This is a genomic window from bacterium (assembly GCA_020444325.1).
Lineage (GTDB): Bacteria > Bacteroidota > Ignavibacteria > SZUA-365 > SZUA-365 > BM516.
In genome coordinates this window covers 576,715-634,385 of the sequence record JAHLLD010000001.1, presented here as the reverse complement: position 1 = coordinate 634,385, position 57,671 = coordinate 576,715, and the positions used below count along the sequence as shown (strand labels likewise).

At 56.1% G+C, this 57,671-nt stretch carries 43 protein-coding genes (2 of these 43 only partly in view); 11 read left to right on the top strand and 32 right to left on the bottom strand.

From position 1 onward, the window contains the following. The 5 genes from scpA to dnaA all read right to left on the bottom strand — a co-directional run. A protein-coding gene (scpA, locus tag KQI65_02560; protein ID MCB2203605.1) for a methylmalonyl-CoA mutase crosses the window boundary here: on the bottom strand, positions 1-776 show its start. Its footprint begins 1,357 nt before the window's first position; only the first 776 of its 2,133 coding nucleotides appear in the window; its start codon is at positions 774-776; its stop codon lies beyond the left edge, outside the window. A gap of 47 nt (positions 777-823) precedes the next feature. Further along, positions 824-2,932, bottom strand: a complete 2,109-nt coding sequence (locus KQI65_02555; GenBank protein MCB2203604.1) for a methylmalonyl-CoA mutase subunit beta — start codon at positions 2,930-2,932, stop codon at positions 824-826. Positions 2,933-3,113: 181 nt separating this feature from the next. Further along, on the bottom strand, positions 3,114-3,935 hold the full coding sequence (murI, locus tag KQI65_02550; GenBank protein ID MCB2203603.1) for a glutamate racemase: 822 nt from the start codon (positions 3,933-3,935) through the stop codon (positions 3,114-3,116). 14 nt (positions 3,936-3,949) lie between these two features. Next, the gene (locus KQI65_02545) at positions 3,950-6,328 is read right to left on the bottom strand and encodes an HD domain-containing protein (protein ID MCB2203602.1); all 2,379 of its coding nucleotides are present in this window, start codon (positions 6,326-6,328) and stop codon (positions 3,950-3,952) included. 292 nt (positions 6,329-6,620) lie between these two features. Next, entirely contained in the window at positions 6,621-8,054 is a 1,434-nt protein-coding gene (gene dnaA, locus KQI65_02540; GenBank protein ID MCB2203601.1) for a chromosomal replication initiator protein DnaA, read from the bottom strand. A gap of 509 nt (positions 8,055-8,563) precedes the next feature. Between dnaA and KQI65_02535 the strand changes: the two genes are divergently transcribed. The 4 genes from KQI65_02535 (at position 8,564) to argS (ending at position 11,698) form a co-directional block, all read left to right on the top strand. Continuing rightward, entirely contained in the window at positions 8,564-9,082 is a 519-nt protein-coding gene (locus tag KQI65_02535; GenBank protein ID MCB2203600.1) for a hypothetical protein, read from the top strand. Positions 9,083-9,149: 67 nt separating this feature from the next. Beyond that, entirely contained in the window at positions 9,150-9,623 is a 474-nt protein-coding gene (locus KQI65_02530) for a LytR C-terminal domain-containing protein (GenBank protein MCB2203599.1), read from the top strand. A gap of 21 nt (positions 9,624-9,644) precedes the next feature. After that, positions 9,645-9,992, top strand: a complete 348-nt coding sequence (rsfS, locus tag KQI65_02525; GenBank protein ID MCB2203598.1) for a ribosome silencing factor — start codon at positions 9,645-9,647, stop codon at positions 9,990-9,992. A 74-nt stretch (positions 9,993-10,066) separates the two neighbouring features. Beyond that, positions 10,067-11,698 carry an arginine--tRNA ligase gene (gene argS / locus KQI65_02520; protein ID MCB2203597.1) on the top strand — a complete coding sequence of 544 codons (1,632 nt, stop codon included), beginning with the start codon at positions 10,067-10,069 and terminating at the stop codon, positions 11,696-11,698. Positions 11,699-11,746: 48 nt separating this feature from the next. Here the strand turns inward: argS and KQI65_02515 are convergent, their stop codons facing one another. From KQI65_02515 to KQI65_02445, 15 genes are all read right to left on the bottom strand, one after another. After that, a complete protein-coding gene (locus KQI65_02515) occupies positions 11,747-12,490 on the bottom strand; it encodes a hypothetical protein (protein ID MCB2203596.1) in 744 nt (247 codons plus the stop codon). Between the two features lie 88 nt (positions 12,491-12,578). Beyond that, the gene (locus tag KQI65_02510; protein ID MCB2203595.1) at positions 12,579-14,684 is read right to left on the bottom strand and encodes a peptidylprolyl isomerase; all 2,106 of its coding nucleotides are present in this window, start codon (positions 14,682-14,684) and stop codon (positions 12,579-12,581) included. Between the two features lie 162 nt (positions 14,685-14,846). Next, positions 14,847-16,361 carry an outer membrane protein transport protein gene (locus KQI65_02505; protein MCB2203594.1) on the bottom strand — a complete coding sequence of 505 codons (1,515 nt, stop codon included), beginning with the start codon at positions 16,359-16,361 and terminating at the stop codon, positions 14,847-14,849. A 90-nt stretch (positions 16,362-16,451) separates the two neighbouring features. Then, a complete protein-coding gene (locus KQI65_02500) occupies positions 16,452-17,480 on the bottom strand; it encodes a hypothetical protein (protein ID MCB2203593.1) in 1,029 nt (342 codons plus the stop codon). A gap of 216 nt (positions 17,481-17,696) precedes the next feature. Beyond that, on the bottom strand, positions 17,697-18,488 hold the full coding sequence (locus KQI65_02495; GenBank protein MCB2203592.1) for a hypothetical protein: 792 nt from the start codon (positions 18,486-18,488) through the stop codon (positions 17,697-17,699). Positions 18,489-18,507: 19 nt separating this feature from the next. Further along, entirely contained in the window at positions 18,508-19,539 is a 1,032-nt protein-coding gene (gene fbp, locus KQI65_02490) for a class 1 fructose-bisphosphatase (protein ID MCB2203591.1), read from the bottom strand. A gap of 34 nt (positions 19,540-19,573) precedes the next feature. Then, the gene (locus KQI65_02485; GenBank protein ID MCB2203590.1) at positions 19,574-19,984 is read right to left on the bottom strand and encodes an ATP-binding protein; all 411 of its coding nucleotides are present in this window, start codon (positions 19,982-19,984) and stop codon (positions 19,574-19,576) included. A 65-nt stretch (positions 19,985-20,049) separates the two neighbouring features. Continuing rightward, positions 20,050-21,978 (bottom strand): hypothetical protein, encoded by a 1,929-nt coding sequence (locus KQI65_02480; GenBank protein MCB2203589.1) that lies wholly within the window; start codon positions 21,976-21,978, stop codon positions 20,050-20,052. Between the two features lie 77 nt (positions 21,979-22,055). Further along, positions 22,056-23,099 (bottom strand): hypothetical protein, encoded by a 1,044-nt coding sequence (locus KQI65_02475; protein ID MCB2203588.1) that lies wholly within the window; start codon positions 23,097-23,099, stop codon positions 22,056-22,058. A gap of 26 nt (positions 23,100-23,125) precedes the next feature. Beyond that, positions 23,126-23,905: a DUF92 domain-containing protein gene (locus tag KQI65_02470; GenBank protein ID MCB2203587.1), complete on the bottom strand. Its 780-nt coding sequence runs from the start codon at positions 23,903-23,905 to the stop codon at positions 23,126-23,128. Next, positions 23,905-24,342, bottom strand: a complete 438-nt coding sequence (locus tag KQI65_02465; GenBank protein MCB2203586.1) for a hypothetical protein — start codon at positions 24,340-24,342, stop codon at positions 23,905-23,907. Before KQI65_02465 ends, KQI65_02470 begins: the two co-directional genes overlap by 1 nt. Before the next feature lie 6 nt (positions 24,343-24,348). Next, complete coding sequence (locus KQI65_02460; GenBank protein MCB2203585.1) at positions 24,349-24,870, bottom strand: hypothetical protein; 522 nt, start codon at positions 24,868-24,870, stop codon at positions 24,349-24,351. Positions 24,871-24,878: 8 nt separating this feature from the next. Then, positions 24,879-26,147 carry an NAD(P)-binding protein gene (locus KQI65_02455; protein MCB2203584.1) on the bottom strand — a complete coding sequence of 423 codons (1,269 nt, stop codon included), beginning with the start codon at positions 26,145-26,147 and terminating at the stop codon, positions 24,879-24,881. A gap of 105 nt (positions 26,148-26,252) precedes the next feature. Beyond that, the gene (locus KQI65_02450) at positions 26,253-27,371 is read right to left on the bottom strand and encodes a DUF2235 domain-containing protein (GenBank protein ID MCB2203583.1); all 1,119 of its coding nucleotides are present in this window, start codon (positions 27,369-27,371) and stop codon (positions 26,253-26,255) included. A 205-nt stretch (positions 27,372-27,576) separates the two neighbouring features. After that, positions 27,577-28,056, bottom strand: a complete 480-nt coding sequence (locus KQI65_02445; protein ID MCB2203582.1) for a hypothetical protein — start codon at positions 28,054-28,056, stop codon at positions 27,577-27,579. 258 nt (positions 28,057-28,314) lie between these two features. Here KQI65_02445 and KQI65_02440 point away from each other — a divergent pair, with 258 nt between their 5' ends. From KQI65_02440 to KQI65_02415, 6 genes are all read left to right on the top strand, one after another. Continuing rightward, positions 28,315-29,229: an NAD-dependent epimerase/dehydratase family protein gene (locus KQI65_02440; GenBank protein MCB2203581.1), complete on the top strand. Its 915-nt coding sequence runs from the start codon at positions 28,315-28,317 to the stop codon at positions 29,227-29,229. A 121-nt stretch (positions 29,230-29,350) separates the two neighbouring features. Next, positions 29,351-29,917: a hypothetical protein gene (locus tag KQI65_02435; GenBank protein MCB2203580.1), complete on the top strand. Its 567-nt coding sequence runs from the start codon at positions 29,351-29,353 to the stop codon at positions 29,915-29,917. A gap of 172 nt (positions 29,918-30,089) precedes the next feature. Then, complete coding sequence (locus KQI65_02430; protein ID MCB2203579.1) at positions 30,090-31,631, top strand: DUF1800 domain-containing protein; 1,542 nt, start codon at positions 30,090-30,092, stop codon at positions 31,629-31,631. A gap of 11 nt (positions 31,632-31,642) precedes the next feature. Further along, positions 31,643-33,181, top strand: a complete 1,539-nt coding sequence (locus KQI65_02425; GenBank protein ID MCB2203578.1) for a DUF1501 domain-containing protein — start codon at positions 31,643-31,645, stop codon at positions 33,179-33,181. A gap of 10 nt (positions 33,182-33,191) precedes the next feature. Further along, on the top strand, positions 33,192-37,265 hold the full coding sequence (locus KQI65_02420; protein ID MCB2203577.1) for a choice-of-anchor D domain-containing protein: 4,074 nt from the start codon (positions 33,192-33,194) through the stop codon (positions 37,263-37,265). A gap of 4 nt (positions 37,266-37,269) precedes the next feature. After that, positions 37,270-39,225: an OmpA family protein gene (locus KQI65_02415; GenBank protein ID MCB2203576.1), complete on the top strand. Its 1,956-nt coding sequence runs from the start codon at positions 37,270-37,272 to the stop codon at positions 39,223-39,225. A gap of 70 nt (positions 39,226-39,295) precedes the next feature. Here the strand turns inward: KQI65_02415 and KQI65_02410 are convergent, their stop codons facing one another. The 9 genes from KQI65_02410 to KQI65_02370 all read right to left on the bottom strand — a co-directional run bounded on the left by KQI65_02410 (position 39,296) and on the right by KQI65_02370 (position 51,103). Beyond that, positions 39,296-41,392 carry a T9SS type A sorting domain-containing protein gene (locus KQI65_02410; protein ID MCB2203575.1) on the bottom strand — a complete coding sequence of 699 codons (2,097 nt, stop codon included), beginning with the start codon at positions 41,390-41,392 and terminating at the stop codon, positions 39,296-39,298. A 137-nt stretch (positions 41,393-41,529) separates the two neighbouring features. After that, positions 41,530-42,210 carry a hypothetical protein gene (locus KQI65_02405; protein ID MCB2203574.1) on the bottom strand — a complete coding sequence of 227 codons (681 nt, stop codon included), beginning with the start codon at positions 42,208-42,210 and terminating at the stop codon, positions 41,530-41,532. Positions 42,211-42,213: 3 nt separating this feature from the next. After that, on the bottom strand, positions 42,214-42,600 hold the full coding sequence (locus KQI65_02400) for a DUF5004 domain-containing protein (protein MCB2203573.1): 387 nt from the start codon (positions 42,598-42,600) through the stop codon (positions 42,214-42,216). Positions 42,601-42,771: 171 nt separating this feature from the next. Continuing rightward, the gene (rsmI, locus tag KQI65_02395) at positions 42,772-43,470 is read right to left on the bottom strand and encodes a 16S rRNA (cytidine(1402)-2'-O)-methyltransferase (GenBank protein ID MCB2203572.1); all 699 of its coding nucleotides are present in this window, start codon (positions 43,468-43,470) and stop codon (positions 42,772-42,774) included. Positions 43,471-43,479: 9 nt separating this feature from the next. After that, complete coding sequence (locus tag KQI65_02390) at positions 43,480-44,352, bottom strand: hypothetical protein (protein ID MCB2203571.1); 873 nt, start codon at positions 44,350-44,352, stop codon at positions 43,480-43,482. Between the two features lie 2 nt (positions 44,353-44,354). Beyond that, positions 44,355-45,179: a DUF4249 domain-containing protein gene (locus KQI65_02385; protein ID MCB2203570.1), complete on the bottom strand. Its 825-nt coding sequence runs from the start codon at positions 45,177-45,179 to the stop codon at positions 44,355-44,357. A 3-nt stretch (positions 45,180-45,182) separates the two neighbouring features. Beyond that, a complete protein-coding gene (locus KQI65_02380; GenBank protein MCB2203569.1) occupies positions 45,183-47,432 on the bottom strand; it encodes a TonB-dependent receptor in 2,250 nt (749 codons plus the stop codon). Beyond that, positions 47,429-48,649, bottom strand: coding sequence for a GTPase HflX (gene hflX / locus KQI65_02375; GenBank protein MCB2203568.1), 1,221 nt, complete (start codon positions 48,647-48,649; stop codon positions 47,429-47,431). The genes KQI65_02380 and hflX overlap by 4 nt, the downstream gene beginning before the upstream one ends. Positions 48,650-48,970: 321 nt before the next feature. Continuing rightward, the gene (locus KQI65_02370) at positions 48,971-51,103 is read right to left on the bottom strand and encodes a BatA domain-containing protein (GenBank protein MCB2203567.1); all 2,133 of its coding nucleotides are present in this window, start codon (positions 51,101-51,103) and stop codon (positions 48,971-48,973) included. Positions 51,104-51,430: 327 nt separating this feature from the next. On the opposite strand from KQI65_02370, the gene KQI65_02365 reads away from it, so the two are divergent. Continuing rightward, positions 51,431-54,193, top strand: a complete 2,763-nt coding sequence (locus KQI65_02365; GenBank protein MCB2203566.1) for a carbohydrate binding domain-containing protein — start codon at positions 51,431-51,433, stop codon at positions 54,191-54,193. 78 nt (positions 54,194-54,271) lie between these two features. On the opposite strand, the gene KQI65_02360 is transcribed toward KQI65_02365, so the two are convergent. The 3 genes from KQI65_02360 to KQI65_02350 all read right to left on the bottom strand — a co-directional run. Then, positions 54,272-54,826 carry a T9SS type A sorting domain-containing protein gene (locus tag KQI65_02360; GenBank protein ID MCB2203565.1) on the bottom strand — a complete coding sequence of 185 codons (555 nt, stop codon included), beginning with the start codon at positions 54,824-54,826 and terminating at the stop codon, positions 54,272-54,274. Further along, positions 54,826-56,760: a hypothetical protein gene (locus tag KQI65_02355; protein MCB2203564.1), complete on the bottom strand. Its 1,935-nt coding sequence runs from the start codon at positions 56,758-56,760 to the stop codon at positions 54,826-54,828. The genes KQI65_02360 and KQI65_02355 overlap by 1 nt, the downstream gene beginning before the upstream one ends. 384 nt (positions 56,761-57,144) lie before the next feature. Continuing rightward, positions 57,145-57,671 carry the end of a VWA domain-containing protein gene (locus KQI65_02350; GenBank protein ID MCB2203563.1) on the bottom strand. 1,576 nt of this gene lie beyond the right edge of the window, so only the last 527 of its 2,103 coding nucleotides appear in the window; the start codon falls outside the window, past its right edge; the stop codon is at positions 57,145-57,147.

The following is a 57,671-nucleotide window of genomic DNA, read 5'->3' as shown; positions in this document are numbered from 1 at the left end:
CGCACGTACTCGAGTCCATCCGCCAGCGTATATGCCATCTCGATATCCGCGGTCGCGCCTGCTTCCTGCATGTGATATCCTGAAATGGAAATCGAATTGAAGCGCGGCATGTTGTTCGCGGTGAAGGCGATGATATCGGAGACAATACGCATGGACGGTGCGGGGGGATAGATATACGTGTTCCGCACCATGAATTCTTTCAGGATGTCGTTCTGAATGGTGCCGCTTAGCTGCTCCATGCTCACACCCTGTTCCTCCGCGGCAATGATATAGAGTGCCATCACGGGGAGAACAGCACCATTCATCGTCATGGAGACAGACATTTTATCGAGCGGAATCTGATCGAACAGAATGCGCATGTCGTGAATGGAATCAATGGCCACGCCGGCCTTGCCGACATCACCGATCACACGCGGGTTGTCGGAATCGTATCCGCGATGCGTCGCCAGGTCGAAGGCGATGGAAAGCCCCTTCTGTCCCGCCGCGAGATTCCTGCGATAAAAGGCGTTCGATTCTTCTGCCGTGGAAAAGCCCGCGTACTGACGTACGGTCCATGGACGCGATACATACATCGTGCTGTACGGACCACGCAGAAACGGCGGAATACCGGAAGCAAAATCCAGGTGTTCGAGTCCTTCAAGATCTTCCTCGCTGTACAGGGCCTTCACATCGATATGCTCCGGTGTATTCCAGAGCAACGATGCAGCGTCCCTGTCCTTCGCACGCAGTGCTTTTTCCCAGTCAGCGATGCCGTGCGCTCCGTCCCTCGTCTGCATATATGGAATGCTGGAAAAATCAGGTTTCATTACGGTGTATTCCTGCCTTATGAAATTTCAATTCCGAGTGTCTGGAGAACGTTTGCAAGCGTTTCGCCCACGTCGGATCTGACATGGACAAAGGCGTGCACGCCCGCTTCGGTAAGCGCAGCAACATCGTCTGCCGGATTTCCAGCGACAACGACGAGCATGCCGGGCTTCTTTTCCTGCACGATGCGAAGGATTTCAGGTACGCTCTCTGCATACCGGGCATCTTCGCTGCAGGCAACGAGGATATCTGCATCCTGCTGCAGTGCTGCTTCCGCTGCCTCCACAGGGGATTCGAAGCCCAGGTTGTCGATGATATCCATGCCCGCTGCACCGAAAAATCCTGATGCGAAGGTTGCGCGCGCGCGGCTCCAGGCGACGGGACCATAGGTAGCGAGGAACACGCGTGGTTTCCGCTCCATATGCTCCACCGTGCCGCGAAGACGCTCAAATTCTTCTGACGCTCTGAAGGGCGGCAATGGGGTTACCTGCGTCGTATCAGCTGATGCGGAGACAATCAGTTCAAGAATTTCAGGCACCGTGATTCCTTCATTCAATGCGGTGCGCATTGCATCGATGCTGTTTCCGCTGTCCTCACGCAGCAGCTCGCCCAGTTTCTGTAACTGCACATCACGTGGACCGCGTGCGTCGCATTTCTCTTTGTATGCTCGCTGCAGTGCTTCGTTTGAAACAGGGGATGTGGACGGAGTCGGAAGCGGTTTCTCCGAGAGATTCGGATACTGATTCGTACCGACGATGACATCTTTCCTGCGTGAAATATTCTTCCGTTTCTTTTCTGCTGTTTTCCTGATGCGCTCCTGCACGCTTCCGTTTTCCAGCGCGGAAAGGATGCCGCCCTGCTGTTCAATCTCCTGGAACAGCGTCCATGCATGCTGCATGATTGAATCGGTGAGATGTTCCACGTAATAGGAACCTGCTGCCGGATCTCCGACCTGCGCGAGGTGTGCTTCTTCCTGAAGGATAATCTGCACATTGCGTGCGATTCGGCGGGAAAACGGTCCGGGAGTACCCGCCACCTCATCGAAGGGTGCGATATCGATACTCTCCGCTCCGCCCGTTGCTCCGGCCATTGCCTGCACCGTTGCGCGCAGCATGTTGACATACGGATCGTACGCAGTCTGCGTCCATCGCGAACTCCGCACATGCATGCACATGCGTGCCGATTCCGTATCCTCGATGGCGAAAGCTTCCGTGACGCGGGACCAGAGTGCGCGTACGGCGCGCAGTTTGGCGACCTCCATGAAGAACGTACTTCCCACCGGAAAGGTGAATCGCATGCGTGACGCAGTGGCTGTTGCATTCATACCCCGCTCCTGCATTTGATGCAGGTATTCGACGGCAGTGGACAGCACGCAGGCGATTTCCTCCACCGCGCTCGCGCCGGCGTTGTGCCAGGCTTCACCGCTGACACTGATGACACGATGTGATTTTCCCGATGCCCCAGCCGCCTGCACACTGTCGCGCATCAGGCGACAGGCCGTGTCGAACGAACAGTCGGATTCTCCCCGTTCTACAAGCTGTGTAACGGGATCCATTGCGGTATGTACGTTCCGACATCCCGCTTCCAGGGCTGCAGCAAGCAGAATCGGTGAGGAAAGGCCCGCATCGATATCCAGTCCTTCAAAGGATGGCAGGTCTTCGAGAAATTCACGCAGCTCTTCCAGGTCGGTGATCCAGGCTCCGCCTTCCGGCAGATCCTGCATCTGCTCAATGGCCGTACCCCGTCTCAATGCTTCATGGAATCGCAATCCCACGCGCGTCTCTCCGCCCTGCAGTCCCGTCTGTACCTCCCTGCGCAGTTCATTACGCGCGCTGGAGGCATGCGTCTGCATGATAGACCACGGGGTTTCGGTATTTCCCGTCAAGCGCGCATCGCGCAGATATGGAGGAAAACCGGGCATGCTGCCAAGATGTTTCAATTCCGCGTTTTCTTCACGGAAATACATGGGCTGCACCTTGAATCCCTCATAGCTGTCCCATACCAGCTTTTTGTCGAAATCCGCTCCCTTGAGATCTCTCTCCACCAGTTCCAGCCAGCGCTCTTTTGTAGCTGCTTCAAATTCTTCGAAAAGAAAATCGCGTTTCTTTCCGTGTTCTTCTGCACTCATAATAGCAACTCTGCTTCGTTTTTCAGGTGTACCAAACCGTTAAAAAACCGGTTTGTAAAAACAAGTCGTGATAAATTTAGCGATTTCTGCCCTGTGGAAAAAATACCGTCACAGGATGGGAGGGCTTTGCGTTCTGGTCATGGCAGGTGGGAAAACGGCGCAAGGGAAGTGCTTCGTCCGTTTACGCGAGATGCACTCTGGTTACGCGGAGATCGGCTTTGTCGAGGAATATTTCCCCGAGCTGTTTGAAGCGCTGCGGAACATCGGAAACAAAGAATGAATAGTTTGGTTGATGTGCGGATGCGTTCAGCAAATCGCTTTCCCGGAGCAGACGTTCAACTTCAATTGCGGCCGCTTCACCGGAATCGATCAGTGATACTTCCTCGCCGATCGTGCGTTGAATAACATCACGCAGGATGGGATAATGAGTACAACCGAGGATGAGCGTATCTATCTGTTCTTTTTTGATGGGTTGAAGATATTCCGCTGCGATCTGCGCGGATACCGGGTGAGATCCCCACCCTTCTTCCGCAAGTGGAACGAAGAGGGGACATGCTGCCGAGAACGTATGGAACGTGTCATTGCAATGACGCAGGGCGCGGGGATAGGCATCGCTGCCGATGGTCGCGTATGTTCCGATCACTCCGACGCGTCCATTCCTGCTCGCATTGCAAGCCGCTTCAGCACCTGGTTGAATCATGCCGACGATGGGGATATCGAAATGAGACTTGAGATCGTCGATGGCAACAGCTGAAACGGTGTTGCACGCGACAACGATAATCTTCACTCCCTGCTGCATGAGGAAGCGGGTATCTTCAAACGCGTACTCCCTCACGACTTCCGCCGATTTGCTGCCATAAGGCACGCGTGCCGTATCACCGAAATAGGTGATGTTCTCATGCGGCAGATGCTTCATCAGCGCGTGCACCACCGTCAGTCCGCCAATACCGGAATCAAACACCCCGATACTTTTCTGTGACTGAGGAATATTCCACGACGGCATGCGTGAAGAAGAATTCATTGCTGTGTCATCTCATTGATCTGTCGCAGGAGGCGTGACCGGAGATCCTGTTTCCGTACCTCATCATCGAGTGGATTCCCAGCGGAATCGACGACATAGAAGCTGTCGACGACGCCATCCACTCGGGTTGCAATTTTGGCAAATACCACGTTCAATCCAAATTCTGACAGTTCACCTGCAAGTCTGTAGAGAAGACCGAATGTATCCGGGGCGTAAACTTCGACAATAGTCTGCCGTGCGCCATCCGCCGCCGTATGCGGAATATATTCTACAGCTGTTTTGATATTTTCACGCGGCATTTTTCGCAGACGTCGTATCCACTTTCTTCTGCTGCGCGTATACAATTGCTCGACATCGCACTCGCCCGCACACATGCTGCGTATGATATCTCGCAACTCCCGTGTCTGTTCCCTTCCGAGATTATTCCCGCTGATGATATCGACGACTCGAAACATGTCTATCACCACATCATTTCGCGTTTCAATTGCAGCATCCACAATAGAGGCGTCAGCGGCAAAGAACGCAGCGGAAAGTTGAGAAAGCAGTTTCGGCCTGTCCACACAGAAAATGGTGACTTCCGAATACGAGCGATGATGCGTTACGCTCATCCGCATGAGTTCACCGTCGAGGATGTCGTCAACCGAAGTATTGAACTGATGATGTTCCATACTCGTGGCTTCCTCGACGATGAAACCCTCGCGTATGCTTATCTGCTCCGTGGAATCATCCTGCAGAAGATGATGCTTTGCAGCTTCGTATAATTCCGCCAGCAAATCCTTTTTCCATTCGGTGAGGACGCCAGGATTGAGTGCGGACATATCGGCACAGGTGAGCACATACAGCAGGCGAAGCCTGTTCAGGTTTTCCACCCGTTCAGTAAATGGCTGGAGGGCTGCCAGGTCCCTGAAATTTCTCCGAAAGGCGAGCTGTTCCATGCGCAGATGGTCGTGAACGAGAAAACGAACATCATCCGCAATATCCATACGGTTGAATCGTCTGAGAATGTCGTCACACATATCGGCACCCACGATTTCATGGCGTTTCAAGTCGATGGGTTTTGCAATGTCGTGCAGAAGCAGCGCATAGCGCAGTGGGGATATATCTTCAATTTCACGAAGCACCACAGCGACATGCTCATCGCCACGTTCTCGCCATTCTTCAACGGAGCGCAGGCAGCGCAGCGTATGTTCATCCGCAGTGAAAAAATGGTAGATGTTGTGTTGAAAGTACTGGGAAAGTGCACGGAACTCCGGGAGCAACCGACCGAGTATGCGCATTTCATGCATGCGCGAAAGGGTCGCATAGACGTATGCCGGCTGTCTCAGTATTTCATCGAACATCGCCCTGCATTGCGCGCTGTCAAAGCGAAGTTCCGCATCGCCATCGAGACGACGCACGAGTCCAATGCTGACAGGAATTTTTTCCCGGCAGGATTGCAGAAAAAGCTCCATCACATCTTCCCCGGTCGTCGTATTGCTGCCGGACAGCATTTCAAGCCTTGTCGTCAGACCGAGATCAGAAAACAGAAGCTGCAGTGCCACATGAACCGTATGCGCGTGACGATAGTAGTGCCGCATGAATGCTTCCACCCCCTTCTTCTCAGACGCATCTCCATACCCCATTTCTGCGGCGACCTCACGCTGCAGATCAAAATCAAGCGTATCATGCAGGTGTCCACTGCAATCATGCATCGCCTGTCGCGTGCGAAGCAGAAAATCGTATGCTTCGAGCAACTGCTCGCGACGCAGCTCCTGCAACTGCACCGTACGCAGTATGCTGCGCACTTCCGGCCAGGGTACCGGCTCGCAGTCAAGCTGCTCCGAACCCATCAGCAATGACATATAGTATATCGTATGGATATCGCGCAGTGCGCCAGCACTGTTTTTGATATTGGGCTCCAGCAATGCAAGCGTTTCACCGTACTGACCATGCCGTTCCATCGCCAGAGTGAATAAAGCCTCGAGCAATTGCATCCTGTGTGTTTTCGCCTGCAGACACATCCCACGGCGAAAATCAGCGAACAACTCCCTGTTGCCTTCAACGTACGTGGCGTCCATCTGTGACACCCATGAGCGCACATCCTCATCCATCATATCCAGGCAATCCTGCAGCGACCGGCTTATCACACTGATGTGGCTTCCCTCACGATGCAGATACCGCAGCATTTCATCTGCATCACCAGTTGCGGTAGTACCTTCTTCCATCCCCTCTGTTTCCTGGTACAGAAGCAGAATATCGGTGTCGGAATGCGCAGTCTGTTCCCCTCTCGCAACACTGCCGGATACGCAAAGGCACAGCGAATTTTTCACCCCAAACTTTTTCCACAACGCATGCATGTCATCCATCACTGCCATGTTTTCCTTTTCACGCTGCATATGCACGCCCTAATGATATGAACATGGATTTCTCATAAATAAATATGCTCTTATTATTAGGAATGTGGATATGTGGATAACCGTGGTTGGCGAGAGGTAACTGTTGTCCTGCAATAAGATAACCCGGATTCCCGTGAGAAAATCCTTGATGTGTACAAGCTGTGTGGGGACTGTGTGTGGAAAACATTATCAGAAATTGCTGCAATCCAAAACAAAGAAAAAGGCAATGTTCCACATCGGAAACATTGCCTGAAGGGGTTATCCACAGCGTATTCCACCGAATGTGGACGGGTCAGCGCGAAATATAGGAAATCTGTTTTTCCAGTTTTTCCACATGCATACGCAGTGAGTCATCACTGGCAATACTGCGCTCGATGGTTTTGCACGCATGGATAATGGTGCTGTGATCTCGTCCACCGAAGTGCAGTCCAATGGTTTTCAGCGAAGCCCGCGTGAGGTTCTTTGAAAGATACATCGCCACCTGGCGTGGAAGCACAATTTCCTGCTTCCGGGTTTTGGCGCGCAACGAATTCTCGGGGATTTTGAAGTGATCCGCCACCATTTTCTGTATCTGTTCTACCGTGATATCTTTCTTTTCCGAATCAATCACGTTGCGCAGAACCTTTTCTGCGAGATTGACATCGAGGGGACACTGTTCAAGCGTATGGCGCGCGATCAGTCCAATATAGCAGCCCTCGAGTTCGCGAATGTTCGATTTGACGTTCGAGGCGATGAACTCTATTACTTCCTGCGGAATGTCTATGTGATCGCCGTCCGCTTTTTTACGCAGAATGGCGATGCGCGTTTCCAGATCAGGCGGCTGCACATCAACGGTGAGTCCGCACTGGAAGCGTGAAATCAGACGCTCATCCAGTCCGACCAGGTCTTTGGGCGGACGATCGGAAGAAAGAATGATCTGCTTCTTGAGCTGATGCAGCGTGTTGAAGGTGTGGAAAAAGGTATCCTGCGTTCTTTCCTTCCCGGAGAAAAACTGAATGTCATCGAGAATGAGCACATCCATGCTGCGATAGAAATTCGAAAATTCAATGGTGTTGTTTTTCTCGATGGCCTCGACGAAGTCGATGGTGAATTTCTCGCTGCTGACGTAGTAGACCCGTTTCTGGGGATTGTTCATCGAAACGTAGTTGCCGATCGCCTGGATCAGATGCGTCTTTCCGAGTCCTACACCCCCGTACAGCACGAGGGGATTGAATGCGGTTTCGCCCGGATTGTTTGCGACATTGAGTGCGGCTGCGCGCGCGAACTGATTGCCATCGCCGCGGATGAAACTGTCGAAAGTGAATTTCGGATTGAGATTGGTAACGAATGGATCACGCCGCGGGGCAGAATCGGAACGCATATGTCGCATTTCACCATTCTGCGCGCCCATGGTTGCCGCTCCACCGGTTGCCCCCGTTGGATACGGATTATGCTGTACGGCGGGAGAAAGCTTCTCATCCTTGGGAATTTTCACCGCGTACTGCAGTCTGGCCTCGTCTCCAAGAACCTCGTGCAATGCTGCCTGAATGAGGTCGAAGAAATGCTCTTCGAGCCATTCGTAGAAATAGGTGCTGGGAACCTCTACCGTCAGCAGTCCGCTCTGCAGACTGGTGGGCAGGATGGGTTCAAACCAGGTTTTGAATGTAAGGGATTTGATCTGCGGTTTGATGAATTCCAGGCATGCACTCCATGCGGAGGCGGCAGAATTCTCGGTTGCAACGTTCATGGGCGAGGAGTTATTCACAGAATTAAGACAAAAATCCGTTTTATTGCGCTCAAATAGTTCCTGCTGAGAAAAAACAACAGCACCCCCTGAGATTTAACCGGAATTCCGCTAAATCTTTTGTTTTTTGTGTTTTAGAGAAAGAGCGTCAGGGGTGTCTCAGAGTGTCGTTCCGGGAATCAAACCCGATCCGGACGGAAGGGACACGTATGTATGGATTTCAACAGGTGTTATTCACAACTTATCCACACCTCAAAAGCCATTGTGGATGTGAACTAGTATAGAGACCGCGCGAGTGAATTTCAATATGAAAAAATCTTTGTGAGGACTTGATTTTTTCAAAGTATGGGTGCCGTAATGACTTACGGGGGAAAAAAAAATTGAAGTTTTTTCTGTTCAAATTTTACGGTTATTCAGGCCCTGAAATCAGATTGCGGGACGAGGCTGTGACTTGTTTTTTTGCCCTGTCCTGCGTAGAATTCGAGAGTATTTCAAGGACGAAAGTAAACACCATGAAGCGTCATTTTACTACGATACTCCTCTTCCTTTTTGTCCCCGTTCTGCTGCAGGCGCAGTTCAGGGGTGAAGAGCCGCGTCGTCCCTCGGTTTCCGACGGCATGTACCAGGAGAGCGGCAGTGCACCTATTCTCGGGTTCTTCCACCCGGAAAATCTCGAGATGCGACACAGTCTTTCTTTCAGTTATGGAATGATGGGAGACCAGGGGTTGGGAATGTCAATGTACACCAACAGTCTCCGTTACAGAATAGCGGAACCGCTGTCCGTGCGTGCCGACATCTCCATGATGTTTTCGCCGTTCGGATCAGCCAGTCAAAGCTTCAAGAACGATATCAGTGGCATATTTTTGCGCCGCGCGAGCATTGACTACAAACCGAGCAAGGATATGAACATCAGCCTGCAATACAACAGCTATCCTTTCGGCGGGTACTATCCGTATGGCAGTTCCTATGGGCGATATGGAATGTTTGGTGGAACGGGGCTTTTCATGTCTGATGACTTCGACGACGAATAAATCGCCGACACACAGTGGTATTCACGAAAAGCCGTGTGCACGGCTTTTTTTTATGTATATTTGCCTCATGGCCAGGGTCAAAAAGAAAAAACAGCTGAGTCCGAAAAATCTTTTTCTCAATATTCTCATCGCGCTGCTGAGCATCGTCGTTTTTTTCCTCCTGTACTCGTTTATCACAAATTCCATCGTGAACAAGCCGGTGGAGTGGACGACGGAAAATGCAGAGCAGGGAGAAACCGCGGGTGAAATCATCCAGCTCGATGTCCTCAACGGCTGCGGTGTGTCAGGCATTGCTCAGGATTTCACGGATTTCCTGAGAAAAAGGAATTTCGATGTGGTGCAGTCGTCGAATTACAAGACGTTTGATGTCGAGCAGTCCCTCGTCATTGATCGCACCGGTGATCTCGCGGCCGCGAGAAAAGTGGCATATGCACTCGGAATCGATGAAAAGAACATTGTTCAGCAGATAAATCCGGATTATTATCTCAACGTGTCTGTTGTCATAGGACGCGATTACGAGTCCCTCAAACCATCCAAGTAAAGAGAAACAATCAGGTAGATATTGGAAGCGAAAGAATTTGCCAGGCAAGCAGCGGAACTGACCCTGTCGAAAAAGGCGCAGGATGTCGTCATCATGGATCTTACGGGACTTTCGGACGTCACGAATTTCTTCGTCGTCTGCAGTGGGGAATCCGACACACAGGTGAAGGCAATTGCAGATGCGGTAATGGATGGCGCCGTGGAAATCGGCGTGAAAGTATGGCGAAAGGAAGGACTCAACAATCTCCAGTGGGTGCTTCTCGATTTCGTCGATGTCGTGGTGCATGTATTTCAGCCGAAAGTGCGGGAATATTATGACCTCGAACGGCTCTGGGGCGATGCCCCCGTCACGCAGGTCCATGATGAATGACGCGCAGGCATGATCAGGATGATGTGTCCCGCGTCCAGGTACAGTATTCTCACTCCCCCCTACATAGACAGCATATGAAAGACTATCTCAAACGCAGCATCGAGACGGCGTTGTCCGCTCTCGGAATTGATCCGTCTGAAGCGGATATACAATTTGAAAAACCCAAGGTCGCGGAGCACGGTGACCTGTCGAGCAATATCGCAATGACGCTCGCACGCGTGGCGAAGAAGAATCCCAGGCAGATCGCGCAGGAGCTCGTCGATACACTGGAACTCGACAGCACGCGTATTGCTGCAGTGGAAATCGCGGGACCGGGATTCATCAATTTCCGCTTCGCGCAGAATTATCTTTATGAGGGACTCACCGCCGTCCTCACCCAGGGCGACAGATACGGTGCGAGCAATGCCTTTGAAGGGAAAACCGTCAATGTGGAATGGGTAAGCGCCAATCCGACAGGTCCCCTGCATGCAGGTCACGGACGACAGGTGTGTATCGGCGAAACGGTGTGCTCTCTGCTGGAATGGACGGGATGGAAGGTTACCCGCGAATACTATTTCAACAACGCGGGCAACCAGATGCAGAATCTCGCCATCACCGTGCGCGAGCGCTATCGCGCGCTTTTCGGCGAGGCGGAGCAGGAAGAAAACATTCATTACGCCGGCGATTACATACGCGAAATCGCACAGGGAATTGCCGATGAGCACGGCGATGGCAAAATGACGGCGGAACTGGATTTCTTCCGCTCAGCAGGCGAACAGTGGTGCTTTGCTGCCATCAGGAAAACGCTCGATCACCTGCAGGTCAAGCATGACGTCTTCTACAATGAAGACAGTCTTTACAGCGAAGGGAAAATTGACGCGGTGCTCAAGGATCTCAGGGAAAAAGGACTGGCCTACGACAAAGACGACGCGGTCTGGCTGAAGACTACGGAATTCGGGGCCGACAAAGACCGCGTCATTGTCAAGAGCACGGGTGAACCCACCTACCGTCTTCCCGATATCGCGTATCACAAGGAAAAAATTCTCCGCGGTTTCGACCGCATCATCGATATTTTCGGCGCCGATCATATCGCGACCATACCCGACGTGCTCGCAGCCGTGCGCGCGTTCGGACTCTCCACTGACCACGTCGACGTCATCATCCACCAGATGGTCAGCTTTGTCAATGAGGGTGAAACGGTGAAGATGAGCAAGCGATCGGGCAATGTGTATTCGCTCGATGACCTCATTGAAGACGTCGGCAGCGACGCCGTCCGATATTTCTTTATCATGCGCGGCGCCAGTTCACACCTGGAGTTCGACATCCGTCTTGCGCAGGAGCAGAGCGAGAACAACCCGGTGTACTATCTCCAGTACGCGCACGCACGCATCGCGAGCATTCTCCGCTTTGCTGAAAGTGAAGGCATGGGTGCAGCAACAGAGGGGCAATATGATCTGCTGCAGCATGAATCGGAAATTGCGCTGATCAAAGTACTGCTGCAGTTCGGTGAAATTATTGAGCTGTCGGCGAGAACCTACGACACCCAGCATATCTGCACATACCTGCACAACGCGGCGACGGCGTTCCACAAGTTCTATCACGACTGCCGGGTTGTTACGGAAGACAAGGCGCTCAGTGCCGCACGCATCGCCCTGTGCCACGCGACCAGGCAGGTACTGGCCAACGGATTTTCCATCATCGGTATCAGTGCCCCGGAAAAAATGTAGAGAGCCGGAGGGAAAGGAAGATTGTGGCGCGTATGGAATTCCATGCACCTAGAAGTGCCAGGAAATCCCGATCGCATACACATTCCCGTTGAGATTTACGTGGGAGAGAAACGGGGAGGTCTCCAACGGGTAGGCAACGCCGTTGGATTGTACCGTGGACAGCGGGAAGCGGTTTTCCACCGACATCTGTGGATCACGAAAGACGATATCGGCACGCAGTCCGAGATGATCGGTCAACAGATATTCGGCACCGACCAGAACGTGGATACCAAAAGCGGGGAGTGAAGAGGCCGTTTCGGAAGATACATCCGCAATCACATACACGCGGCGTCCGACATACATCCCTGCCCCTGCACCGACAAACATTTCAAATCTTCTGCTGCTGAACGGTAGCATGAACATCCCACTGACTTCCGCGATCCAGACATCGTAGCCGTTTTCAATCTTCGTACCCACCTGATCGCGATACGAACTGCGTGCGTGCACGTATTCCCCGTGCAGCTGCAGCGCCACGGTGGAAAAAAGGCGGTACCGGTAACTGAGTCCATATCCGAAGGTACTGCCGATATCCGTGTTTGCCTGACGTTCTACCGGATCCGGTGACTGGGGAGAGAGGAAGATCTGGGAGTCTTCGACAATGCCGCCGAAGAAGGAGAGGGAATGGAGCCTGTGCTGCGCGTCTGTCCCCTCCTGCGCTGTTGCGACGCCGGAGACGAGCAGAGGGATGAGGATAAAAAACAGCATCCCCCGGTGTTTCGTAACTGTCGTGTACTTCCACCGGGGGATGCGCATTCTGTTCCTCAGTTCGTGGTCAGGCTAATCGCGTGCTACTCCACAAAATCGGAAGCGGCTGCGAAAAGTTCCACCGCGCCGTGAGGCATCAGCGGAAAAATTTATGTCGATTATCGACGATGTCGATATCGTCACGCTTTTCTTCGATCCAGGAACGAACAAATTCGTTCTGCAGAGAGGAAAGCTCCTGCTTGCGCAGTTCATCTTTCTTCACCTTGTATGCCGTGTCGTCGAAATCAGATTTCGAGAGCAGGCGGACAACATAGATACCACGCAGGCCGCGGAACGGAGCAGTCGACTTGCCGGGCTCGAGCTTGAGCATCTTTCCAATGAAAGCCTGATCGGGACCGATATTGGGAACGCCGTTCTGCAGTTTGAATGGCGGCGGTGTGGTCACGTTGAGATTGGGGCTGCTGTTCGCAAGCGCGTCAAGTGACTTTCCACCAGCGTCCTGCTGCTTTGCTATGTCAAAGGTCTTTTCAACCTGACGCTCATAAATTACCTGGGCGCGAATCTGATCGCGGACTTCGTCGAGCGGACGATAGCCGGCATCGCGCGTGTCTGCGAGCATGGCGACGACATAGCCGTTGCTGGCGCGATGTACCTCGCTGATATCACCGACACTGTTGTCGAAAGCAAAGCGCATAAGGGCGGGATTTGTACCGATACCCGGGACATACGAGCCAGTCTGCTTCGCGAATTCCGCGGTCTCCTGCACCTGCAGTCCCTGCGCATTGGCTTCCTGCTCGAACCCGTTTTCGTTGGCGAAGTACGCAAAATTGCGCGCTTTCTCGAAAATCTCTTCCATGGTACGGGAGCCGGCGCGAATGGACATCCGGATTTCCGCAAGCTTGACTTCGCGGTTGGATGAACCGTTCACCTTGATGATATGGTAGCCGAACTGCGTCTTGACGGGACCGACGATCTGTCCGGCACGCGCATTCATGACGGCGTTTTCAAATTCCGGAACCATGCGGCCCTTGCTGAACCAGGGAAGTTTCCCCCCGCGGTCAGCGGCACCCGGTTCTTCGGAATACTGCGCGGCGAGCTTTGCGAAATCCTCACCCGACTTTGCTTTGGCGAGCACCTCTTCTGCCTTGGCTTTCTGCGCTGCCTCATCCTGTCCGCCGTCGGTACGGAAAAGAATGTGCGCTGCGCTGTAGAGCTTCTGATCGCCTGTGCGGGAGTCCATGACCTTGTACAGTGACAGGCCGGTCTCGTTGGGGATGGGACCGACGACAGTGCCGACAGGGACATCGAAGACTTTGTCCGCAACCTGCTCAGGGACGTTCTCACGCGTCGACCACTGGGTGGAATCATACGGAGTCTCGGAGTTTAGCTCAACCATTTCGAGGAAATCCGAACCTTCGCTCACCATCTTGCTGATGTTGTTCAGCTCGTTGAGCACGGCAGCGGTATCACTCTTGGAAGGTGCATCCGGGAAGAGCACATACTTGAGAACACGCATGTCTTCGATTTTGAAGCGATCCTTGTTCTTCTCGTAATAGCTCTGGTATTCTGCATCCGTCGGTTCGCTCGTGTCGCTGGCTGCGAACACGCGCGGATCCCAGAACACGTAGCTGACGTTGAAATCGATATTATTCTCGATGTATTTCCAGCGAACGTCATCTTCGGAGACAATGACAGAGGAGGTGAGAATATTGGTCAGCTTCGAGCGGAGCAGTTCTGATTTGAGCTGCTGCTCAACGGCGATGAGCGCCTCCTGATTTTCCGGACCTGGATTGCGAAGGAACTGCTCATAAGCCTGCGCGTTGAAACGGCCCGTGCTGTCCTTGAAATACTGTGCGAGCTGTTCGGGGGGATTGTTCAGGTCCCACACCCAGTCCGTGATTTCCTGATCGGAAACCGTGATGCCGAATTCCTCAATGGCATTTTCGACGATGGACTGCGTGACGAAATCATTCCAGACCTGTTCACGGATCTGCATGAAGTCGTTTTCTGTAAGCTCACGTCCCTCATTCTGCTGGCGGCGCTGCTCGGCGACGCGGTCGACTACTGCCTGGTACTCCTGGTACGTGATGGACTTCCCACCCACGTTACCAATTTCGTTGGCAGAGCCCTGCATGATGGAACCGATATCAACATCACTGATCACCCAAAAGGCGACGAAGACGACAATAAAAGCGATGATGAATACGTGCGCATTGTCGCGCATTTTTGTCATCATTCCCATGTTTAATACTCCACGAAAAAAGAACAGATATACAAGCTAGGCAATATAGTGGGAGACGCATTATAAAGCAATGCATGAAGTGGACTCACTGTAAATGCCGTGAAAACAAAAACCCCGCGGCCAGTGAGTGCCCCGGGGTTGATGCAGGTGTGTCGTCCTGTGTCAGAAGCGGTAAACCAGTCCGAACATGAGCTGGGAAACCGCAATTTCCTGGTTGACGGTAAATGCGCTTTCCGGCACATCGGTATCCGGATCGATGTACGGGTAGCTGAAGGTCTCGAGGCTTGAGTGCACGTAGGCGGCCTGAAGGGAAATATTATGTTCAAAGGTGTAGCCGACGCCCGCGGAGAGTGTCGTCACGTTGTACTCGCTTTTTCCTTCATCGGCTTCGTAGGGTGAGAAGCGATATCCGAAACCGGCCCGCAGTGCGAGACCGGTGTTGGGCACGCGGAATTCACCGCCAACGCGGAAGTTGTTCGTCGAACGAAACTCCTGACGAATACTGCGGTTGAATTCGCTCAGTGCAAAGGCGTCGAGGTCGTTGCTGGCATTGAATTCGATATTGGAATAATCCACGAGTTCGATATCGGCCGCTATGGTGGCGGATTCCACCGGATTGACAGAGGCACCGAAAGAGTACACTGCCGGGGTGATGATTTCGTAATTGTGGTTGCTGAACGTGAGGTCGTAGCCTTCACCGGAACCGTCGGCAAAATAGCTGTCGCCGGATTTGTAATAATCCTCGTTCACGGTGATGCTGCTTGCGGTCTGAATGGATACGCCGAATCGTGCCTTGTCACGGAAATTGTACAGGAAACCGAAACGCATGTTCCAACCGGAGAGGTCCTGGTTGATCTCCTCATAGAGATCGAGACGATCGAAATCAGTACGCAGGATATCGTTCGTACTATTGGGATCGGGATTGATACCGAGGATGGCACCCTGCCACACATTATTGACATCGGTTTCGATGAATGTGCGCTCGTAGCGGTAAGAACCACTGAGGACGTTGAGCGAGACGCCGACCATGGCACCCTGGGCGACTTCCATACTGCCGCCGATGGACCACTGATTCAGACCGCCTTCTTCATACTGGTCGATGGTCTGCTGAACACGGTTGGCCACGGGAATGGCCAGCCAGCCGGGGAGATTCTCGTTGAGCAGCGAATCGACAATCACGTCTTCCAGCCCGAGATTCCAGGCGAAATCCAGATCGTAATCCTCGTTGAACAGCGACGCCTGGATTGAGCTTTCCGGGTTGTATACATCCAGCATCATGGCACCATTGTAGTCGAGGATGCGGTTGTAGCCGGCTGCGACAACGAAGCTGCCGCGGACAACAGGGAAAGGCACGGCGAAATTCAGGTTGGTGAGTACCATCTGGCTGTTGTCGCCGTTTTCGGTTACGCTGAAGAGAGAGGCGTCATTACTGTAACCCATGTTCGCCAGTCCGACCGAAAACTCCCGCATACGCAGCTGCGCGAGTCCCGCGGGATTCCAGTACAGCGCGGTTGCGTCGTTGGCGAGTCCGATAAAGGCATTTCCCATGCCGGCGCTCCGTGTACCGACCACGGTACCGGTGTGCGAGAGCCGCAGGGCGTCTTCAATAACCTGCGCCTGGGCCTGCATTGACCAGGCCAGCATGAGAAAAATAAAGATCGACAATGCGCGTTTCATGTGTTCCTCCATAAAGACCGTTTCAATGAGGTATCGCTGTTGCGAAACGGCCGCAATTCCATTGTTTGATTTACAGCGGCTTCAAATGGCTTAACGGGAACGACTGCGGCCGCCACCGGAAGAAGAACGGCTGCTGCCGGATGACGAGGAGCGTCCACTGCTGCCGCTGGAACTGCGCGACGGCGGGGAGTAGCTGCGGGAGCTGCCGGATGAGCTTCTGCTCGAACGCGAAGAAGGCGTATAGCTGCGTCCCGAAGAACTGCTCGAACGTGAGCGCGAAGACGGTGTGTAGCTGCGGTTTGACGAACCCGAACGGGATGATGAACGCGTGGATTCCCTGGAGCTTCCGGAACTCGATCGTGAGCGGCTTGTGCTGCTGCTGCGTGAACTGCCGGAAGAACTCCGCGCCCTCTCATACGCCGAGCGAGAGCTGCTTCTCGACGAGCTGTTAACCGATTCTCTCGTGCTCCTGTTCAGGCGCTCATAGGTGTTGCTGCGGCTGCTGCGCGTTGCGGACGAACGCACGGAGCTGCGTCCGTCATTCGTGACCCGCGAGACACGTGAACGTGTGGTGCCAGCGGCACTTCTCGAGCGGCTGGAAGTCAGGCTGCGTGTGACGCCTGTCGTGCGTACCCGTGAACCCGTGTGCCGGGTCGTGAGAACAGCGGATCCGCCGTAGTAGCCACCGCCATAATAACCGCCACCCCAGCCGTAATAGCCCCAGTGGCTGTGATACGGGGAATGCCAGTAGTAGGAGGGACCGTACCAGAAGGGACTGTAGTACGAAGAATATCCCCAGTACGGCGTGTAGTATCCACCGTAGGGAGGACTGTAGTAACTCCCATACCAGGGATCGTAATTCATCGACCAGTATGAACCCCAGCGTACGGGGTAATAGAAGTCGAAGTACGCGGAGGTACGGGGATAACTATCATAATAATAGTTGTTTGTGACGACGTTCCCGAGCGTATCTTCATAGGTCTCAGAATAATCGGCGTAGCCGTAATCCTCGTAGCGGGGATAGTCGTCGCGCACGGCGATCTGTGTGTAGCAGCCGGATGTTCCAAACAGCAGCGCAACAGATGCAAGCGCAATGAGTAGGTTTCTTGTTCGTTTCATGACACACCTCATCGGTTTCGATGTATTCTCTACCTGTATAGAGAACAAAATTCGTGCCGTAATCATGCCACCATGGACATGAAAATTGACCTTATACAACACGGAAAAGCTACATTATTTCGATGAATGAGGAAAGTCCCACCGAAGTGACCTCCAGAGAGGACAGGGGCTGGGCGAAATAAAGGACAATGATTCAGGCGAGGAGCAGCCACAGGCTCAGAGATACCGCACGTACTGCAGGCGTATGGTACGGATGATTTTGTTATACCCGAATTCCGAAGTGAGCAGATTTTTCAGCATGATATCCACATTGAACCCGATGTTTGTGGATAAACGCACGCCGGTGGACAGCGAGCCGTTGAAAAATCCGCGTCGGTCTTTGTCGTTATCGAAGGCAAAATTGTATTCGAGAAGGGCGGAGGCGATGGGACCGATGGATTTCTCCGCGCCAATAAAAATGTTGGGATCCATGTCCTCATCGTGCCGTTCCAGCGTGTAGTTCACACCGCCATGAAAACTGACGGTCCCGTAGAGCTGGTAATTTTTGCTGACGGTGACGTAAAAGCCGGGGGATTTCATCACGTATTGTCGCGCACCCGGAAGCCACCCGTCATGTCCCTGGCTGTCGAAGCCGACGACGATGGCGGGACGACGCATACTCTCTTCGAGCGCGCGATAACGCACGCTGATACCGGGCAGGTTGTTCCACGTGATGCCGCCGCTGCCGATCAGGTTCGTCCCGCCAAAGGAAAGCCCCACGTTCAGGTTGGTCACGAGTCCGTACGTAAAGCATGCCAGCACACCGCCGTTCGGATACAATGTCGTTTCCACGGCGCCGGAGGTAGCAGGCAGTATGCCTGCGACAGGCATGTCGATGAGAAACATGGGATCGATATTCGCCCGGTCACCTGCAGAGCGCTGCGCGTGCACCGGTCCGGTTGCGGTGAGAAACAGGGTGCAGGTGAGCAGGAGCAGTACCGGGATCGAAAATGACGTCTGCAGTTTCATGATGGATGTGCTTGCCACGTCAGCGCCGGCCGGCGATGAAGTCCTCTGCTTCGAGCACATCTTCCCGGCTTCCGAGAAGCAGAGGTGTGCGCTGATGGATGTCCGTGGGTTCGATTTCCAGAATGCGCTTACTGCCGTCGGATGCACGTCCGCCCGCCTGTTCGATGATGAAGGCCATGGGATTGGCTTCATACATAAGGCGAAGTTTTCCGTTCGGACTCCCGCTGTCGGCCGGGTAGGCAAAGACGCCGCCATACAGCAGCGTGCGATGCACATCGGCAATCATCGAACCGACGTAACGCGCCTTGTAGGGATGCCCCGCAGCGCTGTCCGGTGTCTGAAGAAAGTCGATGTAGCGCTGAAAACCTTCATCCCAGGTTTTACGATTTCCTTCGTTGACGCTGTAGATGCGTCCCCGTGACGGAATGGTAAGATTGGGATGGGAGAGGAGGAAGGAGCCGATGGTGGGATCGAGCGTAAAGCCCTGCACACCATTGCCGGTGGTGAATACCAGGATGGTGCTGGATCCGTACATGATGTATCCCGCGGCGACCTGCTTGATGCCGGGCTGCACAACATCCGCCTCGTTTCCCTGCTTGCCGCCGGTGACACGGCGGAAAATGGAAAATACCGTTCCGATGGTGACATTCGCTTCTATATTAGAAGAACCGTCGAGTGGATCGAACAGCATGGCATAATGTCCGCAGGGAAATTCCTCCGGGATGGGGATGACGGATTCATTTTCTTCCGAAGCCATGACACAGAGCTGTCCGCCGCTTTCCATGGCGTTGATAATCATCTGATTTGCGAACACGTCGAGTTTCTTCACATCCTCGCCGCTGGGATTGGTGGTTTCGGCCCGGCCGAGTATATCGACGAGTCCTGCCCGGCGCACTTCACGCGATACGATCTTCACGGCGAGCGCAAGATTGCGAAGCAGTGTCGAGAATTCACCGGTCGCATCCGGATGAAGGCGCTCTTCTTCCGCGATATAGCGCTGAATGGTCATGAGACGGGTCTCGTCTCCGGGCAGATACTGGCGATGGGGCATGAACGATTCCTGTGTTCGGTGGGGTTGCTGGGACTCAGTCTTCTGAGCGTCGCACGGAGAGATGGACTTCCATCCCTCCGTCGGTTTGATGGAATTCAACGGAGTCCATCATCGAACGGACAATAAGCACACCGCGCCCGCCTTCCTTGAGCAGGTTGGTTTCTGCGAGCGGGTCGGGGATGTCTTCCGGGTGAAAGCCTGTCCCTTCATCGCGAATGACAAAGTCGACACGATCCTCATAGCAGCTGCAGCTGATGTGGACTTTCTTTTCCGGATCGGATTTGTTGCCGTGAATGATACCGTTGTTGACGACTTCCGTAATCGATATCATGATGCGGTCGAGTACGGATTCCTCAAGGGTCATGGCATCGTGGATTTCCAGAATGAACGCCTCGACCAGATTGATATTGCTGCGTACGCTTGGGATGCTGATGGATTTTGTCATCACGGGCTTGCTCAGGGTCGCGGTCTCCTCAATGGAAATATGATCATTAAAGTAGAAAATCCTCGTTACAGATTCCAGAAAAGCCGCAGCGAGAGATTCGGCGTGCTGCGTGTCTCTCCGCCGTCTTCCCGCGTCAGCTGATACCACCCTTCAGCAACGATATCGGCGCTGTCGGCCATACGCAGCCGCAGGCTGGCGGTTGGACCCAGGCTCTGCAGAAGACCGCTGCGCACGCGGTCGAGTCCGTCATACCGGTAGCGGCGCTGCTCAAACAGCCGCAGGCCTGTCGAAGCCTGCACGGTTCCGCGCAGGCAGAGCAGCGACAACGACATGCTTCGTTCATCGAAGAACTGGACGGGACGCACGGTAAATGCCGACCAGCGCAACTCCCCGCGTTCATACACGCGCATATGCAGCTGAATTTCCGCCCAGTAATCGCTGCCGAGATGAATGAGCGTCGAATCACTCAGCGTCAGCTGCCGCAGGGAAAAGCTGCGCTGTGCCAGCGATGCGGTTTCGAAATCATACACCGTGTAGTTCGCGACGACTTCCGCAGAGTTGCGGCTCACGACACCGCGTCCGAGACGCAATTCCGTTGACGGTGCGAGGCGCAGGACGCGGTTCCAGGTGTTATTCGCACTGCGTTCGGAAAAGATGAATACGGTGTGACGCAAGTTGATATCACTGGCCAGCGAAGCCTGAAAATACGGGGAGAAACGGTGTACCCAGCGGATGCCCGCAAGAACGAACAGCTCATCGCGATCATCGTAGTTTTCCTCACTCGGTGTGTCATACTGCATTTTCACAGTCGATGCGGAGAGTGAGAGCGTATCGCTGCGGCTGACGGCCTGCGAAAAATTCAGTGACAGCTGCGTCTGCTCTATCGAGTTGTTTTTCTGTTCCTCGAGCAGTTCCTGCCGTGCGATGCTGACGGTCGAAGCGCCTTCGAACGGGTCAATGCTGTGCTGCTCATCCCGCTCGTTGAATTCCATGCGAAAGCTTCCACGACTCCCGTCTCCATTGTCATACATCAGCTGTGTCGATCCGTTCAGGTGGAATTCACTGATGTCGTTATCGAAAAAGGGGTTCTCGTCATTCACGCGGTTGTGCGGTCGCGCACGCGCGATATCACGCTGGGAAAGATCGATCGACGCAATGAGTCCGAGCGTCTCCAGTAACTGATAGCGCAGGGTATTGCTGAGTGTGACCACGCGTTCGTCCCGCGATTCAATCGGGTGTCCGATGCCTGTCTGGGCCTCCAGTGTGGAATCATACGCGAGGTAGAATTCCCGCCGGACGTTACGTATGGTGAGCTGCGTATGGTTCATGGTTGAGGGACCGAAGTTGGCCAGCAGCTCGGCACTGCCCCGCTGTTCGGACTGAAAGCGCGGATCGATGTACTCAGCTGAGGCATACAGTTCGCCCTGTGCCATGCTGCGTCCGATAAACAGGTCGCGGAGCGTCGCGCGTCCCGTGTACATGAATCCCATGTCCTCGATTCCCTGCTGATTATCCACGCTCACCCCTGCCATCGGTGCTACTTCCAGCACGCTGAGCGGTGACCAGCGAACACCCCCGAGAGCCTTGCTCGTGGAGAGGTCGTTGAGTCCCAGTGCGCGATTGTCGGAAAAAATGAAGGAAGAGAAAGACGTGGTTACCGCCAGATCGCGTGCGAGGTCGCGTGAAGCGTCGAGACGAAAACTCTGCTCATCTTTGACGGTACTGCGGTCGGTGCGTATCAGCGTGCGCTGAAAGCGTTCGTCCGCCGTCAGACGCCAGGGACCATTTTCGTAGCGGTAATTTCCTCCCAGATCCCAGAGAAAGGTGTTGACGTTACGTTCGAATCCCAGGGAAATGCTGCCGGGACCCCCTGTCTGCAGACTGTCCGTTGCAGCGTCCGCTGTCCTGCTGCTGTCCTGCTGCGCCGAGGAAACGGACAAGAGGACCAAAAGCAGAAAGGCACAGGCGCGGAATACGCGGAGTGTCTGGAACACGGCTTTCCCGGGAGCTTTGTGGGCAGAAGTCGGTGGCTCGGAAAATATACATTATCGCGGGCAGACCCGCGAAGCGCTCAGTCGTCGGCGACGAAAGTCTGTGCACCGGAGATGCCGTTGGGTTTCCCGTTGGCGGAGGTCACGCTGGAGACGCGCCAGAAGTACTGTTCTCCCGGCGTCAGGGCGGAGCCGTCATAGCGGAAACGCAGCGTGTCCTCCCCCGTTGCGTTGGCATACGAGCTCCAGACTTCGCCGGTGTTCTCTGAAAGCGAAACCGACAGCAGGTAGCGCGATGCTCCCGGCACGGGAAGCCAGCTGAGGAGGGGGTAAACGACGGTTTTCTCCCCACCAACCGGGGCCACGGGTTGGGGACGCTCTGCGATGATGTCGCTACCACCCGGTGAGAGAATGCTCTCTCTCCCGCCGTTGTCCACAGCGGTCACCGCATAATAGTAGCGGAAGTTCAGCCCGTTGCCAGTGGAATCGTGAAAAGCCGTGGCGGGAAGTTCTGTCAGCAGGGTGCTTTCGCTGATCTCCTCAATCGGGGTGCTGCCCCGGTAGACGCGGTAGAAGGCCAGGTCGGCTTCCTCCACCGCATCCCATGATATGCGGATTTCCTGCACGCTGCCGTCGTTGTAACCGTTGACGTTCAGTGTGCGAGGCGCGTCGGGATCGGCACGGTTTTCGGAAACGGCGTGCACGGTATCCAGCGCCGTACTTTCGTTTCCGGATTGATCGATCGCTGTCACGCAGTAATAGTACGTCGTATCATAACTGCGCTGCGTATCGATGATATAGTTGATGCTCAGGGTATCGATGGGAACGAAGGATTGCGGTGCGCGCTGTTCCGCACGGTAGACGATATACCCGCGCAAATCGCGCTCTGAATTTTCCTGCCATCCGACGAAAATGTATCCATCACGCGCGCCTTCGACAACGATACCCGCCGGAGGCAGCGGTGCGGTAGTGTCGGGACCGGGATCGATGATGCGCTCGCGCTCGCAGGACTGTAGAACGACAAGCAGCAGTACTGCTGCGGCGATATGAAACACGCGGACAGGCATGTTCACAACATACATGAACTTGCGATGGAAGGAAAGGGAGAGCGGGGGTACCGACATGGACGTGCCGCGAACGCAATCCGGCGCTACAGGAACAGTGCGGCTCCGGCTACCGTGAGGATACATGCGAGCAGGTTGACCGCGTCGTTGGTGATATGGCGGCTGCCCCGCTGCAGATGTGCCGGCATGCCGCAATGCAGCGCCCGCTCGGTATAGGAGTCGCACTGCTGACAGTGATACTGCGCCTGTACGGTGGCTCCAAGCAGACTGTCGAGCAGGCTGCCGAACATGCCGCCTGCGACGATGAGGAGATAGGTTTCCAGGGGGAGAGGAATGAAGAAGAATGCGGTGGAAGTCACCACGGCCGCGCCGAACGCGCCGCCCACCGTTCCTTCGATCGTTATTCCACCTGATGTACCGGCAGCGACCTTTTGTCCGGTCAGTATGCTCCGGGGCGTTCTGCGGCTCAGCACACCGAGCTCAGTTCCCCAGGTGTCGGCGGTCACCACCGCAGTTGCGACGAGGGAAAGTACATACCAGGATGGATGCGTGAACAGCGCTGCGGCAATGACAAGCGCGCCGACCACACCGCCATTGGCGGCAACCTGTCCGGCATCCCTGCTTCCCCCTTTCTCAAAGACCGTGTCGAAGCGCTTCTTTGCGTTTTTTCGCCAACTGGTCAGCAGACTCGACAGAAGGAAAAAAGTGAAAATGGGAATCGTCCATTGCCATCCGCCGAATCCGTACACCACGGTGGCGAGTACGAAGGTGGCAACGGCACCGGAATACCGGAGCATGCGCAGGAAATATGCAGGCACGGCGACGAATGCGCCGAGTGCGGCTCCAATGAGAATCTGCTGCAGCATCAGTTCGTTGTCCCGTCCGTCGTCGTCGCGGCTTTGAGCGCGGCGACAAATTGGGGGGCTTTACCGGTTTTGAAACCGACGATGATGCGTCCTGAGCGATCTTCATGGAAATCCGCGGCTTCGAAGGAGAACTCGATGCGGTCTTCTTTCGGGAGATCGACGGTCAGCAGACGGAACTTGGGGTGATCGAGGAGAATATTGATGATACGCTGGCCGAAAGCCTGGGCGAGCACCCGTCGCCGGGTGATGACAAGAAACCCGGTCATTCCCTCGGCCCTGTGCTTGAAGCGTTTCCCGGGTGCGCGGAAGTCTTTGAAAATCACCCATCCTGGGACATTCTCATCCTGGACGAGGATCTCCTCCGCCTCGAGTGTTGCGCGTATGGCCGCGGGGATGCGACCGAGCCGGAACAGCTTTGACAGAAAGGCGAATGGCATGTGAACTCAGTGCATCGGCAGGGGCAGTGTTCTCAGATAAATATCGTCGATCCAGACCGTGCCGCTTCCATCGATAACGAGGTTCAAACGGACATTGGTCGGGTTCTGTCCTTTCTTGAGAAAGAACGGGGTTTCCACAATGCTCCATGGAATGTTGCCCGTCCACGGCGCATTGAGACCGCGAGAGAAGAATTCGCGTCCGTCATCAAAGACACACCACATTTCGAGATATGCCATACCGTCGAGATCACGGGATTTGACGGCGGCCTGGTAGATCAGCATCACGTCCTCCGCGTCGATATCCCCGGTTTCGTACAGGCGTACGGTCGTGGGTGTTTCGACGGTGATACTCAGCGAACCGGCTCCGTCGTAACTGTTGTCATCGAGCAGGATGCGATTCTTCGAAATAATGTTGTCCACATTGTCGGCCGGGTAATGCCGGATGACGCGGACTTCTCCCTGATCCGAACATGCGGAGAGCAGAAGGGATGAAGTGAGCAGGAGAGAAAGGAAGGAAAATTTGCGCATGAAAATCCTCAAATGTCTCTGGCTGTTGGCTGTCGACGGAGGGAAAAATCTTCGGGAAACCGCACCGAGGAACTCCACCATTTTTCCGTGCTGCTGCTGTCGGCAGAAGACAGATCGAGCGGATTCCAGATAAAGGCCTGTTCCATCTGATCACCGAGCGCCATGAGGCGGCGTCCGATGACAATTTGCATGGCGTCCCACTGAAGTAATGCCTGATCAATATTGCCGGTGTCTTCCAGGGCGTCGATCAGACTGCGAATATTGTTGTATCCCTTGAAAATACCCGATCCGGTGAACGGCTGAATGACGGCACCGGCATCGCCGATCAGGCACATGCGATTCCTGTAATAGGAAGGCACCTCGGCCGTATAGATGAGATGCGCGTAAGTATCACTGCTGCGTGCGATGATATCCGCGTAATAGGTGGGGAGGTTTTCACGGGCCATGTGCTTGAGGCGCTGTTCTTCTTCCGGACGCATACTCCCCGGAGGGAGCATCCCTTTGTAGGGCATGCCGTTTTTTCCCGTCATGAACGAAGGGACATGTTCCTCACGCAGGGGGACGTACACTGCCCAGTTACAGATGCGTTTGCCGGGGGTGGTATCGCCGTCGTAACCAGGAATGAAATACATGACGGTATTCCCAGGTTCACGCTGATGCGAAAGGCGCGGGACGGCAGCTTCAAGTGGCGCACTGTCATCGATCTCTGATTCCGGCAGCAGTCCCCTCCAGAGAATATAGCCGCGGTACTGCAATGCGCTGTCCGGAAAGAGCAGGCTGCGTCCGAGAGAATGCGCGCCGTCGGCGAAAATGACGAGATCGAAATCCTTGCTTTCGCCGCTTTCGAGATGAAGGCGCACCTGACGATTGTCGAGCATTTCCGCAGAGGCGACGGGCACGCCCGCATGATAGGACGAATCCGGTACGCGCGAGCGCAGGGTTCGCCAGAGCGCACTCCAGTGGAAGGTCTGCAGATCGAGGGGCATGCTCCAGGGCGAGTTCCCCAGCTTCTGCTGCTGTTCCCCTTTCCCGATGAAGGGCATGAGGTCCATCGTGCAGTGCGGGAAATCTTCATCAATGATACCGTTGCGTATCAGCGATTCGAGCACGATCCCCGTCGTGCCGATGCCGCCGCCGCGTCCTTTCAGATCTCCGTTGGAACGTTCATAAACGGTGACCTCATGTCCGGCGCGTTTCAGGAGGATGGCTGCGGAACAACCCGCCAGCGAACCTCCGACAATACCGATGTTCAGCGTGGGTTGCAGAATGATCTCCATATATCTGTTGCGACGGCGATGCCTCTCCAAAATGCTGTGCCATTCTTACAAACGCAAACAGCGATATACGGCGATGGTTGATCGTTTCCGTGCTGGTGCAGGCGGTCAGGGCTTGTCCACCGGGAGGTGTTCAATCCCGTAGGCCAGGTTCCGGGGATTGACGGTGTGCTTGTTCTTTCGCGCGCGCCAGTGGAGACTGTCATGCACGAATTCCTCGCAGCCGCTTACCCGCGTCCCGTTCACATCCCGGTGTTTGCCGCCGATGGGACGCGGGTAGCGCCAGCGGAAAATCGCTCCGAAAATCCTGTACATCAGTTTATAGGAATGGACGATCTCCGCATCGGGATTCGCCTGGATGCGATCGGCCTGCTCCATCCAGTCATCGAGCAGGCGGAGTCCATGCCGGGTGGCGTTGTTCATCATCCAGATCAGGGCGCCATCCGACAGTCCGCAATCGAGATAGCCTCCGCCCACGTTCGAGTGCGCACCGGCGAACCAGACCTGCTTCATGACCTTGCAGACATCGTCCTTCTCGGTCCACACACTTGGTGCGAAGGGTTTGCGCAGCTCATCCACCGCGAGCGCGTGGTAAGCGTACTGAATATTCCCTGCACGTGTGTCGTGGAAGCCGACCCATGAACGCGTAATGCGTCCCAGCAGCGGCGTCGGCGCTCCGAGAGCCCCCACCGTATCCCACACGCCCATGAAGGTGATTGGGGGTTTGCGGTTCGTGCCGATGATGGAGGTGATCTCATCGTATTCCGGCAGATCCTTGCGCCGGGATTTCGCGGTGCGATAGTAGTTGTAAAAAAGAGGAAAGAACTTCAGGGATCCTTTTGGGAGGAGTCCGACGGTATTGATCAATCCCCCGAGAGAGCGCACGGTATACGCGCCCCGGCTGAAGCCGAAGCACCATATTTCGTCGCCGTCCCTGTAATTGTTTGCAAGAAAGCGGTAAGCCTGCTCGATGTTCTCACGGATTCCGTGGCCGGTAAATCCCCCGACGTACTTGTCGAACAGTCCCGCCGTTCCGACACCACTGTCATAGTACACGATCTGATCCTGGCCGTGTTCGTCCAACGGCGCGATCGATCGTACGGTTTTCACGACATTTGTGCATTGCTCGCGTTCTCCGAGCCGCTGCACACCTTTCCCCGGAGAATTCCAGGTTCCATCGCAGCAGATGATAAGTCTGCGTGGAGAGGAGGAACTGTCAACAGACATACCGCCCTCCACTTTCGGATGCATGGTGCATTACAATACTCCTTCCCGCTGCACAGGCGATGTGCGCGAGTAAAAAAATCATGTTGCGGATTAGCGTCTGCGGGAAAATACGCCACGCATCGGTGAGAGGCAACGTAAGAAAGGGCAGGCGTTTCCTGAATCCGGATGATCCAAGGCGGTGGAAGGAGTAGGCTGTATCCTGTGCTCAGGGAAGCTGAACGAGCGGGAATTTGCGATCGAGAACTTCCAGCACCTCGGGAAAAAGCTTCATGTCGAGTGCGGCGTTCGAGTGGTGTGAGCCCAGTATGGTGTAGCCGCGGCCGTTGAGAGTGACGGCGATCGCTTTCTCGAGTCCCGCAGTTCTGTCGCGGTAAGGAACATGCTTGTCCCAGTTCTTCTGTTCCGGGAACAGCGGTCCGATGGCCGTCATCTCGAAGCGGCAGTCTTCGGGACGCACCTTCAGTGCCATCAGCTGACGCGACATGGAATTCCCCTTTGCGTTCTCGCTGAAATCCAGGTGCTGTCCAACGCGGTGGAACGGTGATGCAGCGTTGGGCGATGAGCTGTCACCTGTCCTTCCCACGTAAATGTAGCGTCCTGAAGGACCCCGGATATCCCAGACATAGAGCCAGAAACCCCGCGTGAGCACTGCGCCGTCGAATGACATGGTATAGGATGGTAACATACGCCTCTCGCTTCCATGAAATGTGGACAATTCATATACTTTATCGCCGTAAGTATCGCAAATCGTTCGCTTGATTGCAATGCCTGTCTGCGTCCGCAATCTTTACCACGGGCGGAATTCCTGGCGCACGGAGAATGCGTCCCGGGAATGGTTTGTTTTTTACGTGAGAAGGCGTGAGGTTTACATGTCAATCCCAACACCACTGCCTGCGGAAAACCGCGACAGGAACAACTGCTGAAGAACAGAGGAGTTTGTCAAATGCATACAATTCTAGGTGCCAACGGCGTAATCGGGCACGAGATTTCCCATTATCTCTCGTCACAGAAGGTGCCGGTACGGCAGGTAAGCAGAAACCCGCGAAAGGTGCACGATACGGATGAAACGCTGTTGGCGGACCTGCTCGATGCGGCTGCGACGGCACGGGCGGTTGAGGGCAGCGACGTCGTGTATCTCGTGGCGGGACTCCAGTACAAAACCCCGGTATGGGAAGAACAATGGCCGCGCATCATGCGCAACACGATTGACGCCTGCAAGCGCCACGGCGCACGTATGGTGTTTTTCGACAACGTGTATGCGTATGGACTCGTGGAGGGGGCGATGACGGAGGAAACGCCATACAATCCCTGCAGTAAAAAGGGTGAGTTACGCGCGCGCATTGCAACTACGCTGCTCGATGAAATCTCCGCGGGAGAACTGCAGGCAATGATCGTGCGTGCGGCGGATTTCTACGGTCCGCGAGCCCTCCTGAGCATCACGCATGCCATGATATTCGATCGCATCCGCCAGGGGAAGGCGCCGCAGTGGCCGGGACGCTCCGACAAGGTTCACACGTTCACCTATACGCCCGATGCCGGCAGGGCCACCGCAATGCTGGCCATGCGTGAGGATGCCTACGGCCAGACCTGGCATGCGCCCACGACAGCCGAAGCGCTGACGGGAAAGGAATTCGCCGGACTCGCCTGTGAACTTGCCGGCCGTCCCGCGAAACTGCAGGTGGCTCCGCGGTGGATGCTGCGCGTGCTCGGACTCTTCATGCCCGTCCTTCGCGAAAACGATGAAATGATGTACCAGTACGAGCACGACTACCGCTTCGATAGCAGCAAATTCACCACAGCCTTCGGCATGGAACCCACCGCCTACCGCGACGGCATCGCCGTGACACTGCAGTCCTGATAACACAACGACGCAGCTTACAAATCCGGTCTGCAGTCCAGCCCTGCAGACAGATGTTTCTTGACAGCACTGCTCTGATTCCGTATTGTACAATTCAACTCATTTTGGAATTGGAGGAGCTATGACTTCATATAGATTGAAGACACTGATATTCTGCGCCATGCTCGTGATGTTTGCGGTGCCTGCGCAGGTGTATGCATCGGCGATGGCGGCACGATCCGGTCCCGATGAAGAGGTATTCAAGGCGTGGATGTACCTGTGGGAGCAGTCCACTTCGAAATTCTCGGAAATCATGACGGCGGAGGACTGGAAAGCTGCCGCGAAGGGTCGCTATCTGACTTCTTTCGGGAAGGTGGAATTCAGCAAGAAATACGATATCCCTGAATTCGAGAACGAGCGCGCGCGCGTGGCAGACTATTCTGGCGACGAACCGGAGTACCTGATTTCGGCGAAAAAGGAGTTCTCTTCAGACGAAGCATGCCTGGCATACTATCACGCACTGCTCGAAGGCTTTTCCGCGCTTCTGGCCGGTGATGGCATCGACATCTCCGAGCACGACGATCATGTGTTTTTCAAGGACAGGGAAGATGCGTTCTATCGCCGCATCTATGTGAAACGCTATCTCAAAGCGGACAGAGGGAATCAGCCGCGCGTGCGTGTTTCCGTTCGCGTCGAATTCCCGAAGTAACAATTCTCATCCCTGTGTGTTTATTCTCAGTCTGATACCTCCCCAAGCCCTCCATTGCAATCGACAATACCCTGTGTCGACGCATTCAGGCAGGTATCACGGATATTCTTGATTGGTTTTGGGTGATATTCTGAGGTATTTTTTATGCAGAAACTGCATATGAGGATTGCGCATGGCTGAGATTGCTGTACAGTCGGATGGGGGAAGGGGCATACGGGTACGCCGCAGGCTGCCCCCGATGCTATATGGAGTGGAGCGAAGGACGGCAGCGGGACTCGAACCGTATATCCCCACGCCGCAGGAGCCGTGGGACCGGCGGCGTGCAGCGCATTTGCTGCGTCGTGCGGGTTTTCTGCCAACGTGGACGGAAATCAAGTCCGCCGAAAGCATGCAGCCCGGCGAGCTGGTCGATGTGCTGTTGCAACCCGTCGGTGCGCCGTCTGCCCCGGGATCGTGGGTTGGGGAACTGCAGGCGCAGCCCACCACGGCGGAAGAGGAAAACGCATACCGGCAGCAGAACAAATCGTGGATGAATGCGCTGCGTGCGTGGTGGACGCAACGGATGGCGGGCAGCGGCATGAACATCACCGAAAAGATGACGCTGTTCTGGCACCGGCACATCACCACGGAAGCGGGTGTTGTGGAAATCCCGCAGTTCCTCTATCAGCAGAACGCACTGTTCCGCTCGTACGCACTCGGGAATTTCCGCGATTTGATGAAGGATGTGAACCGTGACCCCGCCATGCTGCGCTATCTCGACGGCGCCATTTCCATCGCAGGCAATCCCAATGAGAACTATGCGCGCGAACTCATGGAACTCTACACCATGGGTGAGGGGAATTACACCGAGCAGGATATCAAGGAAGCGGCGCGCTGTCTGACCGGCTGGCAGCTCGATGAGTTCACGGGCTATGACGCCTCATTCAGTCCCCTGCTGCATGACGCGGGAAACAAGACGTTTATGGGACGCACGATTGTGGGACGATCGTCGCTCGACGGACGCTTTGAGGGAGACGAAGTGGTGGATATCATTTTCGACGATGACTCCGTCGCGAAATTCATCTGCCGCAAGCTGTATTCCTTTTTCGTCTATGACAATCCCGAGGCGGTTGACGGCGAGGTGGTTGAAGCCATGGCACAGCTGCTGCGCGACAACAGCTACGATATCTATCCGGTCGTGCAGACGCTGCTGAAAAGCGCACATTTTTTCGACACCGTCAATATCGGCGCAATGATCAAATCGCCGGCCGTGTTTTCGGTCGGACTCGCCCGGCAGCTCAATGCAAATCCCGGAGGCGACCGTCTGGTAGCGGATATGAAAACGCTCGAGGAACATCTGCTGTATCCGCCCACGGTGGCGGGATGGGATGGCTACAGGACCTGGATCAGCACTACCACGTATCCCTACCGCAAGTCCTTCGCCGAGCGCTTCATTACAGGACAGTTTCCAGGCGGGTCTTCGCAGACGCCTATGGATATTGTCGCCTGGGGAAAGACGTTCGACAACGTTTCGGATGCCAACCAGCTGCTCGATGACATGCTGCTGCTCCTGCTTCCGGTCGAAGTGTCGCAGACACGGCGCGACGGCTACCTGCAGACCATGCTGGGAGGGGCGCCGGTGTATGAATGGAATATCGATGCGCCGAACGCCGACACGAATCTTCGCAACCTGCTGACGCGCATTGCGTCGGCTCCAGATTTTCAACTGCACTGAGAGGGGGACGCATGAAACGACGCGAATTTTTTTCCCGCGCTATCGCTGCCTCCGCCGGAGTCGCATCCGTACCGCTGTTCTTCCGCGGCATTCCGGTGCATGCCGGCAGCTACGGTGCGATCGGATCGGGACAGCTTTCGGAAAACGATAACGTCCTGGTCATCATTCAGCTGTTCGGGGGGAATGACGGACTCAATACTTTCGTCCCCTATACCAATCAGCAGTATTATCAAAATCGTCCCACCCTCGGCATTTCTCCGCAGGAGGTGCTGCGCATCGCGAATCCCACCATGGGCTTCCACCCCGACATGACGGGCATGCGCAATCTCTTCGACGCAGGTAAACTCGTTGCCGTACAGGGGGTGGGATATGAGAATGCGAACCGCTCGCATTTCCGCTCCGAAAATATCTGGCTGACAGGCTCCGGGGCCGGAAGCGTTCTGGACACGGGCTGGCTGGGGAGATACCTGGAAATCACGCACCCGACATACCCGCTGCAACTACCGCCCGATCCCTTCGCGGTACAGATCGGCGGCACACTTTCGCTGATGCTGCAGGCGGACAGAGGAAACATGGGTATCACGCTCGCGGATCCCGAGACTTTCTTCCGTCTGGGCCGCAACCAGGTCGATGAAGCCGTGCCAGGCGGAACGCCATACGGAGAAGAATACCTTTTCGTGCGTGCCATCAAGGAACAGAGCGATGTGTATTCCCAGCGCGTCAACGATGCGTTCACCAGTGGCACGAATGTCGGGAATTACTCGGGCAGCTCACTCTCGCAGCAGCTGCGCCTCGTGGCGCGCCTGATCAGCGGGGGTTTGCAGTCGAAAGTGTACATGGTGTACCTCGGGGGCTTCGACACGCACAGCAATCAGGCGTCCGCGCACGCGCGCCTGCTGCAGAATCTTTCGTCCGCAGCCGAGGAATTCGTCGACGACCTGAAAAACCAGGGACTGGGAAAACGCGTGGTCGGCATGACCATGTCGGAATTCGGTCGCCGCACACGGGAAAACGGCAGCAGCGGCACGGATCATGGGACGGCTTCCGTGCAGTTTCTCTTCGGGGAGTCGGTCAACAGCGGCGTACTCGGACAGGATCCCGATTTCGATGTGACCGACAACAGCGGCGATCTTCTGCATGATTTCGATTATCGTCAAATCTATTCCGAGCTGCTGGAACACTGGTTCGAATTGCCCGCAGATGACGTGACGCAGCTGCTCGGGGGACGCTTTACCCCGCTGCCACTCGTGCGTACAACCACGGCGCAGCATGATGCTGCCGCGCCGCTCGGTTTTTCGCTCTCGCAGAATTATCCGAATCCCGTTGCCAACGGACACACCACGATTCCCTTCACCCTTGCCGGTCGCGCAAATGTGGAACTGCTGCTTTACGATGTACGCGGCAGTCTTATCGCCGCCATCGCGCGTGGCAGCTTTGAAGCGGGACGACACGAAGCGGTGCTGCAGTCGCAGGGATTGCCGGCCGGTGTGTACTACTATCAGCTGCGGGTCGGGACACAGAAAGTGAGCCGCAAGCTGGTGGTACGGTAGGAGGATGCTGTTGACACGCAGACATTTCGTCGCCCCTCTACTCCTGCTTCTCGCGCTGCCGCAATTGCTCACGGCGCAGTCGACCTGCGACAGCGATACGCGCTGTCTCGGCAATGCACTGCGTTTTTCCGGGGGAAATCTCGACTACGTGGACGTCTTCACCACACCCGCACTACGCTCGGTGGATTCAACCCGGGCGATGACCGTGGAGCTGTGGATGCGCGTAAGCCGGCAGTCCGGCGTGCGCCAGTATATCGGGGGCGAATGGGGTCCGCGCACCGATACCGACGATCGCTGGCTGCTCTTCATTGACGAAAGCGACTCACTGGTGTTCACACTCAGTCCGGACGTATCGCGATTCGGAGACTTCGACAACACCACGATCAAAACCGCCATGCGCTATGACGTATGGATGCATGTCGCCGCCATGTGGGATGGAGGTACGCAGCAGGCGCGGCTGTTTATCGATGGTACACTGCAGGCACAGGGACGCAATGCGGATACTCCGCTCACGGCAATGCGCGCGACGATGAGCTACCTGCAGTGGGGAAGTTTCAACGGACAGACAAACGATCCGTCGCTGCAGCGACCCCTCACCGGTGAACTTGACGAAATACGCATGTGGAATCGCACGCTCGGTGAGGCCGAGCTGCGTTGCCTGCGCTATGCTTCGCTGCAGGGCGATGAGGCGGGACTGATCCTGTATTTCCGCTGCAACGAAGCGGGAGGAGACGTGCTCTGCGACGCCTCGGATTTCAATGGACGCGGCAACCGGCGCGGAACGCTTCGATTTGTTCCATCGACGCGTATTGTCCCACAGTCCGTCTTTATCACCCCCGCCGCCTTTTCCCTTCCACTCGGCTGCACCGCCGACACGACTCTCACCGTCACGGTTACCGATACTTCGTCCTGTGCGCAACAGGTCGCACTCTCGCTCAGCGGGCCCGACGCGGGACAGTTTATCCTGGGCAGCAACTTCCTGACGCTGTCGCAGAATCAGCCGTCAACGGTGCAGTTGCAGACGCAGCTGCGTGTGACCGGAAACATACGTGCGACACTGAATGTCACTCCGCTGAACAGTTGCAATCCCGCATCGGTTATTCCCATCGATATTCAACGTCGAACGCAGCTGACACCGACGCCCGGACGCGTGGTGTTCGATACGCTGTTCGGCTGCGTGAATCAGAGCACAAGCGATACCACGCTGCAGATCTGCAATACCAGCGGAGGACCCATTACCGTGACGTCGCTGCTGACTTCTTCACCGGCGTTTACCGCGGTACCGGGTGGAGGCTGGACGCTGCCTGTCACGCTGCAGCCGGGTGACTGCCGCGATGTGCTTCTCAGTTTCGCTCCGGCGGATACCGGCAGTTTCGTCGATACGCTGCTGATTGCGTCGGATGACGTCTGTCCCGGCAGTGGACGTGTGCCATTATTCGGGAGGAATGTTGACATTGCTCGCCTCACGCTTTCTTCGATCAGCTTCGACCGCCCGAATCAGCCCTGTCGTCGGTCCCTCAACCTGGCGGAACAGTTTTACCTGACGAACCGCACGAACGAGCCCTTCGTGGTCGAGGCTATCGAATTCAGCAACCCGGTGTTTTCCACCCCCACCACTCTGCCGTTCACCGCGCGGGTGGGACGATCACATCGCATGTACATTCGTTTCCAGTCGTCGGTCGAGGGATACTACACCGACACGGCGCGCATACGCATGAATTTCCGCGGCTGTATTGTGTACAGGGACATCCCGCTCGATGGACGCATTGTTGATGTGCAGCTGTCCGCCCGCGACTCGCTCGTACAGTTCGGAAATGTGATCGTCGGACAGTCGGCAACCCTGCCGGTGACGATCGACAACAACGGTATCGATACGAGAGACGTATTCATGTACCTCAGTTCAGGCCGCGTGTTTTCGATCATGGGCGGGAACCGGGTCAACATCGCACCTGGCAGCGCTGCAACGGTGAACGTGAACTTTCGTCCGCTCAACCCGGTATTCTACCGCGACACACTGAATTTTCAGGACGTCGGCTGCCAGATCATCAAACGCGTAATTCTGGAAGGGAACGGGGTGTTCGGCTCGTTGGTGTTCGATCCCGGTTATCTGCAGGCGGGAAATGTGATCAACTGCCAGTGCAGGCAGGATACGGTGACAGTGACCAACAATACCGGCGCCGCACTGACGCTGCGCAGCGTCAGCATCACCGGGTCGGTGAAATTCACTTTCCTCCCGCCGCTTCCCGCGACGAATGAAATTCTTCCCGTGGGGGGACAGCGGCAGTATATCATTCAATACTGTCCCGCAGGCGCACCGGATTTTGTGACGGAAACCGCCGATCTCGTATTCGATACCGACGGACCGGAAGGCGAGCTGCGCATGTTGCTGACAGGGACGAATATCGAACCGAAGCTCACCATCGACGCCATGACGAATTTTGGGGATGTGGAGGTCGGTACCACGCTGACCCGTGTGCTGCGGATTACCAACCCGAGTCCCACTCCCGTCGTCGTCGACGCCATTCCCCCGCTGCCCGCCGGCTTTACCGTACTCAGTGCCGTGCCGCCCATAGGAAGCACCCTGCAGTATCGCGACACCATGCTGGTAACGGTGGAATTCGCGCCGTCGAACAACACGACATATGGAGGCGGCATCGCCGTGCAGTCGGGCAATCCGTGCACGGTGGAAGCGAACGGACAGCTGCAGGGACGCGGCATCATCATCCCGCTTTTCGTCCCATGGTCCACCATCGTCTTCACCGAAGCCACACGTTGCGATAGTGTGCTGCGCGTGATCGGACTGGTGAACGACGGCAGCGTGCCCATCACCATCGACTCGATCTGGATTACGGGAACGGACGCTGCGGCCTTCAGCTGGAAGGGACGCACCTTCAGCGGATTGCCGCCACGGGACACGCCGCCACATTTCGCCGACAGCATAGACATCAGGTTTTTCCCCGCGCGCGTGGCCAGCGTACAATCCGTTGCGCAGCTGCACGTTGCCGCAACCACGCGGCTGGGACAGCAGGTATACAGCATCAATCTCGTCGGGTCCCGCGTGCTGCAGTACATCCCGAGCATCGCATCGGTGGTATTTCCGGCGACACCGGTGCTGACGGCAGCCATGCCGGTCAGTGTCACTTTTCAAAATCCGAGTTATCTCGATGCTCTCATCATCGATAACGTGAGCTTTGTGCCCGACCAGGGCGTGTTCGCCTACGCAGGAGCGCTTCCGCTGAGCGTTCCGCCGAGGGCATCGCGCAGCCTGGATTTTCTCTTCAGACCCCGCGCCGCAGTTGCCTACGATGCCCGCATCCGTCTCGTTACGCGCGTCAGCTGCGAGGAAGTCGATACCACACTCTCCATCACCGGCAGCGGGTACACACCGCCGTGGCTGATCACGCTTTGCATGGACACGACCATCACTGCGGACATCGGGGAAGTACTGAGGCTCCCGGTCTTTCTCAATCGCGATATTCCACAGAACCCGCTCGACCTGGATTTCTCCATACTCTTTCACCGTCGCGCGCTCGAGTATCTCGGCTTCGAGCCGGTGTTTACCGCCCGGCCCGTGCGCGATACCCTGCGTCCTGACGGTGTACGAATCGCCCTGCGCGACAATCAGCAGGTGACCTCGGGTCCCGTCGGCTGGATTTCCTTCCGTGTGGCGGCATCCGACCGCATGCAGTTCGTCATGCGCACCGACAGTATCACTTTTGCATCCGATTCCACCCTCTTCATCGCACTGTTCGGTGACGGGTGCATGACGCCCATCACCATCAATCCCCGCTGCGGCATCGACAGCATCTCCATCAGTGAAAACCGCGACGCGCTCGAGCAGAACTACCCGAATCCTGCTTCCGCCCTGACCACCATCGAGTTCGAGACGGTGGAGGATACGCCGGTGCGCATCGCACTGCGGGATGCTCGCGGACGCGAGGTCGCCATACTCACCGACACCTGGTATACGCACGGACGCTATCAACTGACGTACGATGTCAGTGGACTTTCCAGCGGTATCTACAGTTACGAAATGCGCACGCGCACCTACCGGCAAACGCGCGTCATGGTTGTGGTGGAGTAGCAGCATGAGAAGGAGATTATTTCATCTTTCCATCCTTTCCATTTTTTTCATCATCGCGACGCCAGCCGCGAAGTCCCAGTCCATCTGGCACCTCGGGTTGCGCGCGGGCTATGATCGCGTCTGGCATGACACCTGGCAGGATGTGCGCGCTTCGGAAGGAGAATGTGGCGCGTTCACGTCGGGCAGAGGCGAAGGAATTTCCGTCGCGCTGGTCGGCGAAGTCGAACTTCTCGAATGGCTGCGCGGAAGCGTGCGACTCGGATACGCTCCGCGCGGGGGACGCCTCAGCACGTATTGTGATAACGGTATCATCGTACCCACAGGAGAGGACAACACCTTTGCTCCGCTGGTCCGCGAGTACACGAAAGACGTCGAACTCGATTATCTGACGTTTGAACTCGGCGGGAAAATAGCGCCGCTGTCATTTCCCCTCTTTGTTTCCGGGGCGTTCAGGGTGGGACTCCCCGTTGTCGCCGCATCATGGGCACAGGAAGAGCGCATCGTTTCGCCCCAGGGGGCATTGTATCCCGGTTTCACACGCACACGCTCGAACGGCAGTGGGGAGTTCGATGATGCGCAGCTGCGCAGTGCTCTTGTCGGTGGAATAGGGTATACGCTGAAGCTCAGCGGCGGGATGGAATTCTCACCGGAGCTGCTTTACTCCTGGCCAATCTCTGACGCCACGACAGGATATGACTGGAACATCTCCGCGCTCTCGGCAGGGGCATCGCTGACCTGGCGCATTGAGCCCGGCGTGGAGGAACCGCCTCCCGCCGCACCCGCTCCACCGCCACCGCCACCCCCGGCGCCGAAGCCGCCGGTGGCATCCATCGGAAGCAGCACGGATGCGGAAATCGATATTGTCGAAACCTTCGTCACGGAAACCTTTCCACTGCTTCCGTATGTGTTCTTTGAGAAAAACTCCGCCCGGCTTCCGGACAAGTATCGCATCATGGACGCGCGCAATACCGCGGCCTTTACTGAAAGTGGACTGCCCAGAAAAACCATGGCGATATACTATCATCTGCTGGATATCGTCGGACGCCGGCTGCGTCTGAATCCTGAAATTCGCATCACCCTCGTCGGATCGACGGACGACAAGGGCGAGGAACGCGGGAATACGGATCTTGCCTACAGCCGCGCAAACACGGTGCGCAGATATTTCATCGATGTATGGGGAATTGACAGCAGCCGTATTGCGCTGAGTACGCAGAAGCTGCCGCAGATGCCATCGAGCCAGGCCTATGCGGAAGGCGATGAGGAAAACCGCCGCGTGGAAATCATGTCGGAATACGATGAAGTGTTCCGTCCCGTCGTGCATGAACACCTGAGTGAATACGACATCACCCCCCCGGAAATGGAATTGCTGCTCGGTGCAGAAGGCACAGCGGCGATGGAGCGCTGGTCGATGACGGTGCTGCACGGCGAGGAAGCGGTGGCATCCTTTGAGGGAAAAGGCGCTCCCCCCGCGAAACTGCGCTGGCAGCTCGACGATTTGCTTGCAGCGCGCGTGCGTGGAGAAGACGCGCTCACGGCAGAACTGAAGGTGAAGGATACGCGGGGACTGACAGCGGCATCGTCGATGGTGATTCCCGTGCACAAAAAACAGAATTCGTTTGAAATCGGGAGGCTGTCGCTGATCGTTTTTGATTTCGACCGCTCCGATATTCTTCCGCACAACCGCCGCATGATCCGGCGTTTCGTCGGGGAGGCCATCAAGTCGACATCCTCGGTCGAGATTACCGGTTCCACTGACAGGCTGGGGGAGGCGGATCACAACCAGCAGCTCTCTACTGCCCGCGCGGAAAACGTCAAAGCGCTGTTGCTTGAAGAAAAGCCGTCCTACAGGAAACTCTCCGCCCGCGGCATCGGCGAGGCGCCGGAACTCTACGACAACGATTTACCAGAGGGGAGATTTTATTGCCGCACCGTCGCGGTTGAAGTCAAGACGCCGATATGAAAAAGGCGCCCTCGAGAATATTTCGAGGGCGCTTTCACTTTGCGACAGACGGGAGTTTCTGTACGACGTGTTATTTCAGCAGCAACATGCGAATGTGCTGCATCGAAGCGCCTGCGGAAAGCCGCGCCGAATAGACGCCGCCCGGGAGATCCTTTGCGTCAAAGTATACGCGATGCGTTCCTGCGCCATAGTGTCCCGCGGCGATGGTCGCAACCTTGCGACCGAGCGCATCATATACGATGAGCGAAATCTCCGCAGCCGTGCTGAGAGTGAAGGGAATGGTGGTACCGGGATTGAAGGGGTTGGGGTAATTCGCGTGCAGTGTGACAGTCGAGGGACGAAGAACCGGCGTCTGCTCGACGGCGGTGAGGCTGAATCGTCCTTTGAATACGCCGCCGCCCCGGGTTCCGACGTAAATATTGTCCTGATCGTCGATGTACAATGCATACGCAACGAGATGACCGAGTTCGTCGTTGACCTCAGTCCACGTCGCACCGCCATCGGTGGATACGGCAACCCCGCCTCCGCGCGAGGCGATGAACAGGTTTCCCTTTGAATCCTCCGCGATGTCTTTCACGCCATACGTCGGTACCTGCCCGAGCATGGTCCAGCTCACGCCGTCATCAGAGGAACGGAACACGCCATTGAAATTCGTAAGCAGGAGATCGCCGTTTGCCGCTTCAATGATGGCGGTGTGGTCGTCATTGTCCCATCCCGCGCTCGGCACCTGAGTAAATGTTAACCCGCCATCGGTCGAACGAAACAGACCGTCTTTCCTGGTCCCGATGATGATGCTTCCCGCCGGCGTGACATAGCACACCTGTTTCGCGACACCCTCGATTTTACTGATCTCAGACCAGCTGTCCCCTCCGTTGGTGGAACGGAAAATGCCATCCCAGTAGCAGGCGTAGACCGTGTTGTTCGGACCGAAGCCGAAACAGTCGGCCCACGTTTCAGTGAGTGTACTGTCACCATACCGCCAGGTGACACCGTTGTCATCACTGATGGATATGACACCGGAGGCACTACCGAAGAGACGGCCGCTGCTGCTGATACCCAATGCGCGGAAATTCACACCGCTTTCCTCCGTCACGCGATGCATCCATGTGGCACCGTCATCCGTGCTGTGATACACGCCTTCGTAGGTACCCGCGAACAGGCCGGCGTCTCCGTGGACGAGCTCGATGACATCGGTGGCTGCAAGTCCGCTGTTTCTGCTTTCCCATGTGAGACCACCGTCCATGGATTCGATGACACCGTGGTTCTCCGTTGCTGCAATAATGCCACCGCGTGCCGACGGCTGCATTCTGTGGAAGGTCGCATCAGGCACCTTGGTAACTGTCTCGTAGCTGCTTCCCCTGTCGGTGGATTTGAACACAATACCTGTATTTCCACCTGCATAGAAGCTGCCATCCGCATCCGCGTACACTGTCCAGTGCCAGCCGAAGGAGAGCCCCGGGGTCCAGGTCGCTCCATGGTCCACGCTGATACTCGAAGAGCCTCTGCCTCCTGCAATTATTGTATCGCCTGGAGTGATGAAAAGTGAATTCACCCAGGAGTATTCGAGTCCCTCGCTCATCTCCGTCCAGCTGTCGCCATTGTCGATGGAACGAAACAATCCGTTCTCCGTCGCAGCATACAGCCGTCCCTCGGAATCCACGGCCAGATCGTTGACCGAGGTATTACTCAGTCCCTCATTCGATTCGCTCCATGTTTCCCCCCTGTCGGTGGACCGGTACACCCCGCTGTTGTACACTCCCCCAAACAGCGTTCCGTTTCCATCGTTGAGCAGCACCTGGATACGCGTCCAGTTGTCCAATCCCTCGGTGTGCTGCGTCCATGTCGCGCCATCATCCGTCGTGCGGTACAGCCCGTAATGCGTCCCGGCATACAGCACGCCATCAGCATCGGTTTCCAGACTGTAACAGTAGTTGTACTGAAACGCATGACTGAGTCCAGCTGTCGCGAGTTCCCAGTGCATTCCTCCATCGGTGGACCTGTATATCCCTCCATACGTCGTACCGGCATACATCACCCCGCTCTCAAGTGTAATGATGTCATTCACTTCGCCGCCGAAGGGACCGACATTCTGCCAGCTGACGGACTGGGCTGATACGATTGCTGTCGTGAATAAGGAAACGAACAGGATATGTATGAACTGTCTCATGGCTCTCCTCGAAATAGGGACGCATGGGATTGCCGGAGGGCGGAATCCCGATGCAACACGATAAATAATGTCATGTTTGACCGCTTTAAGGTCGTAGAATCCTGCATGAGATGCAAGAGTGGGGAGGAGAGGTGGGTTTACTCTTCGAGTTGCACCGCACCGCTGAGCGACGCGCGCAACTCATTGTTCGCTTCATCCAGTTCACGATAGACTTTCACCATTTGTACGAGCAGCTGATTGTATCCGGCGATAAGGTTTTTCACCTGCACCACATCGATGGAGTCCCGATGGCGCAGCGTTCCGCTGAGCATATCGATGTGATTGAAAAGGTAGGGGAGAATGTAGCGATCGATGTACATGCGAAAATATTCTTCGACCAGCTTCTTTCCCTCATAGCGTTCATAATATCCTATCAGTTTTGTCTTGAGCTCGTAATCTCTTAGAAGGGTGAAGCCATCACTGTATTTCGCTGATTCGTATGCGTTTGTTTTCGGAATAAAGAGGCTGATCTGTACCATCTGACTGACTGCAATCATGAGGGAGTCCTCTGAGATCTCACCTTGCAACAGCTTCCCCACGATGGTCTCTATTACGGAGAGGTTCCTTTCGTTCTGAGCGAGAATTGTGTCGAGCCGAACCGCATCTCCCTCAAGTTCATCCACAAAACTGCGCAGGTACTGCTGTTCACGGTCCCGGTCCTTTTCGTCCTCCCACCAGTTGTTCAGCATGAATGCGGTCGTAATACCGACGAACACGACAAGGAGTTCAATGAGGTGGTTTGCCCAGGAAATCCGGGTTTTCTTTTCGAAGCCTGCCATTTTCTACTCGATGCGTGTTTGTATCAGGGTGAATTCGGTGGCATATCCACGTGCACCTTCCCAGACCATGCGATTTCCCTCGAGATCGACGAACCAGTAGCTGTCATCTCCCTCCCCTGCATCACTGTCGATGAACAGCTCTTTGGTTTTCGGTGCGATGGACCATTTCCCGGTATTGGTTCCGACCGGGAATCCTTCGCTCATGAAAGTACCATCGTCATGGAAGGTGATGCTTCGCGTGTTTTTCGGATCATGCTCTGCCGTGACGTCCTTGCCGTTGTGCAGAACCTGTGTCATGTCCCAGCTCCCGACAATTCTCTCTTTCAACGGTGCCTCTGCTCCGCAGGCTGAAAGCAACAGGAGCAGGGCGATAATGGGGAGGTATTTCATGGCTGTTTTCTCCAAAGCATTGTCCAGAGGATTGTGTCATTGCGCGCAGCGCGGATTGAGATGTGCGTGTACTAATCACAACACACAGATGCGTGAAATCAATCCACTGCGTGCAGGCTGGGGAAGAGGACAGGTGGAAAAAAGCAGAGGACAGGTGGAAAAACGGGAAAGCTATTCCCTGCTGCCTTCGAGAACGATGACGAATTCGCCCTTCGGGGGATGCTCCTGAAAATGGGCGAGGACTTCGGAAAGGCTGCCGCGCACGGTTTCCTCAAAGCGCTTGGTGATTTCACGGGAGACCGATACGCGCCTGTCGCCCAGCATCTCGTGCAATTCCTGAAGCGTTTTCACGAGACGGTGCACGGATTCATACATGATGACCGTGCGCGTTTCGTCTTTCAATGCTTCGATGCGGCTGCGGCGCCGTTTTTTGATCGGGAGGAAGCCCTCGAAGTGGAAGCGGTCCATCTGCAGTCCACTCGCCACCAGTGCCGCGAGCGCAGCGGATGCGCCGGGGATGGGAATGACTTCGATGTCGTTCTCTACCGCGGCGGCGATGAGGAGCGCGGCGGGATCGGACACACCGGGCGTACCGGCATCCGAGACGACGGCCAGCGAGCGTGGTGCGAGCAGATGATCGATCAGCATGGGAATGCGCTGCGTTTCATTGCGCGCGTAATAGCTGATGCACTCGGTCTCGATGCCGTGATGACGCAGCAGGTTGCGGGTCGTGCGCGTGTCCTCAGCCGCGATGAGGTCCACCTCGCGCAGCAGGCGCAGCGCGCGCAGTGTGATGTCATCCATGTTGCCGATGGGAGTGGACACTACGTACAGGGTGCCGGGCCGGGGTTCAGGTCGTTCTTCAGACATGCGCATATCCTACGGAATTTCTATCCATGGTCCCAACCTCTCGTACCAGACAAACCCCGTGCCGTCTCCGTACACGTTGAAATCCGGATTGCTGCCGGTGGGACGAAAGACGGGGTGCAGTTCGTCGTCAGTGTAATGTTGCGCCTGGAGGTGCATGGCCCTGCGAGCCTCTGTCTGGACAGCATCGGAAATTTGGATACGGTATCGGAAGCGTGCAATGGTGTTTACGGGACGCCAATCGCGGAGTGTATATAGACGCATACCGTTCACCACGGTAAATGGCCAGTTGAGCCAATTGTTCACGCGGGCCCGCACATAGTCTTGCCATTGTTTCGTCGAATCAATAAAAATATCAAAGTAGATGACTACTTCACTATAATCCCGGAAATCAGGGTAGGCGTACGCGATTTCGTAGCTCGGTGTACCGTCCTGCATCGCTTCAGTGATGTTTACGGCTGGAAGCGAAACCGGCAGCTCGGGGGCGTGCAACTCGACGGGGATGCGGTGTTCTTTCCAGAAGAAGCTGAGGGTGAAATCCGTTGCTCCCCCGGTGGCTGCGTGACGCCGGGCGGACATCAGCTCACGGTCCATGGTTTCCCCGTAATACCAGCCTTTATTCTGCGGGAGTGGAATATCCTGCCCTCCGCTCTGCAGAGTGAGATCGACATTGCTGACTATCATATCTTCACCGCGGTAGGCTTTGCCCAGGGATCCGGTGCGCTGAAACCAGAAATTCGTAAACAGGGAATCGGGGGTAACGAACACGCCGCCACAGACCACGAGTTTTTCTTCCTCCTGGATCTCGTTGATATCCAGAGTCTGCTCACAGCCGGCAAAGGCGACGAGCAGCAGAAGCACGCTGAAAATATGCAGAAACTGCATAATCAATAGACAACCTCCACGGGATCTCCCCGGAATTCATACCAGACAAAACCGATGCCATCGCCGGTTACGTTGAATGGAGGGTTTTTCGATTCAGGCTCGAAAATGCCTCCACCGCTGTCCCACGACCAGCGTGTATTGCTGTAATCAGTGTACACGCCATCGCGTACGACAAGGACGTAGCGAAGGCGGGGATGCGTTTCGTTCGTACCCGTCCACACATAGCTCTCGCCGCGAAGGACGTCGCCGTCACGCTGACTGTAATCGTTGAGATCAAAATACTGGGTCTCCATCCAGGTCTGATGACGGCTGTCCCAGTGTTCGAAATAGCAGGTAACAGTACTGCGCCTGTCCGGTGTGCGCAGTGTCCACCGCGCGTGCACGTATCCGGAACTCCCTGTCTCGCTGATCTCGAGTTGATCAAACTCCGCGCTGCTCTCATCAATTATCAGTGCTGCGTTCGCTGTTTTTCCTCCCTGCCTGACGGTGAAGGAGTAGTCTTTGCTGGCATCACGCACGAACACACCCCGGTAATTGAAATCATACTGGAGGGGATAAAACCTGCTGTCGCGCGGGATATCATGCGTTATGGCTGCGTCGCGCACCTGTACGAGCGCATCGTTGATGATGGCCTTGCTGTCATTGAACGGCTCGGAGAGCGGAAGCGTACGATTCACACGCGCGTAGACGAACACCGAATCCGTGCGAAACTGAAGAAAACCGGTGACGACGAGTTTCTCTTCATGATCCGGCCAGTCGGTATCCACCGTCTGTTCACAACCTGTGAACAACATGAGCGCGAGCAGTATGGCGGCTGTGTGTTTCATGTATCAGAAGCGGAAACTGAGTCCGAAGGTCGGCAGCAGCGGGAACAGCGTGATCTGTTTCAGCTTCCAGCTGTCCGTCTGCCAGTCGTAATCGAGATAGCGCGAGAACGGATTCAGGTGATTGTACGTGTTGTAAAGATTGATGCTGGCTTTCCAGTCCCACCCGAACCACTTGAAGCCGTAACTGAAATTCAGATCGAGGCGGTGGTAGGCGGGGAGACGGTAGCCGTTGCGATCGGAATACAGCAGCTTGACACCGTCGTTGATGTCGAGCGTGTACTGCGCGACGGGAAAAGTGAACGCCTGTCCCGTACCATACACCCACACACCGGTGAATTCCCAGTTCTCCCCGAGCCGGTAGTTGAGGACGAGACTGATATCGTGTCGACGGTCGTAGCGGGGGGGAAAGGTTTTCCCGTCGTTGAGTTCCGGGAAGGTGCGGTCGGTCCATGCCAGGGTATAGCCCAGCCAGCCGGTGAAATTTCCTTTCCGCTTCTGAATGAACACTTCCGCACCGTAGCTGCGTCCGTCGCCGCCGGTCAGTTCTTCCTCGAGCGGCGCGAAGATGCTGAAGTACGCGTTGTCGCGGAACTCGAGCAGGTTATTCATGCTCTTGTAATATCCTTCGAGCGAAACGCTGTACATGCCGTCGTCGAAATCGCGGCTGGCCCCGAGTACATACTGCAGGGAATACGACGGTGGCAGACTGGAAGTGGAGGGAAACCACATGTCGGTCGGCAGGGTGATGTCATTGCGTGTGACGAGGTGGAGGAACTGGTTGGCGCCGATGAACGCCGCCTTGAGCGTCACCTCATTGTCGAATGTGTAGAAGGCCGCGAGACGCGGTTCGAAGCGGAAATAGGGTCCCCGGTCGAAATAAAATGCGCGTCCCCCGATCTGCGCCGTGAACTGCGGCGAGAGTTTCCACTCATCCTGCATGAACAGCGATACTTCCGTGCCGCGATGTGTGGGAAGGTGAGGATCGAATTCCGTGAACTCGCTGCGGTCGGAGGAAGCTTCCGAGGTGAAGGTGTGCAGGGTGTTTTCGAGTCCGAGCTTGAAGCTGTGTTCGGCGGAATGAAAGTACTCGGCTTCCACGCGCAGTGAATAGTCCAGAATGCCGGAGATGCTCTTGAAGCGCGTGTCGTCCCATTCCTGGAATTCCGAACTGAAATGGTAATCGCTGATCACCGCCGACACGTTGGTGAAGAGCTTGGAGCCGAAAATATGCGTCCATCGCAGATTGCCGGCGCTGTTTCCCCAGCTGACATTGAAATCGTCATCGTCATCGAAAGGCTCGCCCATGACGTCGCGGCCGAAAAAGCCGGAGAAGAACAGGCGATCATTATCCCCGAGACGGATATTCGTCTTCGCCACGAGGTCGTAAAAGTAGTAATTGAGCGAGGCATCATCCGACATCAGGTCGACCAGCCAGTCGAGGTACACCCGGCGACCCGAGAGCATGAAGGTAATGTCTTCGTTGATCGGACCGTCAATCGTCAGACGGGAATCGATCATGCTGATGCCGCCTGCGCCGCGAATGCGATCGCGTCCCCCTTCGCGCATCGTGACGTCAACGACCGAGGAAAGGCGTCCCCCGTACTCCGCCGGCATCGCGCCTTTTACCAGGGTGACGTTATTGATGGCGTCCGCATTGAAGGTGCTGAGGAAACCGCCAAGATGGGAGGGATTGTACAGTACCATGCGGTCGAGAAGCACGAGGTTCTGATCGGGACTGCCGCCGCGGATGTACAATCCTGAAGAAATCTCCGAGGCCGCCTGCACGCCGGGCAGCAGCTGCAGGGCGCGGAAGACGTCCACTTCACCGCCAAGGGAGGGCAGACGCAGGATCTGTTCGATGGGCACGTCGACTGAGCTGAGCCTGCGGGCTTCTGCTTCCTGCCTGGTGGCTTCGATGGAAACGGCACCGAGTTCGATAACGGAAGGCTGCAGCGAAACGAGAAGACGAATTTCATCGCTTTTCGTGATTTCGATTTCCCTTTCATCCGTTCGATATCCCACGGCCGAAATGCGCAGGGTGTAGCTGCCGGGCTGAATGCCGGCCAGTGCGAAATAGCCGTAACGGTTGGTGGCGGCGCCCTTGCCGGTGCCGGCGAGAATCACGTTCGCGCCAATGACGGCTTCCCCGCTTTCAGCCTCCTGCACTGTGCCGGAAATCACTCCCTGGCTGAAGGCAGAAGCGGGAAACAGCAGCAGTGCGAAGAAAAACAGCCGGACGAGAAGTCGTGTCATGCATTGTTCTCCGTCACACGCACCTTTCCCGCGTGTACATTCAGCAGCCGCTGTTCGGCGTCAGGCGGCAGGACACAGCGAATTTCTATATGGTCTTCCTCGTAGCGCTCATCGACGATGCGTGCGAGGCGGTGGAATTCAGCGGCGATTGCGAAGTCGGGGGGACTGATGACGAAAGTCTTTTCCCGATGCTGCTCTTCGAGCATGAGCAGCACGGCGGCTTTGAGTTCGCCGAGATTGATGCCGCGCGCCGCGGAAATGAACACCGCGTACGGGTACTCGCTCTTGAGTCCCGCCATCGCCCCGGTATTCTCCATGCGGTCGATTTTGTTGAACACCATGATGGTCGGAGTCTGCTCCGCACCGAGTTCCTTGAGCGTATCGCGCACCACCTCGATCTGCTCCTTGAATGACGGATGCGAAACATCGGCCACATGCAGGATGATGTCCGCCTCGACCACTTCATCGAGCGTACTCTTGAAACTCTCAATCAGCCTGGTAGGCAGCTTGCGGATGAAGCCGACGGTGTCGGAAAACAGCACCTCGCGTCCCTCGATGTCCACAGAGCGCACGGTCGAATCAAGCGTCGCGAACAGCTTGTCCTCCGCCAGTACATCCGCGCCGGTGAGCATGTTGAGCAGGGTGGATTTCCCGACGTTGGTATATCCCACGAGGGAAACACGTGTGGTGTCGCGGCGATTCTTTCGCTGCGTGGCACGCTGGCGATCGACGCGCGCGAGTTTGTCCTTCAAATGCGCGATACGGTCGCGCACGATTCGGCGATCGGTTTCGATCTGGGTTTCACCCGGACCCTTGGTGCCGATACCGCCGTACTGCTTTGAGAGATGCGTCCACATACGTGTGAGCCGCGGAAGCAGGTATTCGTACTGCGCGAGTTCGACCTGCGTCTTCGCCGCGTTGGTGCGCGCATGCAGGGCGAAAATATCGAGGATGAGGGAAGTGCGATCGATGACTTTGCGATTGAGCTTGCGCTCAAGGTTGCGCTGCTGCACCGGCGACAGGTCATCGTCGAAAATCACCGTCTGCACGTCGAGTTCTTCACAGCGCTCTGCGAGGAACTCCGCCTTTCCTTTGCCGATGAACATGGTGACACTGATGGCCGCGCGGTTCTGGAAAATCTTTTCCACCACCTCGGCCCCCGCGGTTTCGGTGAGCAGTTCGAGCTCCTCGAGATGTTCGTCGGTTTCAAAGCGCATCTGCGAAGGGGGACGCGAGACGCCGACAAGTATGACCCGTTCAACGCTGCGTGCGGTGTCGTACAACCGTTCGGAAGGCTTGACGTAGCTGCGTCCCTCATCTTCCGGCTCTTCATCCACCGGTTCCTCCCAGTATGGTTCATGCGCACTTTCTTCCTCGACCGGGTCATCCCCAGCCGGGTCATCCCCAGCCGGGTCATCCCCAGCCGGGTCATCCCCGGCCGGAGAGATGTCCTCTTCATAGGCCGGCGTGCGCTCGTCCTCTTCTTCCCTGTATTCCTTATCGTTTTCCTGCATGCATTACCGGATGGGGTGTTACAATTATTTTTCCATTTCGAGCTGCGCGCGCTTGACGTCGCGTGCGACCAGCATCTCGATCAGTGCGCACAGCAATGCCAGCGCGATCATGTATTTCCAGAGTTCCACACCGAAGCGCACTTCGGCCACCGCCTGCGAAACGTCGACATGGACGCCGAGTTCCATGGGCTTCTCGATGCCGAGGCGCTGGAAGAACGCGCGCTCCTGTTCCGCGTCGGCCTGAGCGAGATCGGATTCGGCCGGGTCGGTATTGACGGTGACAGAGCGCAGGATATTGTCGCCACTGTTGAGTGTGTACACCCCGGGACGATCGGGCGAAGTGATGGGGAATACGAGTCCTGACGGCAGTGATTTCGGCACGATGCGCTGCACACTGCCTTCCGCGCCGCGAAGTTCGAACAGCGCCTCACCAGCCGCACTGCTGGGGACAGTGAGTTCGGCCGTCGCGCCCATATCCATCTGGAAGGTATTGTCTTCACGAGCGGAGAGATAGTACATCGACCGGTTCAGAAGAGGAACGAAGATTCCTTTCAGCGCGAAATCGGACCAGCGCAGGGAAGGATTGACAGCATATACCAGCGCGCGACCCTCACCCACGGGAGCGTCGAGCAGAAATGCGTCGCCATTGCTGGTGTTGATGACCTGCCGCGCACGTTCATTTCCACGCAGTTTTATCGTGTAATACAGCTGTGGTGAATCGATTTGCCGTGCTTCGTCGCTTTCTTCACTGGCAAAAATGTTCGCGAACAACGGATGGTCGAAATCCACCGCGCCGAAGGTGATGAATGATGCTCCCTCTGTGAGCGATCCGGTGCTTCCCTGCGCGGCGGGGAGTCCGAGCGCGGGTAGCAGATCGTTTGACCAGGTGTCGACATTGCCGTCGGCATCCGGGAAGAGCATGACGCTGCCACCATCTCGGAGCCAGGAAGCCAGGCGCTGGATGAAGGCCGATGAAAGGTCGCGGGCACCGAGCAGGATGACAACATCGTAGCGGCTGAGATTTGCGGAGAGCAGACTGCCGCGATCGGCGGCATCGATATTGAATCCCTTCGCGATGTCGGTTTCTTCCTGCGTTGGATTCAGCGCCAGCTGAAGAATGGCAGCGTCCTTCCCCGACGCGGGTCCGAGAAGAATGTTGAGCTTCTCAGGAATATGAAATGAGAAGTAGCGGCGGTTGTCCTCGGGCAGCGCGTCGTCTTCGAGTTCGATAAAGCCCTCGATCCATCCCGCGCGGCGGGGGAGCACGGTGAAGTCCACCTGCGCTGTTCCACCGGATTGCACGCTCACTGTCTGCTGGGAAACACGCTCTCCGTCGAGGAACACCGAAACGATGGATGAACTCATATCCGACGCAGAGGCATTCCGAATCGTACCGCGTACGTCAACCGGCTTGCCGCTTTCAAATATGGCGTTGCGCACTTCGGCATCCACAACGGCGGCGTTTCCTGTCTGTTCGTCCCCCAGAGGCAGGATGAACACGCGCGTACTGCCGTCGAACAGCGCGCGCGGCGATTGTTCGGCTGAAGCAAACTGGGAGCGCTGCCGGTCGGTGATGACATAGACTTCCTTGTTGAAATTGCCGCTCTGTGCGAGCAGAGCGCTCGCGGCAGTCATCGCCTCTGCGTAATCGCCATGCGCGTACGAGACGGTCACGTCTTCGATATCTCCGCGAATGGCATTGAGCGCTGCGGTAAACGCGCGCGTCTGCTGCGGAGCGGTGGTGAGCACCAGCGCCGCATCGTCTCCCGGACGCATGAGATCAACGATCTGTAATGCCTTTTGCCGCGCCTGCTTGAGCAGCTGACCGTGTTCGTCCGACACCATCATGCTGAACGAATTGTCCATCACAATGACCACCGATGTTTTCGCGGTTGTACCGGGAAGAAAACCGAAACCCGAGCGCAGGGCGGGACGCGTGAAGGCGAGGACGACAAAGATGATGATCAGCGTACGCAGCGCGAGCAGCAGCCACTGTTTCAGCTTCAGCTTGCGGATTTTACTCCGCTGCAGCTCCTTGAGAAAACTCAGCGTGCTGAATTCAATCACCCGCGACTTCCGCAGATTCAGAAGATGCAGGATAATGGGAATTGCCGCAGCCGCCAGCGCGAGGAGATACAGGGGATTGAGAAAGGTCATGAATTTCGATCTATGGTAAAAAATTCAATTTATCGGCGAACGGCGTCGGAAGCAAGGCAGAGAGCGACCGCCTTGCGGTCGCGCCTGAGTTCCTTCGCTGATGCTCAGGAACGCGGGAGTGCCTTCGCTGGCGCTCAGGAATGCGGGAGCCTCGCTTCCTCCTTCGCTTTCGCTTTGCTCAAGCTTCGGCGGACATAGGCGCTCGGCGGCGTTCAGAGGATGATTCCATCTTTCGATCTTTCTATATTTCTATAGTCCTCAATCTGCGATCTGTTATCTGCAATCTGCAATTTGAAATCAAGAATCTGCAATCTGACGGGTGATGCGATGAGACGTGTGGTGTTTGCTTTTGTGATGCTGCTTGGCGTGAGTGGGGTGGGACTCGGGCAGACGGATTTCAGAGATCTGCATCCGCAGCCGCGGCAGGCGTATTCGCGCTTTACGAGCGCGGTGTTTGAACCGGTGGCGGGACATTCCATCTACCTTATACCGGATCGGCCACTGTACGGAGCGGCGGCGGCGTTCAATGCGTTTCTGCGAGAAAAAGGGAAGGACACGCTCGAGGTTCGGCTGTACTCGCCGGCGGATTCGTCGCAGAGCGGAATTTTCTTCGGGGTGTGCAGCGCGGAGCTGAATGCCATGCTGGCTGCGGTGGGGGATCAGTACGTGCGCGTAACACCGGCGTATCCGGGGCCGGAAGGGTATGTCATCGATGTGCTGACCTGGCGCATGCTCGTCAATGCTTCGGATGAAGCGGGGATGCGTTACGCGCTCAATACGCTGAAGCAGATGTTGTATCCGAAACCGGGGTGGTTTGGACTCGAAGGCTGTCGCATCATCGATGCGCCGGAATTTCCCGTGCGCTGGTTCTATTATCCTACGAATGTGCTGGTGGGCGATAATGTCACCGCGGCGAAAGCGCTGTGGGATGAGGCACTGTCGCATCGGCTCAACGGTGTACATCTGACGGATTCGAAGTTCACGCGACCCACGACGCTGCCAGCGCGCTATCTCGATTCGCTGGCTTCCCTGCGTGATTATGCCGCGGCACGGGAGCTGGAAATCATTCCCGGCGTCATGCCCATCGGCTACTCCAACAGTCTGCTATTCCACAATCCCAATCTGGCGTCGGGACTCCCGGTGCGGCAGCAGAAATTTGTGTTCCAGGGCGATGAGGCGGTCATCGTACCACGAACGGAGGTGGCGATGCCGAACGGGGATTTCGAGCAGCACAGTGGGGACAATTTCCCGGGCTTCACATTCATCGATCAGCCGGGAAAAATCAGCTTTGCCGATACGCAGGTGAAGCACTCCGGCACGACGTCAGTGCGCATGGAGAATTTCGCGCAGTATTCACCAGAACATGGACATGGACGCGTGTCGTACTGGACGCCAGTCACGCCTTTCACGCAGTACCATGTCAGCGCCTGGGTGAAAACCGAAGACCTGCAGCCCGCTTCGTCCATCGATTGTTTCGTTCTCAGCAATGCGGGCTACGCCCTGGCATACAATGATTTCGCCATTCCGTCGACGACGGACTGGATGCAGGTCGAATTCACCATCAACACGCTGGAAGCGGATACGGTCGGACTGTATTTCGGCACCTGGGGTGCGCAGTCGGGCCGCATGTGGTGGGATGACCTTTCCTTCGAGGAAACGGCTTTCGTCAATCTCATCCGGCGCGAAGGGGCGCCCGTGACGGTGTCACATCCCCAGCTCGCACTGGTGTACAGCGAGGGTGCGGATTTCGATACGCTGCGCGATGCGGATATGGGGAATAACCGCTACTTCGGCAATTATGACAAGTATCATACTCCACCGATGTTGCGGCGAACGGCCTCGGGACAGCTGAGGGAAGGCGACACGGTACTGGTGTCGTGGTATCATGCCGTGGTGATCAACGAGGGACAGGTGATGTCCACCATGTCGCATCCGGAAGTCTATGAGATACTCGATCGTGAATTTCGCGTGCTCGACAGCGTGCTGCAGGCGGACCGCTATTTCATGCAGCATGATGAAATCCGCACCATGAACTGGGATGCAGGCGACCAGGCGCGCGGCATCTCGCCCGCCGAAATTCTCGCGGACAACGTTCAGCGCTGCGAGGCCATCATTCAGAAGCATCACCCCGGCGCCGATGTTTGGGTGTGGACCGACATGTTCGACCCCTATCACAACGCGGTCGAAGGACCGTACTATCTCGTGCACGGCGACCTGCGCGGCAGCGCGGATCAGATACCGACATCGATTGGCATGGTCAACTGGAACGGACGCGAGGGTATCGTGCAGAACAGTCTCGGCTTCTTTTCGGACCATGGCTTTCGGCAGATTTCCGCACCGTTTTACGATCAGGATGCCTCGCAGATTCGCCGCTGGAAGGAATGGACGCGCGATGTCCCGAATTTCCATGGCATGATGTACACCACCTGGCAGCGGAATTACGACTATCTCGAGGCTTTCGGCGATTATGCCTGGAATCATGCCCCGTACATCTATCACACGCCCACCTGGGGACTCAATCCCGGTCAGCAGGTGCTGATGTGGACGCAGGTCGAAGGCGATCCATGGGATGACGACTGGGAACTGCAGCAATGCACGCTGCATAAACGCCATCATCCCGGCGATCCCTTTACCGAAATCACCATTCCCGCGGTCGCCGGAGAGCTTACCGAGCACTGGGTAAGCATTCCGCCGTCGGCCACGTGGATGCAATGGTATGTCACTGCGACGGACAACAGGGGCTGGACGACGCGCATTCCCTTTGCGGACACATTGTATTATGAGGTCGGCGATCTCGCGACGAGTATCGGCGCAGTGGAAGCGGCGGCTGCGCAGTTCTGCACTGTGTACCCTCAGCCCGCACGCATCGGGGAAGAAGTGACGCTGCAATGGCACACTCCAGCAAACGAAAACGTGCAGTTCGAACTGTACGATCTGCTCGGCAGGCTTCAGCAGCGGTGGACGCTCGCGCCGTCCGGCGAGGGGCTGCGCAGCATGCGCGTGCGATTGCCGCAGCTTTCTCGTGGCATCTATCTCGGCGTTCTTCGCAGCAGATCGGGCAGCACGTCGCAACGGATTGCAGTGCAGTAAGGTTCAGGGTCATGCCACAGAAAACGCCGGAGAGCATGTGCTTCTCCGGCGTTCTCCACAACGAGATTCCAGCAGGTGCTACTTCATCAGCACCATACGTTTCGTCAGCTGTCCATGTTCGTTTTGCAGCCGGTAGATATACACACCACTCTGCAGCGCTGCCGCATTGTAGTCGAGCTGATAATCACCCGGATTCTGATACTCGGAAACGAGCACGTCGATGCGTTCTCCGAGCAGGTTGTACACAGACAGTTCCACCGTGCCACCGCGCTCGAGTGAATAGCGAATGGTGGTGGAGGGGTTGAAGGGATTGGGATAGTTCTGGTACAGGCGCATGACCATGGGAATGGTTGCCGACGGTACCGCAGTGCCTGTCAGCTTGTCGCAGAACATGCATTCGGCGCCTGACGATGCCTCGTAGTTCGCGGAGGCTGAGGTATGGTGCACCGCCGCCTGTCCAACAATACTGTGAGATGCCAGGTTGTTTGAACTGCCGTCTGCCCGTCCTCCTCCGTTATCGAACACATCGGCGACCAGCACGTAATTGCTGCTCGACTGCGCAGCCACCAGAGCGGGCAGCAGCAGCAGAACAGGGAGCAGCAGCAGCGGCAGGGAATTTGCGAAGCGCTTCATTACCGTACCTCCCCTGGGAGCGTAGCTCCCGTGTCGTAACTCTCGAGACGTTCGTTTTCATAATTGCGCCGCTTGGCATTCACTTCCCAGTCGAAGGTGGCATTCGATGAACCTTTCATCAGCTCTCGCACGATGAAGTAGTCGTCACCCTTCTCGGCCACATACAGTCCGTTGCATTCCGCGGTTGGCGTGAGGCGGACATGAATGGGATGGTCATCATCGATGTATGCTGTCTCAAGAAAGACCGGATCGAGTTCGACGCGAATCTCGCCGTTTTTGAGCTTCCCGAAGCCGCGGTCATTGAACCATACCTCGGTCGCCTCTTCCGCGTACATCTTGCGCACGCCATACGACTTTGTCGTCACGATGGCATTCTTCGCGCCGGTGAACAGCGAATTTCCGTTTGGATCGATATGTGCGACCCAGGGATTCGATAGGTTGGTGGGATCTTTGATCGTGAAGCCTTCGAGGGGATTGATGTCGAGAAAGTTTCCGTTCTCGAGATACATGCTCAATCCCGAGTAGAATATCGGCGGGGTGATGAATTCGATGAATCCGTCGTGATTGATATTGAGAATGGGATTCCCGAGGGAATCGAGGACATGGAGACTGTTGAAGTATCCTTCACCATCCGAGTCGATCCATGCCTGCCGTTCGGGATTCCCCGGCGTGTAGACCTCGAAATAGGGGGTCGTGACGCCATCACCCTTGATGAGTGTAGTGTCGTTTTTCGTGGGATTCTGTTTGTTGGGTGTAAGATAGAACTCACGCTGATAGTGATACGATCCCGAACTGTCGAAGCGAAACAGGGGGAGTCCCGTGACCGGATGGAACACTTCGATTGCCGGAGTCTTGATTTCCTTTCCTGTCACCGTTGTGGTGTCAGACTTCGTGGGATCGCTGGGATTGAAGGTGATGTACCGCTCAGGCATGCGATGCACTGATCCGGAAGAATCGAATTCCACGACCTTGTTCATGTCATAGAGTCCCGTCACGTCCGGGTCAATGATATGCAGGCTGCGCGCATAGATTTCTCCGGTGGAATCGATGCGCAGAGCGCTGCGCGCACTGTCGGCACCGCCAACGGTGATGCCGCGTTTGAAATGCTCATTTCCTTCATGAAGCGACGTACCGGTGACTTCGAGATAATCGATGATTAGCGTATCACTGGCGCCCGTACCGGGATCTCCTTTCGGTCCCTTGCAATCATTGACATCCACAACGCCGTCACCGTTGGTGTCTTCCGCGGCATCCTTCATCCCGTTCCCGTTGGTGTCCCAGCAATTGATGCCGTCTTTTCCGTCTTTCCCATCCTTACCATTCGCACCCGGTGCGCCTGCGGGACCCTTGCAGTCTGCGGCATCCCATGAGCCGTCACCATTCGTGTCTTCGGCAGGATCCATGATGCCATTCCCGTTGGCGTCCCAGCAGTTGAGTCCGTCTTTCCCGTTCGTGCCGGCGGGACCAGCCGGTCCGGCGGGACCCTGGGGTCCGGGAGGCAGGGGCTGCTTGAGCGAGTCCGCATACAGCGCGACCAGGGCCACCGGTGAGGGGAAAATCGGAATGATGGGATCGAGGGTCTCGCCGTCTACCGTCAGCCGCAGGGCAACGCGTTTCTGAAATATCAGCGGAGGCAGCGGATTTCCTGTGGTGTCGACTGTACCGATGGCGTGTTCAAAAATGCCATCATTGACCTGCAGTCCCATTGCCGTCTCGGAAAACAGAACCGTCATCGGGGATGTATCGGTGTCCAGCAGTTCGAACATGACGTCGCGCGTACCGTTGATCTTATTGCCGCTGGCATCCGTCAGGCAGCCCTGATAGTGGAATGCCCGCTGCACCGGGGGCGACGGCTGCTGACTGCGTGCGGGGTATGTAAGCAGAGCCGTCATGCCGAGCAGCAGCATGACGGAAACAAGGAAACGATGTTTCATGAGTGTTCCTCCAATGATACAACTGGATCATTCGTGCCGCGCTTATCGCGGTGATCCGGGAATTGCTTCATGCTTCGAGGGCTTGCGCACAGGTGTTCCGCTCACATGCAGATCAGGTATCTGTCGTGAAGCCGGAAACGACGTGCAGGGTCCCGTGAAACGGGTCCTTATAGGTGCGGGAATTCATTTGTAAGAGACACGGTAGTATATGGATGGCGGACGGGAATGTCAAATCCAGACGGACTGCATCCGAAATAACGGCAGTTGAAAAAAACCCGGCATTCGGAGGGAATGCCGGGTCGGAGGAGGGCTGCTGATCAGATGGAGATCATAATTCTCCGTGGTCGCCCTGTATGCACATCTGTGTATGCGCTGTCGGTGTGATCAGTCTGTCACGGTGATGCGGCGCGCAAGTGCGGTTTCATGCGACGTCAGGCGCACGAGATACGTTCCCGCTGCCACGCGCCTTCCGGATGCATCCAGTCCATCCCAGGTAATATCGTGGCGTCCCGCACTGAAGTCGCTGTCGACGAGAACCCGTACGACGCGTCCGAGCAGATCGGTGATCACAATTCGCACCGGATTCTGCTGCGTGAGCGTGAACGGAATGCGCAGCTGTCCGTGCTTGCTGACAGAGAAGGGACTCGGGTACTGTTGTCCGAGCGAAACGCGAACAGGCTGCGGCGCGGCCTCGGAGACCGCTGAGACCGGGGGATCGATGGGATTGTTCTCGAGCACAAGGAACGCGGTAAACGGCGTTAATATCTGATGCTTGATACTGAGATTGATAATGCTTTGCTTCAGCTCCGGATTTCCCGTGGCGTCATACTCTTTTATCAGCTTTGCGATGTGTGCCGACGCCCAGTACGAGGCGATCTGAGGCACGTCGGTGCGCACAGCTTTGAAGTCGA

What these genes read in the sequence shown, in the direction of transcription:
- KQI65_02555 (MCB2203604.1), bottom strand. Translation starts at nt 2,932, where the DNA reads ATGAGTGCAGAAGAACACGGAAAGAAACGCGATTTTCTTTTCGAAGAA.
- murI (MCB2203603.1), bottom strand. Translation starts at nt 3,935, where the DNA reads ATGCCGTCGTGGAATATTCCTCAGTCACAGAAAAGTATCGGGGTGTTT.
- KQI65_02545 (MCB2203602.1), bottom strand. Translation starts at nt 6,328, where the DNA reads ATGCAGCGTGAAAAGGAAAACATGGCAGTGATGGATGACATGCATGCG.
- dnaA (MCB2203601.1), bottom strand. Translation starts at nt 8,054, where the DNA reads ATGAACGTTGCAACCGAGAATTCTGCCGCCTCCGCATGGAGTGCATGC.
- KQI65_02535 (MCB2203600.1), top strand. Translation starts at nt 8,564, where the DNA reads ATGAAGCGTCATTTTACTACGATACTCCTCTTCCTTTTTGTCCCCGTT.
- KQI65_02530 (MCB2203599.1), top strand. Translation starts at nt 9,150, where the DNA reads ATGGCCAGGGTCAAAAAGAAAAAACAGCTGAGTCCGAAAAATCTTTTT.
- argS (MCB2203597.1), top strand. Translation starts at nt 10,067, where the DNA reads ATGAAAGACTATCTCAAACGCAGCATCGAGACGGCGTTGTCCGCTCTC.
- KQI65_02515 (MCB2203596.1), bottom strand. Translation starts at nt 12,490, where the DNA reads ATGCGCATCCCCCGGTGGAAGTACACGACAGTTACGAAACACCGGGGG.
- KQI65_02510 (MCB2203595.1), bottom strand. Translation starts at nt 14,684, where the DNA reads ATGGGAATGATGACAAAAATGCGCGACAATGCGCACGTATTCATCATC.
- KQI65_02505 (MCB2203594.1), bottom strand. Translation starts at nt 16,361, where the DNA reads ATGAAACGCGCATTGTCGATCTTTATTTTTCTCATGCTGGCCTGGTCA.
- KQI65_02500 (MCB2203593.1), bottom strand. Translation starts at nt 17,480, where the DNA reads ATGAAACGAACAAGAAACCTACTCATTGCGCTTGCATCTGTTGCGCTG.
- KQI65_02495 (MCB2203592.1), bottom strand. Translation starts at nt 18,488, where the DNA reads ATGAAACTGCAGACGTCATTTTCGATCCCGGTACTGCTCCTGCTCACC.
- fbp (MCB2203591.1), bottom strand. Translation starts at nt 19,539, where the DNA reads ATGCCCCATCGCCAGTATCTGCCCGGAGACGAGACCCGTCTCATGACC.
- KQI65_02485 (MCB2203590.1), bottom strand. Translation starts at nt 19,984, where the DNA reads ATGACAAAATCCATCAGCATCCCAAGCGTACGCAGCAATATCAATCTG.
- KQI65_02475 (MCB2203588.1), bottom strand. Translation starts at nt 23,099, where the DNA reads ATGTCGGTACCCCCGCTCTCCCTTTCCTTCCATCGCAAGTTCATGTAT.
- KQI65_02470 (MCB2203587.1), bottom strand. Translation starts at nt 23,905, where the DNA reads ATGCTGCAGCAGATTCTCATTGGAGCCGCACTCGGCGCATTCGTCGCC.
- KQI65_02465 (MCB2203586.1), bottom strand. Translation starts at nt 24,342, where the DNA reads ATGCCATTCGCCTTTCTGTCAAAGCTGTTCCGGCTCGGTCGCATCCCC.
- KQI65_02460 (MCB2203585.1), bottom strand. Translation starts at nt 24,870, where the DNA reads ATGCGCAAATTTTCCTTCCTTTCTCTCCTGCTCACTTCATCCCTTCTG.
- KQI65_02455 (MCB2203584.1), bottom strand. Translation starts at nt 26,147, where the DNA reads ATGGAGATCATTCTGCAACCCACGCTGAACATCGGTATTGTCGGAGGT.
- KQI65_02450 (MCB2203583.1), bottom strand. Translation starts at nt 27,371, where the DNA reads ATGTCTGTTGACAGTTCCTCCTCTCCACGCAGACTTATCATCTGCTGC.
- KQI65_02445 (MCB2203582.1), bottom strand. Translation starts at nt 28,056, where the DNA reads ATGTTACCATCCTATACCATGTCATTCGACGGCGCAGTGCTCACGCGG.
- KQI65_02440 (MCB2203581.1), top strand. Translation starts at nt 28,315, where the DNA reads ATGCATACAATTCTAGGTGCCAACGGCGTAATCGGGCACGAGATTTCC.
- KQI65_02435 (MCB2203580.1), top strand. Translation starts at nt 29,351, where the DNA reads ATGACTTCATATAGATTGAAGACACTGATATTCTGCGCCATGCTCGTG.
- KQI65_02430 (MCB2203579.1), top strand. Translation starts at nt 30,090, where the DNA reads ATGGCTGAGATTGCTGTACAGTCGGATGGGGGAAGGGGCATACGGGTA.
- KQI65_02425 (MCB2203578.1), top strand. Translation starts at nt 31,643, where the DNA reads ATGAAACGACGCGAATTTTTTTCCCGCGCTATCGCTGCCTCCGCCGGA.
- KQI65_02415 (MCB2203576.1), top strand. Translation starts at nt 37,270, where the DNA reads ATGAGAAGGAGATTATTTCATCTTTCCATCCTTTCCATTTTTTTCATC.
- KQI65_02410 (MCB2203575.1), bottom strand. Translation starts at nt 41,392, where the DNA reads ATGAGACAGTTCATACATATCCTGTTCGTTTCCTTATTCACGACAGCA.
- KQI65_02405 (MCB2203574.1), bottom strand. Translation starts at nt 42,210, where the DNA reads ATGGCAGGCTTCGAAAAGAAAACCCGGATTTCCTGGGCAAACCACCTC.
- KQI65_02400 (MCB2203573.1), bottom strand. Translation starts at nt 42,600, where the DNA reads ATGAAATACCTCCCCATTATCGCCCTGCTCCTGTTGCTTTCAGCCTGC.
- rsmI (MCB2203572.1), bottom strand. Translation starts at nt 43,470, where the DNA reads ATGTCTGAAGAACGACCTGAACCCCGGCCCGGCACCCTGTACGTAGTG.
- KQI65_02390 (MCB2203571.1), bottom strand. Translation starts at nt 44,352, where the DNA reads ATGCAGTTTCTGCATATTTTCAGCGTGCTTCTGCTGCTCGTCGCCTTT.
- KQI65_02385 (MCB2203570.1), bottom strand. Translation starts at nt 45,179, where the DNA reads ATGAAACACACAGCCGCCATACTGCTCGCGCTCATGTTGTTCACAGGT.
- KQI65_02380 (MCB2203569.1), bottom strand. Translation starts at nt 47,432, where the DNA reads ATGACACGACTTCTCGTCCGGCTGTTTTTCTTCGCACTGCTGCTGTTT.
- hflX (MCB2203568.1), bottom strand. Translation starts at nt 48,649, where the DNA reads ATGCGCTTTGAAACCGACGAACATCTCGAGGAGCTCGAACTGCTCACC.
- KQI65_02370 (MCB2203567.1), bottom strand. Translation starts at nt 51,103, where the DNA reads ATGACCTTTCTCAATCCCCTGTATCTCCTCGCGCTGGCGGCTGCGGCA.
- KQI65_02365 (MCB2203566.1), top strand. Translation starts at nt 51,431, where the DNA reads ATGAGACGTGTGGTGTTTGCTTTTGTGATGCTGCTTGGCGTGAGTGGG.
- KQI65_02360 (MCB2203565.1), bottom strand. Translation starts at nt 54,826, where the DNA reads ATGAAGCGCTTCGCAAATTCCCTGCCGCTGCTGCTGCTCCCTGTTCTG.
- KQI65_02355 (MCB2203564.1), bottom strand. Translation starts at nt 56,760, where the DNA reads ATGAAACATCGTTTCCTTGTTTCCGTCATGCTGCTGCTCGGCATGACG.